Genomic DNA, 57,671 nt, shown 5'->3' with positions numbered 1-57,671 from the left:
CGCTTATACCTGCAAAACCAAGCTCTGCAATTGGGGTGTCTATTACTCTTTTAGGACCAAATTCGTCAAGCATACCTTTTGAAGCTTTGTAGGCACCGTTGTATTCGGCTACCTCTTCGCCCATCAAGTATACGTTCTCGTCTCTGCGCATCTCTTCGCTCATGGCTTCTGCCACGGCTTCACGAAACTGAATTATTCTGCTCATCTCTCGTTTTAAAAATCGGTCGCTAAATTAGAAATTTATAAACATACCCCGCCCTATAATTGTAAACCTTATATAATAGCGTGTAGCTTTTTTCACTGCGGCATTTTAGCTATTTTCGCCATCCTCTTATTTATAATCAATTTCATGTCTATCATATGAAGGTATTAGTTTGTATTAGTCACGTACCAGATACTACTTCCAAAATCAATTTCACAAGCGACAATAAGGAGTTTGACAAAGCGGGAGTACAATTTGTAATCAATCCGTACGATGAGTTTGGTTTAACCAGAGCCATCTGGTTGCAAGAAAAGCAAGGTGCTACGGTAACCGTGCTAAATGTAGGAAGAGCCGAAACCGAGCCTACTTTGCGTAAAGCTTTGGCCATTGGCGCCAATGATGCAATCCGCATTGATGCAGATCCAACTGACGGATATTTTGTAGCGCAGCAAATTGCAGCTGTAGCCAAAGAAAATAATTATGACTTGATCATTGCCGGTAGAGAATCTATCGATTACAATGGTGGCCAGGTGCCCGGTATGCTTGCCGCAATGTTGAATATTCCATTTATCAACGCCTGCATGGGTCTTGAGGTAGAAGGCGAGAAAGCTTCTCTTATCCGCGAGATTGATGGTGGTAAAGAAAAAATTAGCGCTAGCCTGCCATTAGTAGTTGGCGGACAAAAAGGTTTGGTTGAGGAGAAAGACCTTAAAATTCCAAACATGCGTGGTATTATGAGCGCACGTACTAAGCCATTGGCAGTGCGTCCAGCAGTAGATGCTGACCACAAAACAAGCGTAGGATCATTTGAAAAGCCAGCTCCAAAAAGCGCGGTAAAAATGATTGATGCCGATAACGTTGAAGAATTAGTAAGCCTGTTGCACAACGAAGCGAAGGTTATATAATCACCAAAAATTTTAAAGACACATGTCAGTAATAGTATATCTCGAAAATTGGGAAGGAAAGTTTAAGAAAAACACCTTTGAAGCTGCTCAGTATGCTGCAAAAACTGCAGAGATGATGGGCACTGAAGCCATCGGTGTAACCTTTGGTGATATTAGCGATGACGCTTCTGTAATCGGAAAATATGGCCTTAGCAAAGTGATCAACCTTAAGGGTGGTGACTTTACAGAATTTAATAACTACAAGGTAGCTGCTGCACTAAAAGACGTAGCCAGCCAAAATGGTGGTGACACCTATATTATCAGCGGAACCTTTAACGGTAAAGCTGTTGCACCAGTACTAGCTATTCAAACTGAAGCTGGTTTGATTACCAACGTAATCGACATGCCAAGTTCTACTTCTCCCCTTACGGTAAAAAGAAGTGTATTTAGCAGTAAAGGGTTGGTAAGCTATAGCACCGATGTAGCTAATCGCATTGTAGTTTTTATCCCTAACTCAGTAGGTGTAACCGAAGGTGAAGGAAGCGCAGAAATGAGCGAAGGAAGCGTATCTGTTGGTGATGTTCCACAGAGCAACGTTACCGATGTAGATCGCGTAAAAGGTAAAATTCCATTACCAGAAGCTGAAAGAGTAGTATCTGGAGGCCGCGGTATGAAAGGTCCTGAAAACTGGGGAATGATTGAAGAACTTGCCGAAGTACTTGACGCAGGTACCGCTTGTTCTAAGCCAGTAAGTGATATGGGCTGGAGACCACACACCGAGCACGTAGGTCAAACTGGTATCGCAATAAATCCCGACCTTTATATAGCTATCGGTATTTCTGGCGCCATTCAGCACCTTGCAGGTGTGAGCAACTCTAAAACTATTGTTGCTATTAATAATGATGCAGAGGCACCATTCTTTAAAGCTGCGGACTACGGTATTGTAGGCGATGCTTTTGATGTGGTTCCAAAACTTACCGAGGCCATCAAAAAATTTAAGGCCGAGAATTAATGGATAGAGTTCGTTTGCACATCAAAGGTCTGTCGTACAGTCAAACCCAGTCTGGGGCTTATGCTCTGGTACTTGGCGAAGAAAATGGTGAAAGACGCTTACCAATCATTATTGGTGGTTTTGAAGCACAATCTATAGCAATTGCGCTCGAGAAAGGAGTAAACCCTCCACGTCCACTGACGCATGACCTTTTCAAAAATTTTGCAGACGTTTTCCAAATAAAACTCAAGGAAGTTATAATTCACAAATTGCAGGATGGAGTATTTTTCTCCATCCTGGTTTGTGAAAATAATGGACAAGAGCAAGTGCTGGATGCCCGCACCTCGGACGCTGTGGCTCTCGCCATACGTTTTGATTGCCCCGTTTTCACTTATAAAGATATATTGGACAAAGCTGGAATTATTCTAAAAGAAGGCCAAGGGACAGGCAAGGCTCCAAGTGCACCAAAATCTACAATACAAACAGAAGAGGCAGCGGCTGAAACCACACCTGCTCCAAAAAGCACTTCTGATTTAAAATCCAAAAATTCGGACCAGCTCCACAAAATGATGGACGAAGCTGTGAACAATGAAGATTATGAGTTGGCAGCACGAATCCGTGATGAGATAGATCGCAGGAGTGCGAATTAATATCCAGGCTTCAGATGCTAGATTGTAGATTTCAGACTTTATTCCTGCTGAATTAAAACATCTCGTTCTACCAGGATAAAGAAAGCCCAAGGCTTTCCATGTCAATAGATTATTACCTCAACCAATCAGCAACCCCAGTGGGGCTGAATCATTCTTTGATCAAAGCAGTTTCAAGCTCTTTGTAAAACTTCTCGGTATCCTTATCGGCTGACAAATTAAAATACACCTCTTGTCTATCTGTAAAAAGATGAATCCAGGTGGTGCTATTATTTTTTATCACACGCACTATTTCCGCATCATTCACCCGCTGAAAGTTCCCTTTTTTAACCAAACCCAAAGAAAAACTTCCGGCATTGGTCATTTCGGGGAGTGAGTCGATAAGCTCAGTTTTTGAGATTTCATTCAAAGGAATATCCAAACCTCCTGCCCCCTCGATGACTAGCATGTCTTCGGTAATCGCCATATTATTACTCCCCATTGCCATGGTAAGGAAAAAAACCAATGGAAATAACACTACTAGCCCCGCAATCAGCTGTCCTTTCTTTTTCATCTTCTCAATTTTGAAGTGCCAAAGGTACAAGTAGCGCTTTCATTTTACCTGAAATTGTTAATCGTTTTTTGATAAGCTTCTAACGGAAACTTTCAATCTTTTGAAGGCTTAAATTATCTTTACCACCAAAGCAAAATTACCATGAAGCAGTACCACGAATTGATGCAGAGAGTGTTGGACGAAGGCGTTTTTAAAGGCGATCGTACAGGGACAGGAACCCAATCCGTTTTTGGTCATCAGATGCGTTTCAACCTTCAGGATGGCTTTCCTTTGGTTACTACCAAAAAGGTGCACCTAAAGTCTATTATTCATGAGCTTTTGTGGTTTTTGCAAGGTGAAACCAATATTCTGTATTTGGTTCAAAATGGAGTAAATATTTGGAATGACTGGCCTTTTCAAAGCTACTTGCGTCAAAACAATCTGGAAGAAAAATACCCCAAATACTCCGCAGAGTGGAAAGCCAAGATGAAGGAGTTTGTGGAAGAGGTAAAAGCTGATGATGATTTTGCAAAAAAATGGGGCGAGCTTGGCCCGGTTTACGGCAGCCAATGGAGAAACTTTGAAGGCGTGGACCAGATTTCTCAGTTGATAGAAGACATCAAAAACAACCCAAACTCACGTAGGCTTTTAGTTTCTGCCTGGAATCCTAAAGACGTTCCGGTAATGGCAAAGTCAGGGTTACCACCGTGCCACACCCTTTTTCAGTTTTATGTAGCCGAAGGAAAATTGAGCTGCCAGTTGTATCAGCGCAGCGCTGACATCTTTTTGGGTGTGCCTTTTAATATTGCCTCATACGCTTTGCTTACCATGATGGTAGCGCAGGTTTGCGACCTTGAGTATGGTGACTTTGTGCACACTTTTGGGGATGCGCATTTGTACTCTAACCATATGGAGCAAACAAAAGAACAGCTCAGTCGTGAGCCACGCGCACTTCCTGAAATGAAAATCAACCCCGAAGTGAAAAGCATTTTTGACTTTAAGATTGAAGATTTTGAATTGGTGAATTACGATCCATATCCAGCGATTAAAGCGGTAGTGGCTGTGTAACCCGACACCTCAACGTGTTAGCAACTAAAAATCAAAGGGATGAAATACCTCCTCTTACTATTATTTACACTATCGTTTGCTTTTAGCAAGGCAGAAGGTCTTCAGTTTACTGACTGCAACAGTCAGGATTGCAACGATAAAAAACTTCAGGATTTTGAAGAGCAAACTTTCAAGCTAATTCAAAGTAAGTTGGGATACATAGTATCCGATAGCCTGTACCTGTCTTTTAGAATAAATAATATTGGAGTTGTAACATTTAGTCATGAATTTGTGACCTCATCATCAATCACCTTGACATTGGCAAAAGAACAGATTAGAGCTTTGAGCGCTAAGCTCAAACCCAGCATCAACGGCAAGACTTACAGTTGGAGTTGGAAAATTTCTCTACCAAAGAATGTTAATGAGTACACAGCTTTTGAAAACACCATTTACTTCCCTTTAGTCTCTCAGTGCAACACATTCAACCAAAAAGGGAAAAAAGCCTGTTTCAGGTATGTCCTGAATGTAGCAGATTGGGAAATTTCAAAACGATATCCAAAAGACAATGCCCGCTACAACCTCTACTTTCAAAATGGCAAAGTAGTTGGAGTTGACCCCACTCGTCTCCCCCTTAACAAATCCTATACTGATAGCGCTGTTTCTGCCATCAATAGAAAGGTACTGCAAATGGCGGACAGTACAACTCTGCAGAATTCAGAAAATTTTGTAATAGAAATAGAAATGGGCAATACCTTCAATCGCTCATATGCAAAGAAACGGTTGAAGTATTTAAGAACCCTTTCCTCCAAACGAATGTATATTGATGAAACTTTTGAGTTTAGCGCCAAATACTATAACAGCAAACCCAAGAAAGAAGCCTCAAATGTCCTTAAAAACTTAGCTCACATAGGGATGGACAAATTGGACACCATTCAAGTCAAAGGAAAATCCTACTCTATTGATAGTATTAGAGGGGTTTCTGAAACTGGAATCGTTCTAGAAAAACAAAGGGACAACAGCTTTCCAATTTATGCTGGATGCGAAAACTCCACTAACAGCAAGGAAGAAACAAGGAAGTGCTTTCAACAGAAAATTTTAACCCACGTTTCTTCCAATTTCCAGTTCCCTGACGAGGCTAGAACGCAAGGCATTCAAGGACGTATCTATGTAAACTTTGTTATTGAAAAGGACGGCAGCATAGGTAATATTGATCTGATTAGAAATGTTCACCCCCTATTGGATTTTGAGTCAATTCGCGTTGTGTCAGAAATTCCCGATGTAGATAAACCTGCCATGCAAAAAGGAGAACCAGTACGAATGAGCTTCACTCTTCCTATCAACACTAAACTGCAATAGTGATTACATAGTCTTAAACTAAATCTACGTGTTTTTATAAATTCCTATTTTAGTTTTGCAACTCGCTAAAAACCACATTTAAAACTGCTACGATGAACCTTACAATAATTGCTGCGATGGCCAAAGGCCGTGTGATCGGAAAAGACAACGACCTTATTTGGCACCTTCCTGACGACCTTAAGCATTTTAAGAACTTGACAAAAGGGCATCATGTGATAATGGGTAGAAAAACCTACCAAAGCATGGGCAAACCATTACCGGGCAGAACCAATATTGTAATTACCCGTCAAAAAGACTTTAAAGCTGATGGTTGTATTTTGGTAAACAACATCGAAGAAGGGATTCAAAAAGCTGAAGGTGATTCCCAACCTTTTATTATAGGTGGAGGAGAGATTTACAAACAAGCCTTAAAATATGCTCAAACTATGGAGCTTACCGAGGTAAATGGCGAATTTGATGGTGATACTTTTTTCCCAACATTTGATGAAAAGCAATGGAAAGAAGTTAGTCGGACTCATCACCCAGTAGATGAAAAGCATAAATATTCGTTCGACTTTATACAATACTCCAAGTTATAGAACCTAAACCTATATCCAAATATAGACACATAACCAAACTCCAAATTTTAGCTTGTTTATTAATGATTTTCATTACTGGCTACAAGCTATTTGGTTTTATAGATGTCAATGCCCCGGTACTTATTTATAATGACCGATGGTACAGTTTGGATCCGCTCTTTCATTCCAGCTCCTTTTGGGAAGGCTTTACCTATCAGCATGGACCTCACCGCATGGGCTTTGCCTATCTTTTATTTTCTATTACGAGCTACCTAAGCGATTGGAATTCTCGGTGGGACATGTTTCTGCAAGCCGCTATTTATGTAGTATGCGCGCTCATGGCCTTACGGCTGAAATTTCTCATTTTCCAAAAAATGCATTGGACGGATGTTCTAATTCCTTGTATTTTCATTACTATCCAGTCTGCAGTTTCCGTAACCTTCAACCCATACATCCATGGGCTGATGCCCTTTTTTGCATTAGCGCTCGGTCTTTGTTATTATATACGCCCTAATATTCTGCGAGTTTTTGCCTTCTCAATTATTGCAGCCGTTGGCATTTTCAGCGGTTTCGTTCTTTTTGTTTCAGTATGCTTTATAGCTATTCAGACTTTGGTTTTAATTAAAACCGCGCAATATCAAAAGCTTTTTATCTTTTTACCCTTACCTATTATAGCATGGCTTTATTTAAGCCTATCACAGGTACACTCCATGAAACCCGAATTAACGAATGATATCTCTTACTACCTGGAATACGGCACTCTACTTAGCTGTAACTTCCTCTTGAATGGACGTTCCATATTTTGGCCATACATCCTACTTGCCTGTATTTCGGTTTTTACATTTTTAATAATATCGAATGTGAGATCGCTTTGGGCTCACCCCATGCGTGTATCCGCAATTTTTAGCTTACTCATTGTACCCCCATTGTTATTTATACTTGCCAATATTATTTCAAGGGCAGACATCGGTATGGCCAATGCACTTACCTCGCGCTACATCCCCGTCACTATGACGTTAGTCTTTGGCGTTTACTTAATGTTACTCAAAATCACTAATCGCTACTACCTGCAAGGTTTTCTACTTGTTGTTTTTACCTCCGTCATCCTAAGGTTTCAATTTACCCCCATGCCCGCACGCACCGAAAGGATTATTACTTTATCCAAAAATATAAAGGATTGGGAAAAATGTCTGCTGCAGGGAAACACATATAATAACTGCAAGAGCAAAACGAATTTACCATTGAAGCACAACGGAAACAAAAAAAGCCTCCAGGAAAAAATAGATTTCCTGAAGGCCAATAAGCTAAATATATTTAAAGAGTAACTACCCTACAGCTTTCAAAGCTTTCAAGGACATTTTCTCCATTTTTTGTGAAGCATATTCTTCATCTACTACCAAGGTGATTTCTTCATCATGGCTAGGCAAATCAAACATGGCATCGGTAAGAATCGTTTCAATAATAGAACGCAATCCACGAGCACCAAGCTTATATTCCATGGCTTTATCTACCACATAATCTAAAGCCTCTTCTTTAAAGTCCAATTCCACACTATCCAACTCAAGCAACTTAGCGTACTGCTTCATAATTGCATTTTTTGGCTTAGTAAGAATCTCTTTCAAAGTTTCTTTCTCAAGAGGGTTTAAGTGAGTAAGCACCGGAATACGACCAATCAATTCTGGGATAAGACCAAAAGTTTTCAAATCCTGAGGTGCGATATACTTAAGCATATTAGCAGTACTCACTGTCTCGCGTTGTTTTGTATTATGAAAACCTACAGAACGCGTATTTAGCCTTTTGGCAATATGACGAGCAATTCCATCAAATGCACCACCAGCAATAAACAAGATGCTACTCGTGTCAACTTCAATAAATTTTTGATCAGGATGCTTACGTCCCCCTTGTGGTGGCACGTTTACTTTAGTTCCTTCCAAAAGTTTAAGCAAAGCTTGCTGTACACCTTCACCACTCACATCACGAGTTATGGAAGGATTATCGCTCTTACGGCTAATTTTATCAATCTCATCAATAAAGATAATTCCGCGCTCAGCAGCTTTTAGATCATAATTGGCAGCTTGCAAAAGACGTGTCAAAATACTTTCTACATCTTCTCCCACATAACCAGCCTCTGTAAGCACAGTGGCATCTACAATAGTGAAAGGCACATTAAGCATGCGTGCAATGGTTTTTGCCAAAAGAGTTTTTCCGGTACCAGTTTCCCCTACCATCATGATGTTTGATTTTTCAATCTCCACATCACCTTCTATGGTATTGGTATTTGTCAATCTTTTGTAATGATTGTATACCGCTACTGAGAGTACTTTTTTAGCTTCATCCTGGCCAATTACATATTGATCCAAAAATTCTTTAATCTCACGAGGCTTTACCAGCTTCAGTGATTTACTAAGCTCTTTTTTCTCCTTCACATCCATCTCTTCCACCACTATACCATTAGCTTGGCGAATGCAGTGATCACAGATATGACCATTAATACCAGCGATTAATACATTGGTATCTTTTTTATCTCTTCCACAAAAAGAGCAGCTCAAGTTTTCTTTCTTACTCATATAGTAAATTAAGGATGGCAAAAATACGAAATCCGTTTGCACTTAGCGTACAAACGGATTTCCATATTACTATGCGCGTATAGACTTAGTCTTTTTCGGGACGCTTGCTTTCAAGCACTTCGTCAATCATTCCGTATTTTTTAGCTTCTTCGGCACGCATCCAGTAGTCACGGTCTGAGTCGTTTTCTACTGTTTCAAAAGGCTTGCCTGAATGCTTAGAAATAATCTCATACAATTCTTTCTTAAGGGTAAGAATTTGCTTCAAGCTAATTTCCATATCACTTGCCTGACCTTGTGCACCACCCATTGGCTGGTGAATCATCACACGGCTATGCTTCAGGGCAGAACGTTTACCTTCTGCTCCGGCACAAAGTAAAACCGCTCCCATAGAAGCTGCCATACCTGTACAAATTGTAGCCACATCAGGACCTACTAGCTGCATGGTGTCATATATACCAAGACCGGCATATACTCCTCCACCCGGGCTATTCAAATAAATCTGAATATCTTTTTTAGAATCTACCGACTCCAAAAACAATAGCTGAGCTTGAACGATATTGGCAACTTGATCATTAATACCTGTCCCTAAAAAGATGATACGATCCATCATCAAACGAGAAAATACGTCCATCTGTGCCACGTTGAGCTGACGCTCTTCGATGATATAAGGTGTAAGTGACGCCTGTAGATAATTCTCTACATGCATTGAGTTTATATCGTGATGGCCAGTGGCGTATTTCTTAAATTCTTTTCCGAAATCCATATGTTATTGATTTATATAAATTTTTACGAGTGTAAATAAAACAAAAAATGGCTCGACAAGATTCGAGCCATTTTAAAATTATGACAAAACAGCAGAATTAATTCTGCCGAAAGTTAAAAGAAATTACTTGCTGAGCATTTTTACAAACTCATCAAAGCTTACTTCTTTCTCATTAATTTTTACAGTTTCCTTGTAGAACTTAAGGAGCTTGTCCCCAAAAAGCTGATCAGCAATACGCTGAGATTCTTCCTGATTATCAAGCACACGCTTGGCAATATCTTCAAGGTCTTTTTCTTCAGGCTGCTGACCATACTGAGCCATTTGGCGCATTACCAACTCCTTCGTGTAGTTTACTAATTCTTCCTGAGAAACTTCAATTCCCTTTTCTTTTACCAGCTTACTTTCCACAAGTTGCCACTTAAGACTATCCTTCATTTGTGGATATTGAACCTCTACTTCTTCAGCAGTTACCGGCTTTTCGCCAGAAGTTTGCATCCACTTTTTAAGAAACTCGTCTGGAAGTTCAAATTTGGTTTTATCAAGCACCACATCTTTTACGTCTTCGTAAAACTTGCGATCGCTTTCGCCAATGAACATCTTTTCAGCATCTTCTTTAATGCGAGCTCTGAATTCTTTCTCATCTTTCACTGTGCCTTCACCAAATACCTTATCAAAAAGCTCTTGGTTCATTTCAGCTGGCTCTATCTTAGTGATTTCAGCAATAGTGATTTCAAACAAACCTGTTGAAGCTTCCACCGCCTCTTTTGTTGAACCAATCACATTGGCAAAGTTGAAATCTTCTTTAAAAGCTTTCTTGCTATCAATAGTAGCTTTATCACCTACTTTTAGTCCAGTAAGAGCTTTGATGGTTTTCTTATCATCAAGGCTGTCAAGACCTACAGAAGCGTTAGCAGTGATACCATCTTCTACAGCATTTCCATCTTTATCTACTTCTACCAAATCACCTTTGATGATGCAGTTTTCTTCTACAGCTTCTGGAGAAGACATTTTTCCAAAACGCTTAGCGTAATCCTCTACATAGCGATCTACCATTTTCTTGTCGGCAGAAATTTTGTAATAAGGAACTTTGGTTTTATCAGAAATTGAAAGTTCAAACTCAGGAGCAAGACCTATTTCAAAATCAAATGAAAACTCACTTTGAGTCTCCCAGTCTATATTATCATTAGGAACCGGAAGTGGATTTCCCAAGATATCCAACTTCTCTTCGCGCAAGTGATCCGTCACTGCATGTTGCAAAATGTGGTTCACTTCATCAATAAGAACAGCCTTTCCGTATTGTTTTTTGATAAGTCCGGTAGGCACCATACCTGGTCTAAAACCTGGAATTTTGGCATTCTTACGGTAGTCTTTTAATACTTTTTCTACCTTCCCTTGGTAATCTTCAGGAGTGATATTTACAGTTAATACTGCATTCAAGTCTCCTGTTTTATTGGTAGTTACATTCATCTTATACCTTTTATTTCCCTTTCAAAAATTGGAGCGCAAAGGTACATAAATTCTCTGTTTCAGAGAACCTTATCTACATTCTGTTAAGTAATTTTCATTTTTTATACATTGGCTGTTCATAACGAAACAACATGAAGAAACTTTTATTACCTACCCTCTTGGCTACTTGCGCCATTTTCTCAGCGCAAGCCCAAGAAAAGCTCTCCGGCCATCTTTACACCGGATGGTTATTCCCTCACAACGACTTTATTCATTCTGACTATGAAGGCAATAAACCTAACCTAGCCGTTGGAGCAGGTATAGGATATCAAATTGCTCCTGCCCTCACCCTGCGCGGAGATTTCATGGCAGGTAATATGGATGGAAATCATGAAATATATTATTATGAGACAAGTCTTTATGAGGCAAAGCTTGGCCTTGACTTTAATGTAATCAAGCTCTTTAATAAGGATTATGAAAAAATAAAACTTAATCTACATGTGGCACCGGGTATGATGTACTACTCTGCTAAGATGTATGATATTGATACTCGCGAAAAGTTGGTAGAATCGCCAGTACCAGGAGACAAAGCTCTATCTCCTAATTTTATTTTGGCATACGGTGGAAGCGTTGGTATTGCCCTAAGCCCAAAGCTGGATTTGAATCTTGGTTACTCCAATAGATTTGTGGATGAAGTAGAATGGATGGACGCAAACCAAAGCGGTGACTACTCCGATTATTATGGAATGGCACAAGTGGGCTTCACCTATTACCTAAAGAATGACCCAAGCAAAGTACAGGTAGACAAAAAAGCCTATGCTGATCTCAATAAAAAAGTCTCTAATCTTGAACAAACTGTTTCAGAAAATGAAGCAAATGGTGAGCGTATTGCCGAGCTTGAAATGAGCAATCAAGAGAAAACTATGCGGATTCAAACCTTAGAAGCAGAGCTAGACAGTGCCAAGACTAATTTTAGTACCGACATGGCCACCACCACAATACCTACTGGTGATGAAGCACCAGCCAATGCAGAAGCAATTTTGGGCGAACCGCAGTTCCGCATAATTGTAGCAAGCCTGCCAAACCGAGTAATGGCCCAACGCTGGATAGACCGTAGCAATCTTGACAAATCAGGGATGGTGGTTGCTTATATTGAAAACCTAAACACATATCGTGTAGTTTATAAATCTTTCCCATCCTTTGCTGCTGCCCGCAAAGAATTGCTAAACATCAAAGGATCTATTCCTGATGCCTGGATAGTGGAATTCTAAAAATGTTTAAAATCCATTTTTTAATGAAGATCGGTTACTTGCTCAAAGCATTTAATCGGTCTTTTTTTGTTTTACTTTCAGGCCTGAAATTTGTTACTCCCTCCAGACATGAATCACCCACTCTATATAAAAAATATGGTTTGCGATCGTTGCAAGAGCAGCGTTCGCAACATTCTTGAAGATCTTCAGATATCGTTTAAGGAATTAGAGCTTGGCGAAGTCACTCTGGAAAATCCATTGAACCAAGCACAACAATCTAACCTTAGCCACCAACTTTCCATACAAGGCTTTGAGCTGCTGGAAGACCGTGAAACCCAAATCATCAATCAGATAAAATCCGAGGTAATTAGATTTGTCCACCACCAGCCCACATCCGAAAGCCAAACTCTGAGCGCGCATTTAAGCGTTCACCTCAACAAAGAATACTCGAGCCTGAGCAAACTTTTTAGCCAGGTGGAAGGCAGAACGATTGAAAGTTACTATATCGATCAACGTATTGAGCACGTGAAGGAACTCATCATTTATGACGAACTATCGCTAAGTGAAATTGCCTACAAACTAAATTACAGCAGCGTAGCACACCTTTCGGGACAGTTTAAAAAAGTAACTGGAATGACGCCTAGCGCCTTTAAAAAGCTTGGTCCACAGGGCAGAAAATCCCTTGATTCAGTTTGAGCTTATAAATCCGTTCCATAATTGTGTAAATGCTATCAATTTCAATTTGTTAAATTTGCCCCAGTGAAAAAGCTAAAAGCCATATTATCCATTTCATTAATCGGAATACTGCTATTCTCCACCGTGGGATTTTCAGTAAGCCGACACTACTGTATGGGTATGCTTATGGACGAAAGCTTTTATAGCATTTCGGAAGGTTGTGAGGTAGCTACTGGTGATGATTGTGACAATCCCGAAGAGTCTATCAAAACAGATTGCTGCGATGATGAAAATCTAATATTTGCGGGTATTGATGTGATCAGCATCATAAAAAAGCAGTTGGATTTCACCCCTGCCCTTCCTGAAGTTTTTTCACCAAATTTTGCTTTTACTATTCCGCAAAATACAGACTACAAACTATTATCATTTTTCCCTCCACCAGAACCCCTGCCGTATGGCAAAAATCTTTTAGTGAAGGTTCAGCGATTCTTGATTTAGAATTCCCCGCCCCTGCGGAGAGGAGTTTGGCCTGACTCCTAAAAATCATAAATCCGGCCGATCTTTTTTATAAAACACAAAATTCTAAATCAATGAAATCTTTAAATAAAATCTTCTTCGTTTCTCTATTTTCTATTTTGGCAACAGCCACTTTTGCGCAAAGCCAAAAAGACACCACCATGATTGTAAATGGCGTGTGTGGCATGTGCCAGGATGTAATAGAAACCACAGCTCAAAAAGTACCTGGAGTATCTGCTGCCAGCTGGGATGTAAAGTCGAAAGTATTCTCAGTTTCTTATGACCCGGAGCAAACTAGCCTACAGGCCATCAGCGATAGCATCAATGTTTCGGGATACGACACGGAGTACAACACAGCTACAGATGAAGCTTACTACAGCCTTCACAAATGCTGCTACTACCGCGATCCTAAGGTAGTGGAAGACCACAAATAAGCCGTATCATGAAAAATATTGGAATCATACTGCTGGCATTTTTGCCACTGCTTGGTTATGCCCAAATTTCTGGTACGGTAAGCACTTTTGAAAATAATAAAAAGACACCTTTACCCGGAGCCAATGTATTTTGGGAAGGAACCGAAACAGGCACTACCACCGATGAAAATGGAAAATACACCATTGACCGTGTACCTGAATCCAGCACCTTGTCGGTTAGTTTTATTGGCTTTAAAGCCGAAAGCAAAGTCATCATTTCACGCACAGGAACCACAAACTTCATTATGCTTCCCGCTGAAAGCGAACTTAGCGAAGTAGATGTTGTGGGCCGTGTTGATGCCACTTCCATAGATTTGACAAGTGCTGAACTCACCTACAAAATAGATGATAAGGAATTGCGCAAGGCCGCTTGTTGTAATCTTAGCGAAAGCTTTGAAACCAATGCCAGTGTGGATGTAGCGTTTACCGATGCCGTAACAGGAACTCGCCAGATAGAGATGCTTGGCCTTGCCGGAAAGTACGCTCTTATCCAGCGTGAGAATATTCCCTTTGCTCGTGGGCTAAATGCCAATACAGGACTCAACTATATACCTGGTCCTTTTGTGCAAAGCATACAACTCACCAAGGGTTTGAGCTCTGTTTTGAATGGTTATGAAAGTGTAACCGGACAAATAAACGTGGAGTTTTATAAACCCGAAACGGCACCAGCTTTAATGTTTAACGCCTTTGCAAACCAAGGCGGGCGTATGGAGGCAAACGTAATAAGTGGGGTGGATATAAATGATAAAATTTCAACAGCATTTTTACTACACGGAAGTTTAAATCCTCGTATAAATGACGTAAACAATGATGGCTTTGTAGATATGCCTACCAATAGTCAAATAAACCTCAACAATCGCTGGCACTACAAGGGTGACAATGGTTGGGAAGGACAGATTGGAATTTCAGCTATACAGAGTGATAAATTAGGTGGACAAACGGCTTATGCCAAAAGTGACAGTCCTGCAGATAGCCTTTGGGGATTTGAATCTCATGGAAACAGAATTGAGCTTTTTGGTAAAAACGGTTACGTTTTTCAAGATGAAGCCTTTCGCAGTTTGGGACTTATGTACAGCTTTAGTTACCAAGATCACAATGGTCGATTTGGACAACGCAAGCATTATGGCGAGCAAAAGAGCGCCTACTTCAACTCTGTATTTCAGGATATAATTGGCACCACCACTCACAAGTACCGAGCAGGTATTTCATTGCAGATTGATGATGTGACTGATCAACTTTCTGAGATAAATACTGAGGGCTTTTTATATAATCAAAATCGCCAGGAAATAGTACCCGGAGCTTACGCGGAGTATACTTTTGAACCAGATGTAAAGTTCACCTTAGTGGCTGGCTTACGTGCCGATTACAACAGCTTTTATGAGCAAGCTTTTGTTACACCAAGGTTGAATCTGCGCTACATGCCAACAGAAAACACTACCCTAAGAATAGGTGGTGGACGCGGCCAGCGCTCGCCAAATGTGGTAGCCGAAAACTTGAATCTACTGGCCTCTTCCCGTACCATGAATTACAGTCAAATGGACAAATACATGGCTGAAATTGCATGGAACACAGGCGCCAGCGTTTCACAAAATATTCCTGTGGGGGAAAAGAAAATCGTGCTAAATGTGGATGCATTCTATACTTGGTTTGAAAATAAACTTGTAGCCGATTTAGATTTTGATCCTACTCAAGCTTACTTTATAAATGCGCAGGGAAGCAAATCTTTGAGTGTTTTGGCACAAGCCGATTATGAGGTTTTCAAAAACTTTGACTGGAGGTTGGCTTACAAATACCTCAACACTCAAGACGAATTTATCAATGGATTGGCGGCAAGCTACCTCATCCCTACCCATCGTGCTTTTACCAATTTTGGTTACCGCACCGAAAATGGTTGGAAGTTCGACCTGACACTAAATTGGTTTGGCGAAAAGCGCCTTCCTGACACTGAGCTTAGTCCGGCAGAGTTTCAGCAACAGCCTTACTCAGATGACTTCTTTACGGTAAATGCACAAATCAATAAGAGCTTTAAAAATGGTTTGGAGCTATTTGTAGGTGCCGATAATTTGCTGAATTACCGTCAGGATAATCCAATTGTAAATGCCGAAAATCCGAATGACGCCTACTTTGACACCAACTTTACCTGGGCACCGATTTTTGGTAGAAACATTTACGCTGGGCTTTATTATACTTTGGATAAAAAGAAGAAATAAGATGCCCGTCCGTTTCCAAATACTATCGCCAAAGGCATTAAAACCTTACTTGCAAAAGGAGCTTTGGGAGTATCGCCAGCATCTGGATAACGCTAACTATAAGGCCGCTTGGCAACATTTGGAAAGAGCACATGTATTGGGTCAAGCTTTTGCCTGGCCTCACACTTATGTGCATTTCAAAATGCTTCAGTTTGGTATTCACATTAAAAACACCAAAGAAGTAATAGGGCAAATTCCACGATTGCTGGTGGGAGGTGTAAAATCATTTGTTGGTGAAATTCCCTTGGGAAATACCGGAGGAGCCAATGTTCCTCCACTAAAACCTTTACCCATTGAACCGGAAATAGAGGCTATTTTTAAGAAATGTGATATTCAGCTAGGCATACAGAATTACACAACTTTGGACAAGTGATACTTTAAATTCGTTAGAGAGACTCAAAATGGCGCTGATATTCTCCTTAAATCCACAACTAAAAATAAATAAAGGCCTCAAAACTTTCTGAACGAGAGCTTTAAGACCACTGTGTTTTCACCTAAATGGGTGATGCTATAAATCATGGAAAAATGAAAGTAATCAAATCAAAATCACTGTCGTCCTTTGAAGCTTAAATTTTGTTCTTGGGGAACTGGACAAGAGAAAAACTGGAGCCTTTCTCAATAATACACTCACCACATTAGGCCACCAAAGCCAATATGCTTCGTGCGATATACTTTACAGCCTCTGAAGGTTTTCTTTTGCGGAGGAGATTGTGCTGAGGATATCTATCCGGCAATTTCAGGCCATCAACTTCTCAAGTCCCTTTTAAAAATGTGTCCAGTCCGCATAGGTATTGGATCGATTAAAACAATTGGCGGTGCCAAAAGCGCTTTTCACTTTAATAGGCGGTAGTCGCATGTACAACTTTACTTGGAATGACCAGCTTTCAGGACTTTTTCTCACTATAACCGACCCGCTTTCCGGCCTGTCCCAACAGCAGCTGACCATGGACTATGACAACACCCTATGCCTGGCCGAAAAGAAAAAGGCGGAAATGATCTACTACTAAACTAAAGCCTAAAGTCCAAGGGCAGCCCTTGTAGGATCCAATGTGTTGCATATTGAGAATCGTAATGAAGGCTACTATGTTATGACTTTTCAGGGTGAGAACTTAGAGCGAATGTTCCAGCACTTGGAGGCCCAAGGCATCAAAACATCGAAGTTCAGCGCTCATAGTGCTTCTTATACTTTCGGGTCGCTGCACGTGATCAAGTACTATTGTGACTCATTTTATATAAAACCCCGATGAACGAAGCTATGCCTAGGGTCTTAGCCTTCATTGAGCAAGGAGAGCCGGTAAACTGTAATAGAGCTGCAACGGAGCGAAGCCCTTTTTCACCCCATTTGCACGGACGGCAAAAAGAGAACAATCCGAAAGCTTTTAGAAGAGTATAGAATAGTGGCCACCAAAAAAAGGCGAAATGGTCAAGCCAACCTTTTTCACTGAGGAAGCTTTTCAATACTCTGTAGTCATCAGCAATGACTTTAAAAGCCCTCAAGAGCAAGTACTCTTTTTCTATGATCAGTGCGGAACTATTGAAAAGCGATTTTGAATGGGGAAACATGCCTTTCTCAAGGCATGATCAAAACCAGGTCTATTTACAGTTCACCGCCACTTGCTACAACCTTTACGACTATATTATCAGGCTTTTTTCGAGAAACTTCGAAGAGCTTTATAAAACTTACAGGATAAAGAAATTTATCTTCAAGCTTATAAACATCGCTGCACAATGGATAACTATGCCCAGGGCAGCTGCAAGTATATGATAAATCGACTTTAAGACCTGAGAATAGTAGCCAAAAGTGGTTCTCAGAAATGATAACAGGTCATCATAGAGATGTAAACCTCAGTGGGAAACTACCTTCTGTTCATCATTTACTACATTGAAATAGGCAGGAGGAAAGAAGAAAACATTATAGAAAAAATATCAACCACTACAAGCTTATTTTGGGTGGATTTGCGGATTTAAAGATTCCTTTTGCAATTAGCTGAACGGTTTTAATAGATATTATAAAATCTTAGATAACCATTATTTACATCTAATAAAATTGTTCACCAAGAAATTTGTCCTTATCATTGACATGGCTAGAGGATTTGGCAAACAATAACTACTCCCTCACGAGCACAATGTTCGAGAATTCATCATCTCAAAGGAGAAATTTTTAAGTTTTAACATATGCAGAAAAACAAATATTTGGTTGTTTCACCTTGTGGTGACAAATCTGAGCTATTTAAAACAGATTGGATTGATACTGAAACTCACCAAGGTCGCGATTTTGATTTAGTCTTGCTATATTATCATCCTGAAGTAAAAAATCAAGATGCAGTCTCATTAGCAGACTATTTTTTCCATCTTAAGGATTATAAATACAAGATGATTTATAATCTTTTTACTAACATAAAACCAGAACTATTAGGACAGTATGACTATTTTTTCTTTTTGGATGATGACATTAAGATAACTCAAGAAACAATTAATCGCTCATTTCATATCGCAGACCTTTTCAAATTATTGATATGCCAACCTTCCCTTACCTCCGATTCATTCTGTAGTTGGCCCATATTAAAAAATAAAGCTGGGAGTTTTTTGAGATTCATGGGGGAGGTAGAGGTAATGGCACCAATATTTAGCCGTGAAGCTCTCACCAAATGCTTACCTTCTTTCGTTGAAAATGATTCTAGTTGGGGGTTAGATACTATATGGACATACCTACTCAAATTTCCAAAAGATAAAATTGCAGTTTTAGACGCAGTTCAAATGAAGCATACAAACCCTGTTGGAGAAGGCGAACTCTATGCTAAACTTAAACACAGACACCAACAAGAGTGGGTAAGTATTCAGAAGAAATACGGCATAAAAAAACATTATTTCACGGAATTCTCAAGGCTTGAATGGTCGAATCGAAAATATAATAAGCTTAATTATTTAAAAAACAAACTATCTGAAAAAGCTTTATTTGCAAAACAAAAATTCAATGACTATGGGTTAAAGCATAGAATCAAGAGTAGAGTTTCGAAAGTTTTGAACACACCAAAAAGCTAAGCTTGCTATTTGAAACCACTCAGGAAAAAGCGTTATCGCGCATAATGTAGCTGCATAAGCAATTCTAGTTAGCCTCTTTTTTTTACATTTAAGTCATGGCACACCATCACGATCATGGCACCAAAAATTTGGGGCTGGCTTTTTTTCTCAACTTAACCTTCACCATAGTTGAAATTATTGGCGGGCTACTCACCAATAGTGTGGCCATTCTTTCAGATGCACTGCATGATTTGGGAGACAGTCTTTCACTTGGAATAAGCTGGTATTTGGGTAAAAAGTCAGGTAAAGCAGCTAATCATAAATTCACTTTTGGTTATCAACGATTGTCATTACTCGGAGCTCTCATCAATAGCATTGTGCTTATCGTGGGCTCCGTATTTGTAGTAATTGAAGCCATAAAAAGATTAGCCGAACCTCAGATGCCCGATGCTCAGGGCATGCTTTACTTTGCCATTGCCGGAGTAGCTGTTAATGGATTTGCAGCCTATAAAGTAAGTTCAGGAAAATCTCTAAATGAAAAAGTAATTAGCTGGCACCTGCTGGAAGATGTACTTGGCTGGGCTGCCGTTTTGGTGGTTTCTATTATCCTTATGTTTTGGGATGTTCCGTGGTTGGACCCTGCTTTGTCCATCGCTATCACCATTTTCATTCTTTACAATGTGGTGAAGCGATTGCGAGAAACACTCTTCGTTTTCCTTCAGGGGAAACCCGAAGGTGTGGATTTAGATGAAATCGAAAAAAAGATTCTGGCTACTCCTCATGTTGCTTCCATGCATCACACCCATTTGTGGAGTTTGGATGGCGAACATCACGTGTTTACCACCCATCTAAAACTAAAAAACATATCACAGCTTAAGGATATAAAGCAATTAAAAATGGACATCAAGGAAATGCTAAAGTCAGAATATGATTTTAGTCATTATACCATTGAAACTGAGCTGGAGGATGAGGATTGTAACATGTAAGGCTCTCTACAAAATCACATACCCTTCATCATCCGTCCTATTCTCCGCTTTAAGCTGAAGTAGCCTTGGAGTTTTGTAACCAAATGTCTTTTGCACGTGTGGATAATCTTTAAAGGAATTCCAGTCACCACCCCACTCCCAGCCATACATTTTGAAAGCAGAGGCGATTTCCATCCAGTCGCTTTGGCCGTCTCTATCCAGATCGTCTGAGCGATTCCAGCTTACCTGACCATTAGTTTTGAGCAAACAAAAATCTACCGCCAAACCGTAGTTGTGATAGCTCTGCCCACCACGTGCATGACTCACTATACTTCCTGGGTTTCCCCAACGGCCTTGTGCATAAATGGCATCTTGCTCCTTAAAACTGCGCAGCACGCTGGTAAAGCGAACGCCAACACCGCGCTCTAAAATTTCATTGTAAATCTCCAGCAACTCGGTGCGCAACTGTGGATGAATAGTTTTTATTCGCCTAAGCGTTACGGGGTCGCGCTTCACATCAGGTGGTGGGTTTTTGTCATTGGCCTCTACAGCCGTAAGTGCCCCCCATGTTTTGGACCCCACCTTTCCATCGGGGCTTAAGGGCACCCCTTGCCTATCGGTATGTGTATATTGAAATTGGATAACAGCAGCTTTGGTGCCTTTTCCAAAATCGCCATCTATTTTGAGATTTGCTCCCTGCAAATTGAGCATTTGCTGAAGCACTTTTACTTCTTCGCCTTTGTCGCCTAGTTTTAAACTTTTCATAGGAGTATAGTTTGGTTGAGAGTCTCTATTGATAGACCTACACTCGTAAATATAACTAAATCAAGGATTAATCACAGAAGAAAGTTTAAGTGAAAAAGAACCTAGAAAACCATCAATCCGCCACCTTTCGACACACTCTCCCTTTGGTCGAGCACTCAAGGTGACTAATGATTCCGAACTCCCTTACGCTTCTTCTTCGTAGAATAACTTGTAGTATCTGCGTCCATCATCATCCACGCCTTTTTCAATCATCTCTCTATTGCCATGAATGTACACGCTAAAGTTTTTGTCCAGCTTTAGCACGCTCTTGAAAATCTTCTGCTTCTTTTTCACCGCTTCCTGTGAAATGTCAAAACCTTCATCAAAGTTGTAGCCTTCTTTATCTTTTTCGGCAGTGTAAGCTCTAAAGCGATCGCCCACTTCTTTGTCTTCAAACACCTGAACAGAAAACTCTTCCTGATCAAAAGATTCATTCTCTTTAAAGAAATCTACCGAACGATTCATCAAATCAATCTTCTCAGACTTGTCCATCAAATCTTCTGCTCCCAAATCATTCAAAATAAAATCTTTGGTGATGGTAAGAATATTGGAAGTCTTGGTGTATTCGGTAGAGCGTGGCTTTATTTTCAAAAAATCTTCAAACCAATATTTTGCTTCTTCACCTTTATTCACATTATCTACCGCAAGCACATTGTAGCCATCTTCCATGCTATCATTAAAAATAATGCAGGCCTTATCTACTTTACCAGGGCTGATTCCTTGAAAACTATGAATGTCTATTATATTGTCCTTTTCTTCTGTAAAAAGGAAAGGCTCTTTTTTCTCAGATTTAAAAAGCCCAATGGCATCCGCTGTCACATTCCCGAAGGTTAGTTTCTTAAAATACATCACAAAAAACTCCCCCGACTTTATCTGCGGATGCTGTGAATGTTCGAAAAGCACTTTTGCCAAATCCTTAGAGCGAGAAGTAATCGTGGCCGGATCGACAAACACACCTTTGGCAATAGTGTAAACATTATTCAAATCAAGCTCGGCAGCGTGAGTAAACTGATAAAACTCCGGAGCTTTGAAAGAAGAAAGAACATACTTCCAAAGTATGGCCTGAGTAGGTTCATCAAACACTGAAGGCTCTTCGCTAAGAATAAGTTCATCATCCTTTAAACGGTTTCCTACGTAATGTGTTATAATGGCAGAAATGGAACTCAGTGTAGTTTCGAACATGCTGTGTATTTTGCGGCAAATATCACAAATCGAAATACAATTTTACGATTGTGAAAAACCAAAAAAATATACATCTTGGAAACCCCTAAATTAGCCGACTTGCTCGGATTTTGAAAATGGCCAAATAGTCATTTGCACTAACCCTATTTGATGAAACTACTTTATTCAATTTTACTCTTTTGCATAAGCCTCTCTGCTTTTGCCCAACCCATCAAAGGGGTTGTCCTTGAAACGAGTTCAGAAGAGCCACTTCCCTTTGTGAATGTGGTGTATAATGCTGATCGCAATCTTGGTATCTCCACTGATATAGATGGAAAGTTCACCATTCCTGACCGAAGAGATATTCTGGAAGTGGAGGTAACTTCCGTAGGTTTTAAACCCTTAAGTTTTAAGAGAAATGAAGTTCCCAAAAACTCACCATGGGTCATTCGCCTTGAATCGCTAAATACAGAATTGGCAGAAGCTACTGTGCTTCCTGGTGAAAACCCCGCATTGCGAATAGTGCGAAAAGCCATTAACAACAAAGATCAAAATGATCCCAAAAAATACGATACATACCGGTATAAGGCTTATTTGAAAAATGTACTCACTAAGAATTTAGACTCCGTATTTTCTGCTCGACAGCAACTGGGTCTAATGGAGTCTGATTCGTCCAAAACAAATTCTAATCACTACTTACTTATTTCGGAATCTGTATCGGAGGTAAAGTCAAAGAAGCCGGACAGTTATGACGAAAAAATTATAGGAACCCGAATTAGCGGTTTTAAGCATTCCTCTTTTGCCGTAGGGGCAGAAAACCTCCAGTATTTTGGTTTATATGACAATATAATTCAAGTGGTAACGGAGTACTATTTAACCCCCTTGGCCGATGGGGCTGACAAAAAGTATTTCTACATCCTTCAAGATACGATTGTTCGGGGAACGGACTCAACCTACATAATGTATTATCAGCCGAAAAAGGGTTCCAAATTTGACGGATTGAAAGGAGAAATGCACATTAACACAAATGGCTGGGCAATAGAGTATGTGTATGCCGAACCTTACTATCGAGGCAATGTGGACTTTACAATGCAGCATTCTTATCAGATGATAGAGGAAGGGCGATGGTTTCCCAAAGAGTTAAGCATTTTGCTACAGCTTGAAAGACTTCCGCTGATAAATGACCCTGGTTTTATATACAGCAAACTGTTTGTTGATAGTGCCCAAGTAAACATTCCCATTTCCGACAAAGAATTTGACCATGTAAAAAGAGAAGTTAGCGAGGAAGCATCATATGTGGATGACAATTTTTGGAAACAATATCGGAAAGAGGAACTCAACAAAAAGGAGCTAAAAACCTACCAGCGCATGGATAGCATTGGCGATAAGTATAAGTTTAGTTTCTTTATGAATGGTGCTCAAAAAATTTACCGAGGCTATTTTACGGTAGAACCTTTTGAGTACAGGGTAAATAAATTTTTACGCTATAGTGGATATGAAGGACTTCGTTTTGGAGCCGGTGTTTACACCAGTGAAAAACTCATGAAACACTGGCGAGTGGGTGGTTATTACGGGTATGGAGTTCGCGATCAGGCTATGAAGTATGGTGGAACTTTGGATTATTACTTTAACAGGAAAGACGACCACCGGCTGCGCTTGGATTATAAAAATGATGTAATTCAGCCAGGGTACATCAATTTCAAATATTACCGAAATACTGGTTTTTGGAATACCATTTTCATCAACCACATGGATCAAATTGAGCAACTCTCCCTAAGTTATAAGAGGCGGATAAGTAAGTTTATGACACTCGAATTAGGTCTTCGCGATTTTACACTCACAGCAAACAATAACTATCAGTTTTTACCAAGCACCGAACCTGATGCCAATCCTGGCAGTAGTTTTCGTTTTACCGAAGCCAACCTGCAGTGGCGCTGGGTTTACAAAGAAAATATTACCAGCAACTTTGGCTCTCGTATTTCTGCCGGATCGGACTATCCTGCATTGGTGGTAGATTATGGACGAGGTATTTCAGGTTTTATAAATGGTAATTACGATTATAATCGTCTTGAAGTGGGTATGTGGTGGTACCGTTATTTTAAAGGTTTAGGTCATTTAGACTTTAGAATAGAAACTGGACTTGTGGATAGGCCACTACCCATTCAAATGCTTTTTAGCAATCGTTCTACTTATAGTTCCAGCATTGCCATAGTAGCTACTAATAGTTTTCAAACCATGCGCTTTAATGAGTTTTTCTCCGATAAGTACGCAACCTTCTATTTGAATCATAATTTTGGACCTATACTGGTTCGTACCAAGCACTTTAGTCCCGAGTTTGAAATATACCACGCCATGTCTATTGGCTCGCTGGAAACCAAAGATCAGCATATAGGTTATGACTTTAAAACCTTGGAAGATGGCTATTTTGAGTCAGGGCTTGTAATTGATAACCTTGTACACTTTGGTTTTTTTAAAGTGGGTTACCTAGGCTTGGGAGCTGGAGGTTTTTACCGATATGGAGCCAATCACCTACCCAAGGAGTTCGACAACTGGGCTATAAAACTTTCTATTATCTATAAGATTAACTAGACTTGAGACTTGAGACTTGAGACTTGAGACTTGAGACTTGAGACTTGAGACTTGAGACTTGAGACTTGAGACTTGAGACTTGAGACTTGAGACTTGAGACTTGAGACAAAATTAATTCCTACTTACCTGTAAGTCATTGACATCGCGTTCATTTTTTTGTACCTTTTGTTTACAATCACAAAAAATGCAGAATTATGGCAACTATCAAATCACTAAATAAATGGGCCAACGCTCACACCTATTATCCACTGGACCTTCTGCGAATTGGCCTAGGTATTTTTCTTCTAATTAAGGGCGTTCTATTTATTGGCGATAGCCACACTCTTTCTGATTTAGCGGCTCCGCTACAAGGTTTTGGCGGATTTATGCTTTTAATACACTACGTTGCTCCTGCTCATCTTATCGGAGGTATTCTTATCATTTTTGGATTACTCACCCGGTGGGCCGTAATTGCCCAGTTGCCAATTCTGTTTGGTGCTATCATTATAAACTTTATAGGCCCTATGGATGTGGGCAACCTATTTTCATCAGTATTAGTGATGGGTCTGTGTATGTTTTTTACGGTGTATGGATCGGGAAAACACTCGGTAGATTACAACTTAAAAATGCAGCAGTAAAGCATAAAAAAACCGCCCTCGTGGCGGTTTTTGTTTTTTGGTATAGTCTCTAATTCACCAGTATTTTTTTTACTTCTACACTCTCTTCGGCTCTCAAGCTCACCATGTATATTCCATGTTTTAGTTTCTCCAAGCTCAATGCTTCAGTTTGAGTGGATACTTCTTCCTCATATACTGCTTTTCCGTTTATATCAAAAACCGATACAACCGCGCTTCCGCTTAAATTTTGAAACCTTAAAACCCTCGACTCCTGAGCGTAATAAAATGTAGGTCGGTCGCTCTGCAAAGCCTCAACCTCAAGCACAGGATTTGAATAACAGGTATCGTTTGGCTTTCGTGAATAAATCTTCTGCACATTTTCTGAAACGCAAAGAAGTTCGGCCATAGCTGTTGTATCACCTATCACTCCTGGTGTGTTTATTAAACCTGTTGAACCAATGCCCTCTATCCACTTTGTTTCGTGATAGTTTTTCTGAGTATCCCAGCCATGCAGATAAAATACATTTCTTGTGATTTGCTCAAAAGTCTCTAGGTTAATGCTGTCCAGATGATAATATCCTTCAACGGCTGCCACTGGAGAAATTGGATTCCTAAGGTAGAGGCTATCCCCTACATTCATTCCATAATCATATAGCAAATACTCTTGAAGGAAAAGACTACCATCATCTATGAGTAAAAAAACCTGGCGCTGAAACACATCTTCACGCAGGTAAAAATTCTTATTGTAATGAAATCCATCCAGCACTTTGTATGTGTGACCACCAATGTTGGTGTCTGCCACAAAATAATAGTAATCGTAGAGGCAGTTCCCAAACTCACAAGTCTTAATGAGCCACTCTTTGCTATGGGTAATGGTGGGTTGATACTGCCCCTTTGCAAATCCTACCATCAAAAATGATAGAACCACTAACCAAAACCGCCAATTAAATTTCACCATAAAAGCACTTTTAAGAACTACTGTATAAGGTTCTATATTAATTAAAAGCAGCCCATAATTCCGGATACTTTTCCGGCAAATCTCTAAACTTCCATTTCTCACCAGGTATATCCCATTCTTCATCAACAGGTATGGGCATTAGTTCCTTTGTCTTGGCAAAATACAATTCTGAGAGAACATCGTTTATTAACCTGCCGTCAACATCCTCAAAAGATTTCCCCAATACTAATTCGGGGCTCTTACAGGCTTGTTTAAAAAACACACGTCCCTTTGTCATAAATACATTCATTAGCAAATAGCTATTAATTAAGTCCTCCGACTTAAAAATAATTGTGCTTGCAGCATACAAATCAAAAGTAAGATTCTCTCGATAAAGTTTAATTAAGAGATTGTCCAACATGATAATCTCTTCCTCAGGTAATGTTCTTACTTTATCCTTGAATAACCCCAAAAAATTACGGTAACTAGAACCGCTCCTTTCTAAAACTTCTTCAATAATGTTCCAAAACCTGTCTTCATCAAACCGAGCAACTATTTCCCGATCTTTTTGAGATTTCACCATTCTTGTGTAATCATCCTTTTGACGGTCAATATCAATTTGTTCTTCTCCTTTTTTAATAAGGTGTCTCCCTAACGCAGTAAGAATGACTGTTCCTAATACAATGTACACTGAAACGGGTAGCTCCATCTTTAAATCTTATTCCATTCAATTTTACTAATATAGCTTGAATATCAATTATCAAAAAAAGCCACCCCTTTCGAGGTGGCTTCACATAATATTTCAATCGAATTTCAGGCTTAAAAATTAGCTCTCAATCCCAATATAAAATTACGACCTGCAGCCACTATTCCACTTGAGTAAGGCAAATAGCGCTGATCCGTAATATTCTCCAATCCGGCCGTTACCTGAAAGTGAGAATTGATTTGATAACTTCCTTTAAAATTTAAAGTATACCAACTAGGTGAGTACGGGTTACCATTTGCATCTGCTGCATAGATTTCACCCTTCTCTTGCTCTGACGGTGCCAAATCATCATAGCTCATCTCAGCATTGTAGTTTGCATACAAATCCAACATAACTCTGTTTTGCATAAAACGAAGATGTGTGCTTCCAAAGGCAGGAGCCGCATGGCGCATAGGTGATGTTTCTCCATTATCCAGCTCTTCCTCACCTTTTTGCCAATTATAAACCGACTCTAAAGCAAAACCAGCTGGCAACTTAATTTCCATACCTACCTGCACACCATATACACGGGCATTCGCAGCATTTTGAATAGCTAGTACCTGGCTCATTTCGCCATTGTACATTATGCTATCTTGACCATTCGAACAATAAGGTCTACGTACTTGTGCATTTTCTAAAATGGTATAATAGGCCGTGGCATCCAGCTTTACCACATTTGAGAATACTTTGGCGATACCTACTTCTGCATTGTAAGCATACTCTGCTTTTAAGTCAGGATTTGGAACCACCACCGCGTAGTCTACCGATTCAAATAACTTACCTACATCATCAATGTTTGGTGCGCGAAAACCTGTAGAAAGATTAGCTCTAATTTTCCAGGTGGGCCCGGGGCTGTACACTGTTCCCAAGCTCCCGGTAAGGGCGCCATTATTAATATCAGCATCTTCAAAAGGATAGCCATACAAAGGATCATCAAAAGATGCCTGAATAGCAAAGGCATTGTAGCGCACACCAGCTTGCCACGCCCACACTTCGCTTGGCACATATTCATAGCTTAAATATGCCGCATACGAACTCCAGGTAGAACCATCAGGATAGCGCGGAGCAATTGGAGCTGTAACCTCTGTGTAGATGTCATTCTCCTCACCTGTAGAACCTACCTTATTCAAAATAGCTTCCAAACCGTAGAAAAAGCGATGTGGCTTTTCATCACCCTTTTCAAAGTCCAGATTTACAGAATAAGCATCCACCGTTTCCATATTGCTCTCCAAAGCCGAGCTACCAAAATTGCGGCTATGACGGCTTTCTTCAAAATTCTGATAAGCCATATTCAAGGTTACATTGTCATAAATAGAATTGGCTTTTGAATGACTGATTTTCAAATTATTCATCATCCACTCCTGCGGACCATAATACCACTCTGCATACCTTGGATGGCCATCACGAACTCTACGATGGCGGTCAAACCTGGCATAGTTTGAAGTAGTAGAATAATGTAAACCATAGGTGAAGTCCCAATTTTCATTTGGTGAAAATCGAATCTTCTGCATCATATTGATTTGATTATAACCAGTAGGCGTTTGCACCTCCGGGTCAGGATTATTCACCACCACATCCTGTGAATCAATTGTAGAAACATACACCGGAACCAAATAATCATCTGGACCATTGCTCCCCATTCTCAAATCTCCAAATTCAGAATATGAAAAGCTGGTAGTTGATGCCCATTTTTTGCCGCCAATGTTCACATCAAAATGGCCGGTACGCTCTCCATTAGCCGAAGAGTAACGAGTAAGAGCGCTGCCACTCACCTCAACTTTATCCGTGGTAGAAAGTGCCGGCTCCAAGGTGTAAAAACTCATCACACCACCAATGGCATCACTTCCGTAAATCACAGAACCAGGGCCAAAAATAATCTCCGAACTTTCCACCGCAAGTGGATCAATGGAAATTACATTTTGCAGGTTTCCGCCACGGAAAATGGCGGTATTCATTCGCACCCCATCTATAGTGAGCAAAAGTCGGTTGGTAGAAAATCCACGAATCATGGGGCTTCCTCCACCCAGTTGACTTTTCTGAATAAAGACCTCATTAGAAAAACCTAAAAGGTCTGCCGAGGTTTGAGGGTTTTGCAACACGATATCCTTTTTGGTGACAGCCGTAATTCGGTTTGGCACCTCAGATTTATTCTGCTGCCAGCGGTTTGCCGAAATCACCACTTCATCCAAAGAAAGCTCATCTTGCTTAAGTAAAATATCAGCCTTCATTTTAGACAAATCGTCATAACTCATGTTCAGGCTCACATAACCCAAAAGAGAAATCGTGATTTGCTGGCTGTTGCTAAACTTCTTGAAATTGACCTTACCCTGCGAATTGGTAAAGGCCATATTATTGTTTTCATCACTTACCACTACTCCTTCTATGGGGAGGTAATCGGCTTCATCGCGCACGGTAACGCTTTGCGCAAATGCTGTAGCCAACATGGTAAGCATGAAGAACATTGTGAAAATATTTTTCATGTTGTTTTTAAATTGATTGTTGTAAAGTGTTTGTGCTGAATAATCTTCGCCTTCGACCACCCTTCGATACTTTCCCTTTTTGCTAACGCAAAAGGAAAAACTCAGGATGACAGCTCTAGCCAGTCTGAGTACCCCTAACCCTTAGCGAGCGAGGTTTATCGAAGACCCGACAGTGTCCATTTAAAATTGACACACAATGTCGAAAAGTCGCATCTTATCCAATCTTTTAAATCTTCTGATGGAAATCAGGTAAACAATATGACGCGCGGAGGCTCGCTCGGGTCGAGCGTATGTTTCTCCGAAAAGAAATCACGATAAGCAAAAACAGATTTAGCCTGTATATTAAAATGTTCTATCTCTGGAATGTAGTTTGGCAGATACACTTTGGTAAAAAAGCCTAGCATCATTTCGCGATGCTTTTTTTGATCTTCGTTTTCGCTCAACTGATCAAGCACTATTCTATCCAATCGCTCAAATAGCTTACTCTCCTTCACATCATGAATACAGGTGTAATAAGTAGTGTCGCCCTTATCTTCAAGGCGCATCACATCATACATTTGTCCGTAATAGCGAAACTCCCGACTGTGCTCACGCTCAAAAATATCTGAATTTTCCTCCTCCGATTTTGCGATTTTAAGCAGCACCAAATCTTCTTCAGGAACACCAGCTTTTATACGCTGCTTCATTTCATGGCGCACATAAGCTACCTGTACAGAATGCATCAAATACATTCCGGTGCTTTGAAACAGCATGATTGCCATCAACACAATATGTAAGCCTGCTTTGAGAATAGCCTTGTAATTATTGGATTTGCAATGTTACAAAAGAACTAGCCAATACGCTTTGGCCTCATTTTTGAAAAAGACAAGTTCCAATACCACACCTATGAAAAAGCTTTTACTACTTCCATTGATATTAATTTTCTTCGCTGCATGCGAAGAAGATGACCCAATCCTATTAACCAATAGGTACATCAAAGCTGCGGATGTTTTTACTCTTCCGGCAATAAATTATGACCCGGATGGCAGCCCGCCAGATATAAGAATTGATTTAAAAAGACGCTCTTCCAACTTTTGGGAGTTTAGCACTTACACTGAAGTGAACGCGGGTAGCTTACCAACCATCACCATTTTTCCGGCCGAAATACTCATGACGGATGAAGTGTATGAAATAAGAATTGTAGATGAAGATTTAAATCTACCAGACGATGAAGAAATCTTCTTCTGGACATTTCAAGGATATGACGAAGGTGAAAATGGTGAATATACCTTTTGGAATAATGGCAAACATATCATGAGCTTACAATACAACGAAAAGTAAAACTCACTCAAAACTTAGGTTGTTTAAATAAGAAAAAGGCGGTGCTTTTGTTGAGCATCGCCTTTTTTATTTTTTATCACACCCAGAGAAAACTCGGACTAGGAAATCTTAACAGTCTAAATACTTCGATCTACCTTTCCCCAACTGCCACCATTCATACAGTCAATTCCAGCTTTCTTTAATATGCCTGTTGCCTGAGCGCTTCGCATCCCTGAGGCGCAGCAAAGAATAATTGGCTTGTTTAGTTTTTTCAGCTCAGCAGTTTTAGCACCAATGTTTTGCAAAGGAATATTGCGAGCTCCTTTACCATGGCCACTTTTAAATTCGCCAGGTGTACGAACGTCTACTACTATCGCACCTTTATCAGCAAACTCTTTTAGCTTGTTTCCTTTATTTGAAAATATCGAGAATAGTCCCATCTTGATTTTACATTTTGATTTGCACAAAGGTGCAAAAGCTTCACTTTACACAAGGTAACATAGGTAGCCTACATTTATTTATCTAGCTCTATGTGACAGCCTACCTCCACCTCATTAATAGAACCGTCCGCCTCATTGAACTCGTTCCACTTCAAAATTTTATCACAATACAAATGCAAGGCTACCGCGTTTTCTCTACTACTGTTTATAAATCTATGAAAACCCATTCCATCATTTAGATAAACATATTGACCTTTTGAAATAGATCTATTACCATAGAGTGTAGCTTTACCATCACTCATATTGAAATACTCGAGCTCCAAAGTGCCGCTCAACACTTTTATCCAACCTTGCTGAAGTTCGTAATCATGTATAGGAGATCGAGATTCCGGAGGCCAGCATGTTATCAAGGCTTCTACACTTTCCGTATCATACACTCGTATTCGGGTATAGTCTTTATCCCGCCACGTGCAAACTTTATCCAGTTCCTCAGTACTAAGGTTAATCGCTTCAACCATGGCAGAGTATCCTTCGTAACCAGGTCCCAGAGTAAGGTTATACTTCAGTCTTTCTATTGTTTTTATTGCTTCCATGGAATTATCATTTATGAAAGCAAATTAGACAGAGCTACCCGAAAAAACTATGACATAAATCAGGCGTTACACCTCAGCCATCTCTCCATTTACTAATGGCAAACCTGTATTTTTCAAAGCGCTAAAACCACCTTTCACGTTCACCACATCATCCACTCCATTTTGTTTCAAAACAGAAGCGGCAATCATAGATCGGTAACCTCCAGCACAGTGCAAGTAGTACTTTTTATCAGCACTGTACTCACTTTTATTTTCATGAATAAAGTCAAGTGGTTTGCTTGGCACATCTAATATGTGACTATCTGCGTACTCACCAGGCTTACGAACATCTACGGTTTTGTCTACCCAGTGAGCATAGTTTGTAGCAAGGTCATCTGGCTCTACTTCGCTTACGCGAGAAGTTTGATTTTTGGCATCAAGCCAAGCTTCCATTCCTCCGTCCAAATATCCACAAGCATAATCATAGCCTACACGAGCTAAGCGTGTCACCACTTCCTCTTGTCTACCTTTATCGCAAACTATCAAGATATTGGTTTTGATATCTTCAATCACAGTGCCCACCCATGGAGCAAAACCACCATCAATACCTATAAACAATGCCCCTGGAATATGAGCCTCGGCAAAATCACCCGGCTTACGAGTATCCAAAACCAGCGTGTTCGGCTCTTGCATTTTGGTTAAAAAGTCTTCAACTGAAAGTGCCTTTGTCCCCCTTTCTATTACTTCCGCCAATGAATCATATCCACGTTGGTTTAGCGCTACATTTTTAGGGAAATATTGAGGAGGTGCAGACAGGCCAGTAGTCAATTCTACAATAAACTCCTCACGACTCATATTTTCGCGTAAAGCGTAGTTGAATTTCTTTTGGTTGCCCAAAGTATCAAAACGCTCCTTGCTCATATTTTTGCCGCAAGCAGAACCTGCACCGTGAGCGGGGTATACAATCACCTCATCAGGCAAAGTCATTATTTTGTTTCTCAATGAATCATAAAGTAAACCCGCCAAATCGGTTTGTGAAAGGTCAGACTTTACAGCAAGGTCTGGTCTACCCACATCCCCAATAAACAGAGTGTCACCAGTAAAAATAGCATGCTCCTTACCTTCTTCATCTAACAATAAATAGGTAGTGCTTTCTAAAGTATGACCAGGGGTGTGCAGTGCTTTGATTTTGATATTTCCAAGAATAAAAACCTCGCCATCCTGAGCTCCATGAAAGTCAAAACTTGGCTTAGCCTCAGAACCATAAACAATGGTTGCTCCTGTTGTTTTCGCCAGGTCTACATGACCAGAAACAAAATCTGCATGAAAATGGGTTTCGAAAATATACTTAATAGTAGCTCCGGTTTCGTTGGCCATTTGAATGTAGGCCTCGGTATCGCGAATAGGGTCAATGATTGCTACTTCCCCGTTTGATTCAATATAATAAGCGGCTTCCGCTAGGCAGCCGGTATATAGTTGTTTGATTTGCATTATAGAGATTTTAATGAAATGCGCGCAAAGGTACACAGCCTTTTTTAGAGTTTCCTCCCAGCAGCACATCGAAAATTATGCATGATTAATATTTCCCCTACAAAATGCGTGCTACTAATTTGTATATTCAGGCGTTGTCATTAAAACATTGTTAACTAACTCCATGAGGAACTTTTTCTTCTTAATTCTCTTAGCTTTCTATTTACTTTCTTGCCAAAGCCCAGTGGATAATTCTGTTAGAAATATCACACCCGTAGTAGATAGCTCCGCATATTTCGAGCCTAGAATAAAAGTGATCAAAGGAGATATTCCACTTCTGACAAATCGTGATTCCATTAATGATTTTTTAAATGAACCTTTTGATCTGTTTAAATTCAAAGAGAAAAAAAGAGGAGCGAATAGTGGTGGAGGTACAATCCAAGAGTATTTCTTCAGCCCCAATAAAGAAGGTATGCACTATCGATACTTTCTTTTTGAGGGATCTAAAGGAATTAGAGGATACATTGGGAGAGAAAAAGACAAAAGTGTACACAGAGAAAATGGTCTTGAAATTACCGTTTATAAAAAACTTGGAAAATATCGATACAAATACACAGACCCTACTGAAGAACTGATTGAAGTAATAGCAACTTTCAATGATTTTGATTTGCCCGAATTGGCCTTTGTTGGAATAGACTCTGCTTCCATTATATACCAATTGGGTGAACCCGACTTATTCACTCAAAACTGTTTACTGTATGAAAACGAAAACAAAGTTTTGATACTAAAACTAGAAAACTCAAATGTTAAATGGCTCAAATACGTAAAATTGAAAATGGATTACAACATACTTGAGTCAGAAGATTTATTTGAAATTTAAAGCCAAGCCACAAATACAATTATGAACCATACTTAAAGTCAACTCACATGAATACCATTAAAAGACTGCTGGTGGCAAACCGTGGGGAAATTGCCATCCGCGTTTTTCGTGCAGCTTCTGAGCTCAACATTCGCACAATCGCAATCTATACTTATGAAGACCGCTACTCTCTCCATCGCTACAAAGCTGATGAGGCTTATCAAATTGGCCCAGATGATGAACAGCTAAAACCTTATTTGGACATTGAGGAAATCATAACTCTTGCCAAAAAGAAAAATGCAGATGCCATCCATCCGGGCTACGGTTTCCTTTCGGAAAATGTGGACTTTGCCAAACGATGCCGTGAAGAAGGGATAATATTTGTCGGCCCTACTCCAGAAGCCATGGCCAGACTTGGCGACAAAATTCAAGCTAAAGTAGTAGCTCGAGCGGCCAATGTTCCGGTGATTGAAGATTCAAAAGACCTTAAAACCGAAGACGATGCTTTAGCTGCAGCTAAAAAAATAGGATTCCCTGTAATGCTAAAGGCAGCTGCTGGTGGTGGTGGCCGGGGAATGCGTGTGGTTCGCGATGAAGCTTTATTAAAACAGTCCTTTAAAGAAGCTAGCAATGAAGCTTTGAAAGCCTTTGGAAACGGAACCGTTTTCATGGAAAAGTACGTGGACAACCCTAAGCATATCGAGGTACAACTTTTAGGTGATAATTTCGGAAACCTGGTACACCTATATGAACGTGACTGCTCCGTACAGCGCAGGTTTCAAAAAGTAGTGGAAGTAGCTCCCAGCACTGGACTTTCTCAAGACACACGAGACAAACTTTACAACTACGCTTTACAAATTGGTAGGGAAGTAAAATATTCAAATGCCGGAACCGTAGAGTTTTTGGTTGACGAGCAAGAAAACATCTTCTTCATTGAAGTGAATCCAAGAATTCAGGTGGAGCACACCATTACTGAAGAGATTACAGGTGTCGATATTGTGCGTTCACAAATTCATATTGCGGATGGCAAAAGATTGGATGATAAAAGCATTTTCATCAAATCTCAGGACGATGTTCAAATTAATGGTTTTGCTATTCAATGCCGCATTACCACTGAAAATCCTAAAGACAATTTTAAACCTGACTACGGAACCATCATTGCCTATAGAAACGCTGCGGGAATGGGCATCCGTCTGGATGAAGGAAGCTCCTACCCTGGTGTAAAAATCTCACCCTTCTTTGACTCCATGTTGGTTAAAGTTTCGGCTTGGGGCCGAACATTGGCAGGTGCTTCTGAACGACTGGAGCGTGCTTTGGTAGAATTTAGAATTCGTGGTGTAAACACCAACATTCAGTTTCTTAGAAATGTGATTGGACACCCACACTTTAAAAGTGGCGAACAACGGGTTGGCTTTATTCCAAATCACCCTGAGTTGATGGATTTCACGCGTACTCGTGACCGTGGAACACGCACCTTAAATTATTTGGCCGAAGTAATTGTGAATGGAAATAGTGATGTGAAATACATCGATCCTTCCAAACAGTTTAGGATGCCAAAAATCCCGGATTATGATAAGCATAGTGCGCATACCCCGGGCACCAAAAACCTTTTAGACGAATTAGGCCCGGAAAAATTCTCCACTTGGGTACGTGAGCAAAAACCCATTTTATATACAGATACCACTTTTCGTGATGCGCATCAGTCGCTTTTAGCAACTCGAGTTAGAACCAAAGACATGTTAGCCGTAGCCGAAAGTTTCGCGAAAAGTCACCCCGAAATTTTCAGTATGGAAATATGGGGCGGGGCCACTTTTGACGTGTGCATGCGCTTCCTTAAAGAAGACCCTTGGCTGCGCCTTCAGCTTTTACGTGAAGCAATGCCCAACGTGCTTACGCAAATGTTGCTCAGAGCTTCCAATGCGGTTGGCTATAAAGCCTATCCTGACAACTTGGTAGAGAAGTTTATTGAGAAATCATGGGAAACCGGAGTTGATATTTTTAGGATTTTTGATTCCCTAAACTGGACGGAGTCTTTGAAGGTTTCGACCAAAGCGGTACGTGAACGAACCAACGGATTGGCCGAAGTTTGCCTTTGCTATACCGGAGACATTAGCAGTGACAAACACAACAAATATGGCCTTCAGTACTATTTGGATTTAGCCAGGCAGATTGAAGATATGGGTGCTCACATTTTGGCTATAAAAGATATGGCGGGATTGCTGAAACCTTATGCCGCCACAACTTTAATTACTGAATTGAGAAAAGCGGTGGACATTCCTATTCACCTGCACACACATGATACGGCAGGTATTCAAACTGCGACTTACCTCAAGGCCATTGAAGCCGATGTGGATATTATAGATGTGGCGCTAAGTTCTATGAGTGGACTTACTTCACAGCCCAACTTCAACTCTACAGTGGCAATGATGCAAGGCCATGAGCGAGAAACCCGACTTGATTTGCCAAAGCTTAACGAGTTTGCCAATTATTGGGAAGACGTTCGTGAATGGTATTATCCATTCGAGTCAGAATTGAAGGCAGGGACTGCTCAGGTTTACGAACATGAAATTCCCGGAGGGCAATATTCTAACCTTAGACCACAGGCACGTGGGCTGGGTATTGAAGATAAATTTGAAACCATAAAAAGCAATTACCAAAAGGCTAACCTGATGATGGGTGATTTGGTAAAAGTTACTCCTTCGAGCAAAGTAGTGGGCGACATGGCCATGTTTATGACCACCAATGGCTACACGCCAGAAGATATTCTGGAAAAAGGAAATGACATTTCTTTCCCTGACTCTGTGATTAGTTTCTTTAAAGGAGAATTGGGTCAGCCGCATGGCGGATTTCCTGAAGCTTTGCGCAAAACAATTTTGAAGGATGAGCCAGGGTTTTCAGATCGCCCCAATGCGCATTTAGAACCAGTAGATTTTGACAAAGAATTTGCAGAGTTCCAAAAGAAGTTTGGAGATCAAACCAGTTTCCTTGACTTTTTGAGCTACAAGCTTTATCCAAAAGTTTATAAAGACTACCATGATTTTAATGTGGAAAATGGTGAAGTATGGCGCATTCCTACCCTGGCCTTCTTTTATGGTATGAATCTGAATGAAGAAATACTGGTAGAGTTGGCCCCTGGAAAAACCATCATCATCAGATTCCTGAACGTAACCGCTGCAGATGAGCATGGATACCGTCAAGTATACTTTAAGCTTAACGGCCAAAACCGCCATGTGGAAGTAAAAGACGAGTCGCTAAAAGTGGAAACTGTTTCGAATAGAAAGGCTACGACTGACAATGAAGTAGGTGTTCCCCTTCAAGGGAAACTGATTGAAATATTGGTGAAGAAAGGACAAGAAGTAAGCAAAAACACACCACTCTTTGTGATCGAAGCTATGAAAATGGAAAGTACTGTAGTGGCACCCAAAGATGGTAAAGTCACACATATTGAGCTTTCACCAGGAAGCATGGTGAAGCAAGATGACTTGGTAATCACTATTGAATAAAACAGAAAAGCCCCGACTCCTTCGAGCCGGGGCTTTCCCCTCTATTACCCAAACTATTAACCCTAAATCTTAATAATTCTTCTTTGAGCAGACAATCCGTCTGTATTTACATTCAGAATGTATGTCCCCTTTGGTAAGTTTTCAAGGCTAAGCTCACTAGTAAACTCACCATTCATATTGTTGTATTCTTTCGCAAACAATACTTTTCCAGTCATATCCGAAACATAAACCACGGCACTTTGAGCACTTCCTGCATCAAACACCAAGTTTATCTTTTCCTTAGTCGGATTTGGATATACTTCAAGTGAGCGACTCAACATATTTTCTTCAATAGAAATACCTTGAATTACCACTTGCTGAGTAAGGCTATCCTTTCCACAAGTTCCATCTACCACTAACTTCACATTGTATGTTCCATTTGCAGTGTAAGTATGCTGAGGCATAATACCAGTTCCGGTATTTCCATCACCAAAGTACCAAGTATAGGTTGCTGAAGCATCAGTTGCACTCGTGCTTGCATCAAAATCTACATCTACTCCATTTGCAGTAGGTGAAGCTATTGAACTGGTAAATGCAGCGCTTGTTGAATTTCCATAAGCAATTGTAAAAGTTGATGATGGTCGTTCACAACCAGCGGTAGACGAAATGGTCATATTATAGAAGTAGTAATAGTAATCTGCATAATTGGCATTTGAAGATCCAAATGTTTGACCAGTCAATTCAAATATAGACGGATCGCCATAAGGATAAACTCCTCCAGCACTATTTCTCAACATTTGACCAATGGTTGACGCAGGGTTTGCTCTCAACTCATAATCACCAGGAGGTACAGTTAAGTTCAAACCTACAGTTACAGGTTGGTAGGCACTGGTTTGAGTTACCTGCACAGTAGCAGTACCCACGATGTTTCCAGAAGAAACGTCTTTAATATCTACTATCAAGGTACCAGAGTTCTGAGGATAAATTTTCATATCCTTAATAACCACTGTTTGATAAGCGGAAATTAACGGTGCCCATGATGTGTAGTTACCAAATGAAGATGCCGCGCCTATGGTAGTATCTTTTGCACCTACCACAAATGTGCTAAAACCAGCAGCCCCAGATGTGTCTACACTTAGAACAACACTTGTTGCACTATCCACAAGCGCAAGGCTCAAAGTATCTCCTGTACCCAGTGGGTTGCCATTTAGGTCAGTCCAAACAAGTGGAAGTCCAGTAAAGTTTGTATCAGCCCATAGCGTTACTCCCTGCGGTACACAAACCGCTGAGTCGCTTGCATAAATACTAATCTCTCCTGCATGATTCAACACAAGCGTTTCTACAACAGTGTCATTGAAACTAATCTGATCACCCACAAGACTGGTGTAGGCTTCAATTGTAAACTGACCTCCCAAAATGGAGTTGAAACTGCTAAGGCTCACTGTGTCGGTGGCAAGACTTGCTAAACTTCCACTATATGTAGTTGAAAGATTTGCCGTAGCATCTCCAGTAACATCCACATTAATACCAAAATTAGAAGCGGTGTTTGCCCCAAAATTTTGAATCACTACAGTAACCACGGTACTGCTATCACCACAGTTTCTTGCCTGAGGATCTACAATTGCAATAACTCCTACATCATCACCCGCAGGCTCAAATTCATCAGCTCCCATATCTACTGTAGTAGAACCAGCAAATGGACGGGCATCATTGTCAATATCGATAGTCACACCCACACTATTATCTCCAACCGCATTGGCTAATACTCCGGTAACATGCAAATCAGTAGCCGAAACAAACAATGGATCACCTTCTACAGAGTTGAGGTTTTTAGCTGAATAAGCTGCTTGCGCTGCCGCCAAATCTGCATAATCATTGCCATCTATACGAATAGAAGCATGCGCTCCTCCAACATAATATAGATTGTAATCCAACACATCTGTTGGCAGTAACGAATCCGCTGCATTAAAAGCATAATCACTTGGGGAGGCAAAAATGTTATTTCTAATATCTACAGAAATGTGGTTATCCATATAATAACCAGCCTCACCATAAAAGGTATTATGGAACACATTAACGTTTTCCACAGCAAATAGGTGAACAGCATTATCGCCCGTACTTATCACCATATTATTTACAATAGATGAATTCGTAGTGGCCACACCTCCTGCGTTGCCATCATTTATGTAAATACCATAATCAGGCACATTAACCATGTTCGCTTCAAAAGTGAAATCTGCTATATCTGTAACATAGAATCCATCACTACTGGATGACCTCTGTGACTCTACCCTATTACCTTTAAAAGTCACATCAATCAGATCATCAGCATATACTCCGTAGATATAGTAATCTTTAATTAAGTTATTTTCAATCACATATCCTTTTGCAGGATTAGCATTACCATTACCTTCTAATGATAAACCGGAGTAACCTCCGATTAAAGTAGAGTTTGTTAGAGTGAAGTAATCTACACCTGCGCCTTCCACATTATCATCCCTTTCGCTACCGGATATCAATACAGGACTAATATCATTAGAGGTCAGCACGGCATTTACTTCAATAATGCTATTGTCAATGGTAACTGAATCTGACTCATTGGTAATAAGTACACCCCATGATTCCGTACCGCTCATATTGCGGATATACAAATCAGATAGGGTAACATGGCTTACATCATCCAACACAATAGTTGCCTGAGCACCTACTCCGTTATATTCTAAAGTGTCACTACCACTTCCGTTAAACGTAATTGTGTTTACCGAATTCACACCTGCAACACTGTACAACTGTAAAGCATCAGCGTATTTACCCGGCTGAACATTGAATACCACAGGACCAGAAATTCCGCATGCATTAAGAACTGATGCTACAGTATCAAAACTTGGGAAATCATCAGTAGGACCATTTCCAATGGTATAAGTTCCACCTACTAATGGACCATTACAATCGGTGGTAAATCCTACAGGCCCCACCCATACGCTGCTGCCATCAGGGCCACAGTTTACACTTATATAAGCATCATAAGGTGTGTTTGGATTTAAACTCGAAAGGGTATATGGTAAGGTAGTAATACCGCTCACTAAGTTTCCGGTACCCGAACCTTGAGAGAAGCCTCTTGGTCCCCACTCTAAAGTATAGTCTACGCCATTCACTGCATTCAAATCAAAAGTAGCAGATCCGGGTGTAACACCAGTCACTACAAAGTGGTCTGGACGTGGGCAAGGGGCTGCTTCCTGAACTACGACAGAGTCAAGCAAAAAGTCGTTTTGAGAAGAATTTGGTGCGGTGGTTTTATCTACAACAAACTCCAATTGAATAGGACCCGTAATATTGTAACTATTGAACAACATAGTAAAATCTTGCCATGTTGCATTATCACCTGAGTACATAAATACCGAATCATTCCACTGAGCACCATCCCAAAGGTTTATGTAAAACTTCACATTATCCCCAGGTTCGGTTGTGTTGTTTGAAAATAATTCAAAGTACAATTGCGGCACATTGAGAGATGATATATCAATAAAAGGTGTCACTAATGTCACATCTTTCAAAGTATCTACCTGATAAGGATTACTTCCATCAACCCAAGCAAACTCACCTGCAGACTTGCCATTATTAGCGGCTCCTCCTACTGGTGAACCACTAAACTTCCAAAATGCCAAAACATTTGTACTCAAGGTAGATGTATTTACATCCCAACAAGTTGGTATACTTCCGCTTTGAAATCCTTCAACAAAAGGTGCAACTACTGGTGAGCAAACCGTATTAAAAGAAATAGGCCCAACTACCGGAGACCATCCACTGTTGCAAGAATCTTTAATGTAAATTTCATACAAAGTACTCGCAGACAAACCTCCAATTCCAGCAAAAGTATCGCCAACGGTAACGTTGTAAGCTCCGGCTCCAGGTGTAAACCCTGCAAGTCCCACTTCCATATTAAACTTAACACCTTCACCTGGAATCCAGCTTACAAAAACACTATCATAATTGCTGTACTCTACGGTAATATCAGCTGCCTGTGTAGGCACACATGCCGGAATATTTTCATAGTTGAAGTCATCAATATGAATATAATCAGCGGTAGTACCCATACCATGCATAAAGGCTACATAGCTATCAGTACCATTATATCCACTAGCAGCATCCAGCGTCACAATGTATTCTTGATACGTATTTGGCGCACTGTACATAATAGTATCTAAAGCCGTAAACTGAGTAGAAGCCCCTGGTGATGGCATAGTTCCAACAACAAGATATGAGGCCATATCAGAGGTTTGAGAATAAAACCTTATTTGTTTATCTGAGTTAGTTAGTCCTGCAAGTTCTGGCGTAATAGCCAATAGCGTATCGGATGTAGTGTAGCTATTGTAAAGTTGCAAACTTTGAGAACCACTATTATGAGTACGGTAATCTTCTACCTCTACACTTGAACTACTATAGGATTCATAATAATCCCAGCAAGCCGCTACTTCATCAAGATTGTCTGATTCAAAATCAGTAAAATAAGGAGCAGCAAAAGGAACGCACTCTGTAGTAAATTCAATTGGGTCACTCCACACAGAAGTGTCATTGGTTGAACATCTGTTTCTAACCAACACTTCATAAGTGGTCATTGGATTTAAACCTGAAACAGTGAAAGGGTTACTAGAGGTAGACTGAACCGTTCCCGAAGCCTGTGCAAATCCGGGTGCACCAAAAATATATTCATAAGGAGAACCTCCTCTATCATCAAATGAAATGTCCGCTGCTGAGCTTGTAATATTGGAAGTCACCACATCTACAGGCTTGGGACAAGTAGGCATATCATGATAATCAAAATCGTCAACGTATACATAGTCATAAGTACCTCCCATATCATGCTTTAGCACCACATACTCATCAGTGCCGTTATATCCATTAGCTGCATTAAGGGTGATAAAAACTTGCGTGTATGTGTTAGATGCTGTAAAACCTATGGTATCAATAGCATTAAAAGGTGCTTTACCCGAAGCATCTGATGTGGTTCCGATAATCAGCTTGCTATCTGTATTACTCACTTTTACCCTCATCGATACCTCCTTGCCAGAAGCGGAGCTCAAATCAGAAAAATGCGGAGTAATAGCATAAAGCGTATCAGTGTTTCCACCGCTGCTGCTATACAATGCCAATTGTTGAGAACCACTATAAGGGCTTCCCAAAGTTTTCACCTGTGCATAAGGATTAGTTTCATTAGAATAAGAACTCCAGCAATCAGGAGTAACATTCACAGGATTGCTATCAAAATTGTCAAAAAATGGTGCTGTTTGGCTAGGGCAAGGTATAAGCACAGAGTACGGCCCTGACCACTGGCTATTTGAATTTGACGAGCAAATCTCACGAACATAAAAGCTAAAATTAACCGCAGTAGCCAAACCAGTAATAGTATAAGGTTTGGTTGAGGTAATAGCGTGAGTACCCATAGGCATTCCAGTGGTATCGTACGCTATTTCCCAATTAGTGCCAGTACTTGTCCAATCCAGAGTAACCTGCCCTGGTGAAACAGTAGTTGTAGTTAAGCCCGTTGGTGCATTGCAGCCTTCTTCGGCTATCATCACCTCATCAATAGCAAAACCATCATTGTTTGCATAAGTAGATCCATCATACTGACTCCACAAAACTTGTGTGGTAGCACTAAAGCTTTGCATATTGGTAGTAAGTATGTTGCTTAGGTTAAAAGAACCTAAAGTCCACGACTCGCCATTGGCAGTAGTATTCCAGTCCAATATCTCGATCCAGGAATCTGTACTAGAACCTCTCACCCACACTTTGTCCGGGGCATGAGTTTCATCCTGGTTATCTCGGTAAAAGAATGATAGGATCACATCATTGGTACTACCAGTATAAGATGTCAAGTTTACCGTTAGCTTAACCTGGCTCGTATCATTGGTGTATGAAGTACCGGCTAAAGCCGCAGCGTGATTGCCCATCAATGCATCCACATCAAAGCTTACACTACCGTAGTTTCCACCACGATTGAAGTCCCATCTGTAGGTAGGTGAACAATTGAGAACTGAATCCTGGGTAACTTGACCAGAATAACTTTCAAAACCTTCAGTAAAAGGAAGGGTAATAGGCGACAACGAGCCGCACTGAGCTTGTATGCTTATCCATGAAGCAAACAGCCCAAATGATAGAAGTAAATTCTTCATTTATAGGGTTTTAATTAATAAATAGGGTTCCGGGTGTGTGAAGCCCGCGAATAATAGGGGCCGCAAATTTAGCTATCTTGTAGGAATGTAGCTACAGAAGTAAAAGAAAGTAACATTCCTTTTGAATTTAACCTCATCAATTCAAGAGAAAATTGACCAAAGCATAATTTTTTTGAAAAACTCCGTTGCCGCTACAAAAACAAGCCATAGTCAGCGTTTTAAACTCCAGATAGGGATATACTGAGCAATTATTGTTTAACCATATCCGCCTAAGTGCTTGACAAATACTTCTTACCTATACTTTAATTGTCTAAATCGATGGAACGGAAATTCCGCGAAGGTTACGATAGAGGTTTAAGGCGTAGTTATCGGTCATGGCCGAAACATAATCGAGGATGCACATTACCTTTTCATAATCACTATCCTCTTCATTAAACTGATTTTGATAAGGCATCAAATTCAGAAGCTTTTTGTGACGCTTTTGTCTTTCGCCTTTTGGCAAAAGCGCAGCTTCCACCAAATCTTCAATAAGGCCAGACATAATTCTAAAACCGGCCAACTCAATTTTTACCACACTATCGTGATTGTATATTTTTTCAACCGATACCTTTTGGATGTGTGCCAGCACCTCTTCAAGCCCTTTAATGCCGTCAATCAATGAACCTTTAAATTCACCTTTTAAGATTTCATTGGCATTAGCCATAAACACCTCCACACACTCTTGTACCAAAAAGTTGATGGACTTAGCGCGCAGGTAAGCCACAGCTTCATTTGGGTCTAAGGCCAAATGCTCCAGATTGGAAGCCACACGCGCCATATTTTCCGTAGGATTCTTTTCAAGCAAGCCCATAAAGGCTTCTTTCACCTGCTCAAAACTGAGAATCCCTAAACGGTGAGCATCTTCAAAATCAATGATGCTATAGCAAATATCATCGGCAGCTTCTACCAAATATACAAAGGGGTGGCGATAATAAGATAGCGGATTATCCTCGTCTTTACGCAAATGTAACTTTGCCGCAATATCTTCAAATGTGGCTTTATCATCCTGAAAAAAGCCGTACTTACTTCTGTGCTTTGGCCCTTTTTTTATAATGCCCAATGATTCACATGGATACTTAAGTATGCTGGCCAATGTGGGATAAGTCAAACGATAACCGCCCTCTAGCCTTCCCTTAAACTGGCGAGTAAGTACGCGAAGAGCGTTAGCGTTTCCTTCAAAGGTTACCAAGTCTTGCCATTCGCTGTTGCTAAATTTATTCCTAAAATCTGCCCGCGAACCATTATCAATAAAATACTTGGAAATAGCCTCCTCGCCAGAATGACCAAATGCCGGGTTTCCTAAATCATGCGCCAGGCAGGCTGCGGAAACTACATTCTTCAATTGGTTTTGATAAAAATCTACTGACTGCTCATGGTCTTTTATTTCAGGCATGGCTGCCAACTTTTGCCCCACCATCATCCCCAAAGAACGACCAACGCTTACTACTTCCAGAGAGTGGGTCAATCTATTGTGCACAAACACGTGCTCGGGCAAAGGAAAAACCTGAGTCTTGTTCTGCAATCTTCTAAAAGCTGAGGAAAATATAATACGGTCATAATCGCGCTCAAAAGCCGAACGGATGTGCTCCGTTTCAGGTTCCATTCCAAATCTATCAGAAGTGTAGCAGTTTTGCCAGGTCATTTGCATAGCCAGAAGAATTTGCCGCAAAGAAAGTACATCAAGCTGACATGACTAATACACCAATCCATAGAGCCTAACTTTTTAGTTTAAGGAATTTTGACCAAATTGCCGGTAGATAAACACTTACCTTTCGTTTACAAATGCTTAATAAGCACTTACAAACGGAAGGTGCTTATATAACCTAGTTGTGCGTTATTTCAAACACCAGACATTTGATGAACGATAAATATTTATTATTTCTTTTAATCTCGACTCTACTTTGGAGTTGTAACTCAACTGAGGTTAGAGATTTGAATAATGAGACAGTAAAATATTCTGATCTTCCTCAAGATGTCAAAAATGTGGTATTCGAACCTTATTACTCTGATCCGAATGATCCAGATAGGTCTACTTTTTTTATTGATTTAAATAATCCAACTCGATACACTGAAGTTTCAAAACAATCCTTTCTACCATGGATTTATGATTCGGAATTACATAGAATAGATGATGGCAAAGTTTTCAAACTCAACTTCAGCGATGAACATGGATATAAGATAGTAGTATTAGAAGATTTCTTATTTATTCCTCAACACTCGAGTATTTGGAAACATGACAGTTCAAGCTATACGTTCTCTAAATTTAACTTGAAGAAAAATTAAAAAAAACAATGCACAATCGAGGTACTGTCTTAAAAAGCAAGTAATTTTTTAAATCTATTGATTAAATTTATAATAGCGAAAAGAGGACTTCAGGCGATTCGTTGTACGGAAGTTCATCTAGTGTAGCTCTGGTTCTTTCCAGAGCTATTTTTTTAGTGTCTCCTTTAGAGACAAGCGAAAAAAGGAGCTTTGACTCTTCATTATCGGAAATATTCTTAATATGGTAAGTTGGATCATACGCTTGGTCTTTTTTCCATAACGCCCAGATTAGTATTAAAAGTTTTCTTTGCACAGCTACATAGGCTTGCATCTTTGTTTTGCCTCTTTCAGTCAACCGCTTATACAAAGCAGCTAAAGGAGTAACCTGACAGCGCACTACCCCGAATGCAGGTAAGTGCATCGCTCTTCGAATATGAGCATTACCCTTTTTAGACATTTTTGTCTTGCCCGAATACTTTCCAGATTGGTTATGAACAATATCATATCCTGAATAGCTAACCAACTGCCCTTGATTTTCAAAAGTTTCAAAACCGTTTGTCTCTGCAAGTAATACGGCTATCGTTCTAACCCCAACACCTGGTATGGTAATTATTTTCTCAACCTTGGGTCTGAGCTTTGCATCCTCCATCAGGAGTTTTTCAATCGACTTATTTATACTGACTATCCCCTTATCGAGTTCTTTAAGCAACTTTTTGAAGTTCTTTTCAACTTCTTTTACTGAGTAGGCACTATGGCTTAATGCATGAAGCTGATTCAAAATCACAGTCCTTTGCTCGTTAAAATCCTCCAGTTGGCGAGTCAATAGTCTCAACCGATAAAAGTCTTTTGACAAGGGCTGCCACAGTGGTATTCTTTGCTCTAGTCCCATACGAGAAAGCCCCGTTGCATCAATTTTATCATTCTTGCTTTTATTACCAATGGCTTGGAAGTATCTTTTCGCCTTAGTCGGTAGTATTACAGATACAGCGTATTTCCTTTCATAAAGAAACCATGCAAACTGCTCATAATATACCCCAGTCGCTTCCAATAGAATCGTAGGTTCAAAACCTTCAATACTCTTGTCATCAATCCATTTAATAAAATCCTTAAAACCGTGGAGTTTGTTAGAAAACTTTCTTGATGCCTTCACCTTAACTTGTCGTTTTAAATCCATTGTGGAAAAGACAACGTCCAAAGTATCTTTAGAAACATCAACACCCACATTTTGACTCGATAATCTTGTACACTCTTCCATGAAACGAATATTTTAAGTTAATAAAAAATCATCCATCGCCTTTACTCACAACTGATACAAGGTCTAGTTAAAAACCAGCCTTTAGGTACTGTTCTGGCTTAAGATGAAAGGAAGAAAAGGGCTTTCTCGATTACAACATCTGTGTGTTTAGTAGACGGCTTATTCCTTTCCTTCCTAAACTGTATTACTAAAAATACAAACCATGATTTAGAATTTCTTAGTTGAATATCAAAGATATGAGTAGACGGCTCCGCCCCTAAATAGGAGCGGAGTACGCCTCTCACACCACTGTACCCTTCGTCAAGCTCAGGACAGGCCAAGCGGGTCTTCCCGTAACAAGTACGGGACAAGCTGTATACAACGCCTGATTCATCATCCCAAGGCTCTTTTCACCCTTGGGGCTATCCGACCCCAGCGCATCAGGGACTTGCACCCCTTTGGGATACACACCATACACAAACCTTTAACCACAACCTAAAAACCACCACCATGGCAAAAACCACAAGAAGAAAATTTATTATTGGAACTTTATCGGCACTTGGCCTTATCGGATTAAGTGGCTGGCTAGGAAAGCGCGAAATTTTGACTTGGATTGTACGCCAGGATAATGATGGCGAACCAAAAATGTCTTTAACACCCAATATTGATGATGAGATATGTGTTTTGTCATCACCCATTTCAGAAGGGCCATATTACCTGAAATCCCCCTTTCGAACGGATATACGTGAAAGTAGAAGAGGGAAAACTTTAAATCTTAAATTTCAAATAGTTGACTACCCAAGCTGCAGCCCTATTGAAAATGCTGTGATAGAAATTTGGCAATGTGATGCTGATGGCAACTACAGTGGATATAAAGAAGGAATAGGTCATGATATTTGGGAGTCTGCCAAGCAATTAGAGTTTGGCAAAAAGCAACATATTGAGCCAAGCAACGAATCTACCTACCTGCGCGGTTATCAAAAAACTGATATAAATGGAAATGCAGAATTTACCACTATAGTTCCAGGTTGGTATGACCCAAGAGTCCCTCACATTCATTACAAAGTGATTTTAAATAACAAGGAACATTTAACCAGTGAATTGTATTTCGAAGAAAACTTTTACAATGAATTATTTACTTCTGTGGAACCTTATACTCAATATGGAAAATCGCCTTACGATTTTAGGAATGACAAGTCTTTAGCGAATGTAAAAGAAGGAACTGGACTGATATTAAATCCAGAAAAGAAATCAGACAACACAGTTCTTGCAACAGCAAAAATTGGAATTAAACTGACTTAAAAAAAATACTGTTGTCGATTATGACTAAAAGTAATTGCTTATTCTTCCCTATTTCTAAAAATCATTGGGGATATTCAGTTTGGTGTGTACTTGCAAAGTTTAATTCCAACCCTCGCAACTACTAAGAGCTAAGACCGCTGTGTTTATTTATTTTAATACTGATGAAAAACAATACTTGCAAAAATTGTAAAAAACGTTTTGAAGGCAACTATTGTGCAAACTGTGGGCAAGCTGCTAGCGCCAATAACCGTTTGAAGTTTACTACCATTTTTAAAGAATTCTTTGACAACACCTTCAATATTCATAAGGGATTCTTTTTTACTTTTTGGAAACTGTTTGTAAAACCGAGCGAAGTTGCTTTGTCATACATCCAAGGCTCTCGAAAAAAATACACAAACCCAACGCGCTATTTAGTAATTGCTCTAGCTATACTAGGGTTTTTACAGTTTTGGGCCAACACCCAAGAAGCCGTAAGCTCTGAAGATTTTCAAGGGTTTATATTTCTTCCAGAAGAATTAAATAGAAGCATGTCATTATGGGATTTAAAATTAATCACAGAATGGACCCTGCTGGGCAACTTATTGGAAGCACTGGTTTTTCCAATTGGGTTTTATTGGTTATTTAGACAATTGAATTATAATTACTCGGAATTACTAACCCTTAGTTTTTATCTGATATCCAATTCTATTTTTATAACCATACTTCTTGTAGGAATTCCAAAAGCTTTAACCAATGCCTACGCGCCAGTTTTATTTGTTGTTAGCGTTATTATGGTGTATTATATATATGCTCTCACATCCTTCTACAAAGCGGTACCCATAGTAAAAAGAATGATTTTTATACTCTTTGGTTTAGCCATATTTTTCTTGATACGATTTTTAATCATTCCCTTTATACTTGCCCTACTTTTTCCATTAAGCACCCCCTAGATGATAAAAGCCATAGGTAGCTGCACAACCACTGCCAAAATGAAGACCATTACAACTTACATATTCATAAAATGACATCAACAACCCCCCAGCCACAAGAACCGCAAAACGAACCTCTACGCTTTAATTGGAGAAAAAATGGATTTGAGTTTTTGTCCATTTTCATTGCTGTGATTTCTGCCTTTGCCCTGAATAACTGGAACGAAAACCGCAGAGATGCTCACTCAGAAAACAAAATTCTTACGGAAATCTATAATGGTTTGGAAAAAGACCTGGAAGACATCAAACTAAATGTAGGCGGACACAAATTAGGGATTGCAGGGTGTAACTATTTTAAAAAGGTATTCACGGGTAAGGAAGTAAATACGGACTCCGTTATGTTTCACTATCACTACCTCACCAGAGATTTTATCTCTATCCAAAATGTGGCAGGCTACGAAACTTTAAAATCTAAAGGCCTTGAGTTGGTTGAAAATGATTCGCTTCGCCTAAAAATAATTGGGCTTTATGAGTACGATTACAACATACTACGAAAGCTGGAGGAAGAGTACCATGAAATGCAGTTTCAGAAGAACTACTTTAAGGAACTCAATAATATTTTGGCGCCCCATTTCAATTTTGACAGTACAGGGGCAGCCTCCGGAATAGAGCTACCTTTGTATATGGATGATATCCAAAAAAAGAAGTCTTTGCTTTATCTCTGGAAAATTCAAAACAACAGAGATTTCATTCTTACATACTACTTACAAATTGAGAAGAGCATAAATGAGGTAAGAAATCAAATTCAAAAGGAAATAAACGGGTAACAAATCTGTACTCCTTCCTTCCCCTCTGAGGGAAATTCAAATACTAGACTTGCTTTCCCCATTTCCCCAAGTCATTTAGGGTGTTCCCCTACTTTTCCAAGCTTTCAATTTCGGCTGTAGCTATTGTGTTTACTCGAAAACTGAAATGCAACTAAGGGAATCACCCTAAAAATTTACCTCACATACACGATTGTCTCTGTAATCTGTAAAATGAAAATTTGTAAGCTCATTTTTTAACCTTAAGGAATATCCCTTAAGGCAAACCAATTACAAAATCCAGTTTACAGTATGAAAAAACTTACGCTCTTATTTATTTTCATGGCAATGCTCACTTCGGTGGCATGGTCACAATCCAAAGTATTTGTGGGAGATACCGCAGGTTCTTCTCTTCACCAATACGGACCAATCTACAGATCGTCAAGCACTTCATCCTACAACTACAGTATGTATGGATACATTTATGAAGCCAGCGATTTGCTTTTGCCATCAGGTACGGCAATCAACAAAATAGCCTTCAAAAAGGCTACGGCCAACACCCTTACTGGTGGCGTATGTGCTGTAACTATACGAATGAAAAACTCAAGCGCCACCACTTTTGGCGGACAGCAGACCTATGCCACTTTAACTTCCAGCACTTATACCACGGTGTACGCAAGTGTTACGGACAGTTTTACAAGTGGTGCTGATACCTGGCACGAGTGGACTCTATCGTCACCTTTTGTTTATACAGGAGGTAGTTTAGAGCTTTCTGTTGACTTTGCCAGAAATGGCGCCCCCAGCGATGGTAGAATTGAGTGGTATTATGAAAGTGCTGTAGGCAAAGGAGTGGGTATGGCCGCTCCTGCAGCTCCAACTAATATTGCTATTACTTCTTCCTCATATGACGACAACAGACCTTCTACAAGATTTGACGTTTCCTATCCGGCTGGAACTTGTTTCAACCCTACTGGCTTGAATGTTTCTAACATTACCGCTACGAGTGCCGATGTTTCCTGGACTTCTGGAGGAGCAGCTAATTCGTTTGTAGAGTATGGCCCTGCTGGTTTTACCCTTGGCAGCGGAACCACAATGTACGTTTCTTCAACTTCTGCAGCTCTTACCAATTTGCTGGCAAGTACAGATTATGATGTGTATGTAAAAGATAGTTGTGCTACAAACAGTAGCTTTTTTATAGGGCCAGTATCATTTTCTACGCCTTGCGCGCTTCAGCTAAATGGGGTCTTTACCATTGATGGAAGTATGCCTACAGCGGGAACCAATTTCCAGTCATTCTCTGACTTTGAAAGCCATATCCATAATTGTGGAATTACCGGTCCGGTTACTATAAATATTGCTTCAGGCACCTATACAGATCAACTTCACCTGAAAGATATAGTGGGCATTTCAAGCACTAATACCATTACGTTTAATGGCTCGGGTAGCGATTCTTTAATTTGGGATGGCACCGGAGAGCAAGGCACTATAATTTTAGAAAACACGCCTTATGTTACTTTAAACAATATGTATATCGCCAACCAGGCAAGTTCTGAAGCTTGGGGTATTTTGCTGATGGATAAGTCTGATCATGTTACCATTACCAATTGTATCGTTGTCATGGATTCTACATCTGGTGTATCTGATATTTCCGCAATTCTTGTTTCTAGCAGCTATGACAATGACCAAAGCGAAGGTGCAGATATTGACTACGTTACTATAGACAACAACACTATTATCGGTGGTTACTATACCATGAACTTTGAAGGAAGATCTACAGGAAATCCTTCTCGCCATTACTTTATCACAAATAATAACATCAGAAAAGCCTCTAATTCATCCGTACGTGTGGATGAATTGGAAGATTTTGTTTTTACCGGCAACACAATTACAACATATGTAAGCAGTGGCTCAGATGGACTGTACCTACAAGATATCAACGATTATGTAATAGAGGATAACATCATCAAAGTTTCAGACTACGGTCTTTACTTAAATGATGGAAATGACGGAGTGAGCACTACTTCAAATTCGCGTATTGTAAACAACATGATTTTAAGTACCGCTGATGATGGTCTTTACATGAACGATTTTGAAAATACCGATGTTTTCCACAACACTGTTGAGGGTAAACCTGCGACCCGTATTAGAGATCAAATAAATCTTGATTTACGAAACAACATTTTTGTTTCTTATGGCAACTCTGCTGTGTATGCCCAAAGCGGGTTTGATGCTACAGATGTAGTTGATTACAATGTTTACTATAGCACAGGCACAGACGTTTTTGACATTGGATCGAGTACCTATTCAACTTTATCAACCTGGCAAACTGCCGAGCCGACACGTAACGTAAACTCACTTTACGGAGACCCTGTGTTTGCAGCTAGTGATGATTTGCACATTACAGGAACTTTGGCTCAAGGAGCCGGTGATCCTACCGTGGGTATTATCACTGATATTGATGGCGAATTAAGAAGCTCAACCACACCGGATATTGGCGCTGATGAAAGTGTTGCCGCTATATGTTTGGATCCAATCAATCAGATTGCACTAAATATTCAAATCACTTCTGCCGAAATCAGGTGGTCAGTTGCAAGCTCTGTATCACTTAGTACTACTATAGAGTATGGCGTTAGTGGATTTACACCAGGCACAGGAACTACTATAAATGTAGCCGCTCCGGACACATTTATTGTTTTGACAAACCTACAGCCTCACACCACCTATGATTACTATGTGAAAACAAATTGTACCCCAGCCACACCAAGCGCTGGAGCTACCGCATTTTCGTTTACCACCTTAGCTCCCCCATGTGTAGTACCAACAGCCTTAGGAGCTTATAATATCTCAGCTGTTTCTGCTGATGTGTATTGGACAACCGGTGGCGCATCTAACTGGGATATAGAGTACGGTGTTACCGGATTTACCATGGGAGCAGGAACACCAATGAGTGTTTTGAATGATACCGTAGCACTTTCAAGCTTAACTGCTGGAACCACTTATGATTTCTATGTAAGAGACAGCTGTTTAGTTGGTAATTCAAGCGCATGGGTTGGGCCATTTACATTTAGCACCTTAGCTCCTTGTGTAACTCCTACAGCTTTGGGTGCCACAAACATTACCACAACCGCTGCTGATATTTACTGGACAACCGGTGGCGCATCTAACTGGGATATAGAGTACGGTGTTACAGGGTTTACAATGGGAGCGGGAACTCCAATGAGTGTTTTGAATGATACCGTGGCACTTTCTAGCCTGACTGCTGGAACAACTTATGATTTCTATGTAAGAGATAGCTGCTTAGTAGGTCACTCAAGCGCATGGGTTGGACCATTTACTTTTAGCACTTTAGCTCCGTGTGTAGCTCCTACAGCTTTGGGTGCAACAAACATCACCACCACCGATGCTGATATTTACTGGACAACGGGTGGTTCATCTAACTGGGATATTGAGTACGGTGTTACAGGGTTTACAATGGGAGCAGGAACAGCAATGAATGTTTTGAATGATACCGTTGCTCTTTCTAACCTAACTGCCGGAACAACTTATGATTTCTATGTAAGAGACAGCTGCTTAGTAGGTCACTCAAGCGCATGGGTTGGACCATTTACTTTTAGCACTTTAGCTCCGTGTGTAGCTCCTACAGCTTTGGGTGCAACAAACATCACCACCACCGATGCTGATATTTACTGGACAACGGGTGGTTCATCTAACTGGGATATTGAGTACGGTGTTACAGGGTTTACAATGGGAGCAGGAACAGCAATGAGTGTTTTGAATGATACCGTAGCTCTTTCTAGCTTAACTGCCGGAACAACCTATGATTTCTATGTAAGAGACAGCTGTTTAGTAGGTCATTCAAGCGCATGGGTTGGACCATTTACTTTTAGCACTTTAGCTCCTTGTGTAACTCCTACAGCTTTGGGTGCAACAAACATTACCACTACCGATGCTGATATTTACTGGACAACTGGTGGCGCATCTAACTGGGATATTGAGTACGGTGTTACCGGGTTTACCATGGGAGCAGGAACCCCAATGAGTGTTTTGAATGATACTCTTGCTCTTTCTAGCCTAACTGCCGGAACAACTTATGATTTCTATGTGAGAGACAGCTGTTTAACAGGGCACTCAAGTGCGTGGGTTGGACCATTTACATTTACTACACTTACTCCATGTGCTGATCCAACAGCTTTGTCTGCCGCAGTTACTTGTACAGATGCAACTTTAAGTTGGGTTTCTGAGGCGGGCGCAACAAGCACCATTCAGTGGGGAGTTTCAGGTTTTACACCTTCTGCAGGAACCAACATTTTGAATGCTGTTTCACCTTATAACCTTACGGGATTAACTGAAGGCGTAAGCTATGACTTCTATGTATTGGATACCTGTACAAATGGCCTAGCTTCTGCTTGGGTGGGACCGATTACATTTACCACAGACAGTCTGCCAAAAATTGCAATTAGCGCAACTATGGTAAGCTCTGGGTCACTTGTTAATTATGATTTTGATGTGACTTCTGGCGCGGCCGGAACAACTTCAATTGACTGGGACTTTGGAGATGGAAATACAGGTACCGGTGCAAACGCAAATCATGACTATACTGCTAATGGAACTTATACCGTAGTATGCGTTGCCGCAAATGCTTGCGGGGTAGATTCAGCAACAACAGTGGTAACGGTACAAGGTATAGGCATGGATGAACTTGCTTTTGGAAACCTTAATGTTTTCCCTAATCCGTCCTCAGGGCAATTAACAGTAGATGGTTTAAACCCAAACTTCAGCAACCTAAGCATTAACGTGGTAAACACACTTGGTCAAGTTGTGCTTACTCCAGCGGTATATGCAGGGCAAACCAATGTTAACCTTGACTTGGAACACTTAAGTAATGGAGTATACCATGTAATGATTTCTACAAATGAGGGAACTTATTCAGTTAAGGTTATTCTTCAGAACTGATAAATTTTAACTAGTTTATTATCAACAATGAGGGCTTGTGATTTTTTTCACAGGCCCTTTTTTATTGTTTCGTAGTTTCGAGGGCTTTCACATAAACCACATTATGAAACAGTTCATTTATCTTTTTTTGATTTTTTCACCCGTTCTACTTATTGCTCAGGAGGTGAGTGACTCTTCCAATTTTAAATTGGGAATTTTTGCTGGCTATTATATCTCGGGGGATGCTACTGCAAAATATTACAATGGGCGTGACAATAATCGCCTGCTGAATTTTATAAACCTTCCTGAAGTTGAAAATCTAATCAAGGAATCGCTAGATGGATACAATTTTGAACTAGCTGAATATGCGCAAGACATGCGCTACAACAATGCTGTATCCTTTGAATTACAGGCCAGCTATCTTTTCGGAAATAATTGGAATATTTCGCTACGATTTCATTCAGCAAATTTGGAAGCAGCTGGCATTTTCACCCTGCGCGTAGATCGCACTAATCAGGGAAACCCAAACACGCTTGATCCTTATTTAGAGGAAGCTAAAATCAGTGGCAAGGAATCTCGTTCTCACATCGACCTGGGTCTGGGAAAAGAGTTTGTATTTGAAAATAATCTCTTCATTCTAACCGAAGCAGGCTTTGACCTAAACTTTGTGAAGGTGAAGGAAAATAAAATGCAAATCGCAGGGCGGACCTATTCACTCCCGCTTTACACCAATGTTTTAAACCAACAAGCTTCACCCACCACCACCATAGGCACCGGGGTTTATTTGACAGCTGGTGCGGGCTTCAGGTTTTCTAATGGAATGGATTTTCTACTCAAGACCACATACATGAATACCAAAATCAATGTGAATGATGTAGTAGTGGATAGGTTGAATATTTTCATTCCATCGGTAGGTTTCAGCAAAATGTTTTGAAATAACACCAGTGTTTTATACCCCCTTTTCCTAAACACTCTTTTCAATCTTCTTATACTGAAATGGCGTTAATACCCCTAGTCAACTCAAGATACCTACTTACACTCCAGCGATTAGTTCAGTTATAAAGCTTGTATCACCATGGGCTGTTTACTAAAAGTCATTGAAATTATTGCACGCCCTTGTCATTACAGCGACAACTAAGCAACATCATAGAATGTATATTTACAACCAATTTACAACAACTATCTACTCCGCAATGACTTCAATAAAACATGGACAATAAGATTTCGGTAATCATACCGACCTACAACGAAGGAGATCACATTGCAAATCTCATTTCAGAGATAAAGCGACATTCCGTAGGCTTGGACTGTGAGATCATAGTAGCCGATGGAGGAAGCATTGACGAAACTGCTGAATCCGTTTTAACTACCACTGCTACTTTGGTAAGAAGCTCCCAAAAAGGAAGAGGAGCTCAACTCAATGCTGGTGCAGAAAAGGCAACTGGCAACATTCTCTTTTTTTTGCATGCCGATAGTCAGCCTCCAGAAAGATTTCTTTATGATGTTTTAGAAGCAGTGAAATCCGGACACAATGCGGGATGCTTCAGATTAAAGTTTGATAGCAATCATTGGTTTCTGAAGGTGAATGCTTGGTTTACCCGTTTTAATGTAAATGCTGTTCGTTTTGGTGACCAAGGATTATTTGTAACCCGAGAACTATTTGACCAAACGGGCGGCTACCGTAATGACTATATTTTGCTGGAAGACCAGGAAATGGTAATCCGGTTAAAAAAATTTGGCGCCCGATTCAAAGTTTTGAAGAAATCCATGACTACCTCAGCCAGGAAATACCTGGAAAACGGAGTCATTTCTCTCCAACTAAATTTTTTCATCATTTGGTGGAATTACTATCTAGGGAAGTCTCAAGCAGAACTGGTGAAAATCTATAAAAAGAGAATTTTGGACACAAAGATTCAAGAAGAAGATGCCACACCCAAAGAAGCGCTTGCCAAACCTTAAAAACTCAAGCATGTACTGACAATCCTTTTTATAACTGCTCTCGTACGTATTATCAGTTATCAACCGGTACATCAAACAAATTACAATGAAAAAGAAAACGATCTGGATTGTCATCATTCTACTCATACTGGCCCTCGGTTTTTATGGCTGGAACCGCTACCAAAAATCACAAAACGAAGAGTACGGCACTTTTTTAATACCTCGACTGGAATACAGCGCCTTCGTGTTTAAGAGAATTGAACCGGAAGTGATAACCATGGACATGAAAATGCTCATTGATAACCCTACCCTTTTTGGATTCACCGTAGATAGTTTTACCTATGATTTTTACATAGCTGACCAAATGGTGTTTAGCAGCACTTATCCCGAAAAAATCGAACTCAAAGGTGGTGATAGTAGTTTTATAATGGTTCCTATCACCATGTACAATGATTCACTCACCTGGGTGCTTGACAGCCTAAAAAATGCTGGTATTGAAAACACCACC

47 protein-coding genes (2 of these 47 only partly in view) are annotated in these 57,671 nt (G+C 40.2%); 30 read left to right on the top strand and 17 right to left on the bottom strand.

The features are described from left to right. On the bottom strand, positions 1 to 205 hold the 5' portion of the coding sequence (locus OWEHO_RS14670; RefSeq protein ID WP_014203275.1) for a pyruvate dehydrogenase complex E1 component subunit beta. 779 nt of this gene lie to the left of the window's left edge; only the first 205 of its 984 coding nucleotides appear in the window; the start codon lies at positions 203 to 205; its stop codon lies off the left edge, out of view. A gap of 155 nt (positions 206 to 360) precedes the next feature. Between OWEHO_RS14670 and OWEHO_RS14665 the strand changes: the two genes are divergently transcribed. Genes OWEHO_RS14665 through OWEHO_RS14655 form a run of 3 tightly spaced genes read left to right on the top strand, consistent with a single transcriptional unit; the run spans position 361 to position 2,727 of the window. Next, the gene (locus tag OWEHO_RS14665; RefSeq protein ID WP_014203274.1) at positions 361 to 1,107 is read left to right on the top strand and encodes an electron transfer flavoprotein subunit beta/FixA family protein; all 747 of its coding nucleotides are present in this window, start codon (positions 361 to 363) and stop codon (positions 1,105 to 1,107) included. 22 nt (positions 1,108 to 1,129) lie between these two features. Continuing rightward, a complete protein-coding gene (locus OWEHO_RS14660) occupies positions 1,130 to 2,098 on the top strand; it encodes an electron transfer flavoprotein subunit alpha/FixB family protein (RefSeq protein ID WP_014203273.1) in 969 nt (322 codons plus the stop codon). Beyond that, on the top strand, positions 2,098 to 2,727 hold the full coding sequence (locus OWEHO_RS14655; protein ID WP_014203272.1) for a bifunctional nuclease family protein: 630 nt from the start codon (positions 2,098 to 2,100) through the stop codon (positions 2,725 to 2,727). The genes OWEHO_RS14660 and OWEHO_RS14655 overlap by 1 nt, the downstream gene beginning before the upstream one ends. A gap of 148 nt (positions 2,728 to 2,875) precedes the next feature. On the opposite strand, the gene OWEHO_RS14650 is transcribed toward OWEHO_RS14655, so the two are convergent. After that, positions 2,876 to 3,277, bottom strand: a complete 402-nt coding sequence (locus OWEHO_RS14650) for a hypothetical protein (protein ID WP_014203271.1) — start codon at positions 3,275 to 3,277, stop codon at positions 2,876 to 2,878. A 141-nt stretch (positions 3,278 to 3,418) separates the two neighbouring features. Here OWEHO_RS14650 and thyA point away from each other — a divergent pair, with 141 nt between their 5' ends. The 4 genes from thyA (at position 3,419) to OWEHO_RS14630 (ending at position 7,541) form a co-directional block, all read left to right on the top strand. Continuing rightward, positions 3,419 to 4,324 (top strand): thymidylate synthase, encoded by a 906-nt coding sequence (thyA, locus tag OWEHO_RS14645; protein ID WP_014203270.1) that lies wholly within the window; start codon positions 3,419 to 3,421, stop codon positions 4,322 to 4,324. A 39-nt stretch (positions 4,325 to 4,363) separates the two neighbouring features. Further along, positions 4,364 to 5,659, top strand: a complete 1,296-nt coding sequence (locus OWEHO_RS18035; protein ID WP_014203269.1) for an energy transducer TonB — start codon at positions 4,364 to 4,366, stop codon at positions 5,657 to 5,659. Positions 5,660 to 5,751: 92 nt separating this feature from the next. Then, the gene (locus tag OWEHO_RS14635) at positions 5,752 to 6,237 is read left to right on the top strand and encodes a dihydrofolate reductase (protein ID WP_014203268.1); all 486 of its coding nucleotides are present in this window, start codon (positions 5,752 to 5,754) and stop codon (positions 6,235 to 6,237) included. A gap of 62 nt (positions 6,238 to 6,299) precedes the next feature. Further along, positions 6,300 to 7,541 carry a hypothetical protein gene (locus OWEHO_RS14630; protein WP_014203267.1) on the top strand — a complete coding sequence of 414 codons (1,242 nt, stop codon included), beginning with the start codon at positions 6,300 to 6,302 and terminating at the stop codon, positions 7,539 to 7,541. On the opposite strand, the gene clpX is transcribed toward OWEHO_RS14630, so the two are convergent. The 3 genes from clpX to tig all read right to left on the bottom strand — a co-directional run bounded on the left by clpX (position 7,542) and on the right by tig (position 11,013). After that, positions 7,542 to 8,783: an ATP-dependent Clp protease ATP-binding subunit ClpX gene (clpX, locus tag OWEHO_RS14625; RefSeq protein ID WP_014203266.1), complete on the bottom strand. Its 1,242-nt coding sequence runs from the start codon at positions 8,781 to 8,783 to the stop codon at positions 7,542 to 7,544. Between the two features lie 85 nt (positions 8,784 to 8,868). Then, complete coding sequence (clpP, locus tag OWEHO_RS14620; protein ID WP_014203265.1) at positions 8,869 to 9,546, bottom strand: ATP-dependent Clp endopeptidase proteolytic subunit ClpP; 678 nt, start codon at positions 9,544 to 9,546, stop codon at positions 8,869 to 8,871. Positions 9,547 to 9,669: 123 nt separating this feature from the next. After that, a complete protein-coding gene (gene tig / locus OWEHO_RS14615; RefSeq protein WP_014203264.1) occupies positions 9,670 to 11,013 on the bottom strand; it encodes a trigger factor in 1,344 nt (447 codons plus the stop codon). A gap of 131 nt (positions 11,014 to 11,144) precedes the next feature. Between tig and OWEHO_RS14610 the strand changes: the two genes are divergently transcribed. From OWEHO_RS14610 to OWEHO_RS14565, 10 genes are all read left to right on the top strand, one after another. Beyond that, positions 11,145 to 12,263, top strand: coding sequence for an SPOR domain-containing protein (locus OWEHO_RS14610; protein ID WP_014203263.1), 1,119 nt, complete (start codon positions 11,145 to 11,147; stop codon positions 12,261 to 12,263). Between the two features lie 108 nt (positions 12,264 to 12,371). Then, entirely contained in the window at positions 12,372 to 12,938 is a 567-nt protein-coding gene (locus tag OWEHO_RS14605; RefSeq protein ID WP_014203262.1) for a helix-turn-helix domain-containing protein, read from the top strand. Positions 12,939 to 13,001: 63 nt separating this feature from the next. Then, the gene (locus tag OWEHO_RS14600) at positions 13,002 to 13,415 is read left to right on the top strand and encodes an HYC_CC_PP family protein (RefSeq protein ID WP_143764623.1); all 414 of its coding nucleotides are present in this window, start codon (positions 13,002 to 13,004) and stop codon (positions 13,413 to 13,415) included. 92 nt (positions 13,416 to 13,507) lie between these two features. Next, positions 13,508 to 13,867: a heavy-metal-associated domain-containing protein gene (locus OWEHO_RS14595; RefSeq protein WP_014203260.1), complete on the top strand. Its 360-nt coding sequence runs from the start codon at positions 13,508 to 13,510 to the stop codon at positions 13,865 to 13,867. Positions 13,868 to 13,875: 8 nt separating this feature from the next. Beyond that, positions 13,876 to 16,116 (top strand): TonB-dependent receptor, encoded by a 2,241-nt coding sequence (locus tag OWEHO_RS14590; protein WP_014203259.1) that lies wholly within the window; start codon positions 13,876 to 13,878, stop codon positions 16,114 to 16,116. A gap of 1 nt (position 16,117) precedes the next feature. Then, positions 16,118 to 16,528 (top strand): DUF3703 domain-containing protein, encoded by a 411-nt coding sequence (locus OWEHO_RS14585; RefSeq protein ID WP_014203258.1) that lies wholly within the window; start codon positions 16,118 to 16,120, stop codon positions 16,526 to 16,528. A 418-nt stretch (positions 16,529 to 16,946) separates the two neighbouring features. Further along, positions 16,947 to 17,162, top strand: coding sequence for a hypothetical protein (locus tag OWEHO_RS18410; RefSeq protein WP_143764621.1), 216 nt, complete (start codon positions 16,947 to 16,949; stop codon positions 17,160 to 17,162). Between the two features lie 412 nt (positions 17,163 to 17,574). After that, positions 17,575 to 17,706, top strand: coding sequence for a hypothetical protein (locus tag OWEHO_RS18720; protein WP_014203257.1), 132 nt, complete (start codon positions 17,575 to 17,577; stop codon positions 17,704 to 17,706). A gap of 624 nt (positions 17,707 to 18,330) precedes the next feature. Beyond that, complete coding sequence (locus OWEHO_RS14570; RefSeq protein WP_014203256.1) at positions 18,331 to 19,197, top strand: DUF707 domain-containing protein; 867 nt, start codon at positions 18,331 to 18,333, stop codon at positions 19,195 to 19,197. Between the two features lie 95 nt (positions 19,198 to 19,292). Beyond that, positions 19,293 to 20,162: a cation diffusion facilitator family transporter gene (locus OWEHO_RS14565; protein WP_014203255.1), complete on the top strand. Its 870-nt coding sequence runs from the start codon at positions 19,293 to 19,295 to the stop codon at positions 20,160 to 20,162. 6 nt (positions 20,163 to 20,168) lie between these two features. Here OWEHO_RS14565 and OWEHO_RS14560 read toward each other — a convergent pair whose 3' ends face one another. Both OWEHO_RS14560 and OWEHO_RS14555 read right to left on the bottom strand, forming a co-directional pair. Then, on the bottom strand, positions 20,169 to 20,906 hold the full coding sequence (locus OWEHO_RS14560; protein WP_014203254.1) for a M15 family metallopeptidase: 738 nt from the start codon (positions 20,904 to 20,906) through the stop codon (positions 20,169 to 20,171). A gap of 183 nt (positions 20,907 to 21,089) precedes the next feature. Continuing rightward, positions 21,090 to 22,127 carry a nucleoid-associated protein gene (locus tag OWEHO_RS14555; protein WP_014203253.1) on the bottom strand — a complete coding sequence of 346 codons (1,038 nt, stop codon included), beginning with the start codon at positions 22,125 to 22,127 and terminating at the stop codon, positions 21,090 to 21,092. Positions 22,128 to 22,277: 150 nt separating this feature from the next. Between OWEHO_RS14555 and OWEHO_RS14550 the strand changes: the two genes are divergently transcribed. Both OWEHO_RS14550 and OWEHO_RS14545 read left to right on the top strand, forming a co-directional pair. After that, complete coding sequence (locus tag OWEHO_RS14550) at positions 22,278 to 24,695, top strand: DUF5686 family protein (RefSeq protein WP_014203252.1); 2,418 nt, start codon at positions 22,278 to 22,280, stop codon at positions 24,693 to 24,695. Between the two features lie 194 nt (positions 24,696 to 24,889). After that, on the top strand, positions 24,890 to 25,312 hold the full coding sequence (locus OWEHO_RS14545) for a DoxX family protein (RefSeq protein ID WP_014203251.1): 423 nt from the start codon (positions 24,890 to 24,892) through the stop codon (positions 25,310 to 25,312). 49 nt (positions 25,313 to 25,361) lie between these two features. Here OWEHO_RS14545 and OWEHO_RS14540 read toward each other — a convergent pair whose 3' ends face one another. From OWEHO_RS14540 to OWEHO_RS14525, 4 genes are all read right to left on the bottom strand, one after another. Then, positions 25,362 to 26,249 (bottom strand): T9SS type A sorting domain-containing protein, encoded by an 888-nt coding sequence (locus OWEHO_RS14540; protein ID WP_014203250.1) that lies wholly within the window; start codon positions 26,247 to 26,249, stop codon positions 25,362 to 25,364. Positions 26,250 to 26,286: 37 nt separating this feature from the next. Continuing rightward, entirely contained in the window at positions 26,287 to 26,937 is a 651-nt protein-coding gene (locus OWEHO_RS14535; RefSeq protein WP_014203249.1) for a DUF4240 domain-containing protein, read from the bottom strand. Between the two features lie 110 nt (positions 26,938 to 27,047). Beyond that, the gene (locus OWEHO_RS14530; RefSeq protein ID WP_041628294.1) at positions 27,048 to 29,453 is read right to left on the bottom strand and encodes a TonB-dependent receptor; all 2,406 of its coding nucleotides are present in this window, start codon (positions 29,451 to 29,453) and stop codon (positions 27,048 to 27,050) included. A 245-nt stretch (positions 29,454 to 29,698) separates the two neighbouring features. After that, on the bottom strand, positions 29,699 to 30,214 hold the full coding sequence (locus OWEHO_RS14525) for a hypothetical protein (protein ID WP_041627653.1): 516 nt from the start codon (positions 30,212 to 30,214) through the stop codon (positions 29,699 to 29,701). A gap of 124 nt (positions 30,215 to 30,338) precedes the next feature. On the opposite strand from OWEHO_RS14525, the gene OWEHO_RS14520 reads away from it, so the two are divergent. Then, positions 30,339 to 30,773, top strand: a complete 435-nt coding sequence (locus tag OWEHO_RS14520; RefSeq protein ID WP_014203246.1) for a hypothetical protein — start codon at positions 30,339 to 30,341, stop codon at positions 30,771 to 30,773. A gap of 116 nt (positions 30,774 to 30,889) precedes the next feature. Here OWEHO_RS14520 and OWEHO_RS14515 read toward each other — a convergent pair whose 3' ends face one another. From OWEHO_RS14515 to OWEHO_RS14505, 3 genes are all read right to left on the bottom strand, one after another. Beyond that, a complete protein-coding gene (locus tag OWEHO_RS14515; protein ID WP_014203245.1) occupies positions 30,890 to 31,192 on the bottom strand; it encodes a rhodanese-like domain-containing protein in 303 nt (100 codons plus the stop codon). A gap of 74 nt (positions 31,193 to 31,266) precedes the next feature. Beyond that, entirely contained in the window at positions 31,267 to 31,785 is a 519-nt protein-coding gene (locus OWEHO_RS14510; RefSeq protein ID WP_014203244.1) for a cysteine dioxygenase, read from the bottom strand. 66 nt (positions 31,786 to 31,851) lie between these two features. After that, positions 31,852 to 33,255: an MBL fold metallo-hydrolase gene (locus OWEHO_RS14505; protein ID WP_014203243.1), complete on the bottom strand. Its 1,404-nt coding sequence runs from the start codon at positions 33,253 to 33,255 to the stop codon at positions 31,852 to 31,854. A 292-nt stretch (positions 33,256 to 33,547) separates the two neighbouring features. On the opposite strand from OWEHO_RS14505, the gene OWEHO_RS14500 reads away from it, so the two are divergent. Together OWEHO_RS14500 and OWEHO_RS14495 are read left to right on the top strand one after the other, a co-directional pair. Next, positions 33,548 to 34,114, top strand: coding sequence for a hypothetical protein (locus OWEHO_RS14500; RefSeq protein WP_143764619.1), 567 nt, complete (start codon positions 33,548 to 33,550; stop codon positions 34,112 to 34,114). Between the two features lie 47 nt (positions 34,115 to 34,161). After that, on the top strand, positions 34,162 to 37,596 hold the full coding sequence (locus OWEHO_RS14495) for a pyruvate carboxylase (RefSeq protein WP_014203241.1): 3,435 nt from the start codon (positions 34,162 to 34,164) through the stop codon (positions 37,594 to 37,596). Positions 37,597 to 37,658: 62 nt separating this feature from the next. Here OWEHO_RS14495 and OWEHO_RS14490 read toward each other — a convergent pair whose 3' ends face one another. Together OWEHO_RS14490 and OWEHO_RS14485 are read right to left on the bottom strand one after the other, a co-directional pair. After that, positions 37,659 to 43,745: a PKD domain-containing protein gene (locus tag OWEHO_RS14490; protein ID WP_014203240.1), complete on the bottom strand. Its 6,087-nt coding sequence runs from the start codon at positions 43,743 to 43,745 to the stop codon at positions 37,659 to 37,661. 310 nt (positions 43,746 to 44,055) lie between these two features. Then, positions 44,056 to 45,426: a deoxyguanosinetriphosphate triphosphohydrolase gene (locus tag OWEHO_RS14485; protein ID WP_041627649.1), complete on the bottom strand. Its 1,371-nt coding sequence runs from the start codon at positions 45,424 to 45,426 to the stop codon at positions 44,056 to 44,058. 215 nt (positions 45,427 to 45,641) lie between these two features. Between OWEHO_RS14485 and OWEHO_RS14480 the strand changes: the two genes are divergently transcribed. Continuing rightward, positions 45,642 to 46,067: a hypothetical protein gene (locus tag OWEHO_RS14480; protein ID WP_014203238.1), complete on the top strand. Its 426-nt coding sequence runs from the start codon at positions 45,642 to 45,644 to the stop codon at positions 46,065 to 46,067. 67 nt (positions 46,068 to 46,134) lie between these two features. On the opposite strand, the gene OWEHO_RS14475 is transcribed toward OWEHO_RS14480, so the two are convergent. After that, on the bottom strand, positions 46,135 to 47,301 hold the full coding sequence (locus OWEHO_RS14475; protein ID WP_014203237.1) for an IS110 family RNA-guided transposase: 1,167 nt from the start codon (positions 47,299 to 47,301) through the stop codon (positions 46,135 to 46,137). 489 nt (positions 47,302 to 47,790) lie between these two features. On the opposite strand from OWEHO_RS14475, the gene OWEHO_RS18030 reads away from it, so the two are divergent. The 7 genes from OWEHO_RS18030 to OWEHO_RS14440 all read left to right on the top strand — a co-directional run. Continuing rightward, positions 47,791 to 48,582, top strand: coding sequence for a dioxygenase family protein (locus OWEHO_RS18030; RefSeq protein WP_014203236.1), 792 nt, complete (start codon positions 47,791 to 47,793; stop codon positions 48,580 to 48,582). Positions 48,583 to 48,743: 161 nt separating this feature from the next. Beyond that, a complete protein-coding gene (locus OWEHO_RS18025) occupies positions 48,744 to 49,511 on the top strand; it encodes a DUF3667 domain-containing protein (protein WP_014203235.1) in 768 nt (255 codons plus the stop codon). Between the two features lie 71 nt (positions 49,512 to 49,582). Continuing rightward, the gene (locus OWEHO_RS14460) at positions 49,583 to 50,317 is read left to right on the top strand and encodes a hypothetical protein (RefSeq protein ID WP_014203234.1); all 735 of its coding nucleotides are present in this window, start codon (positions 49,583 to 49,585) and stop codon (positions 50,315 to 50,317) included. Positions 50,318 to 50,605: 288 nt separating this feature from the next. Beyond that, the gene (locus OWEHO_RS14455; RefSeq protein WP_014203233.1) at positions 50,606 to 55,246 is read left to right on the top strand and encodes a PKD domain-containing protein; all 4,641 of its coding nucleotides are present in this window, start codon (positions 50,606 to 50,608) and stop codon (positions 55,244 to 55,246) included. 103 nt (positions 55,247 to 55,349) lie between these two features. Then, positions 55,350 to 56,159, top strand: coding sequence for a hypothetical protein (locus tag OWEHO_RS14450; RefSeq protein ID WP_143764617.1), 810 nt, complete (start codon positions 55,350 to 55,352; stop codon positions 56,157 to 56,159). 275 nt (positions 56,160 to 56,434) lie between these two features. Beyond that, positions 56,435 to 57,184 carry a TIGR04283 family arsenosugar biosynthesis glycosyltransferase gene (locus OWEHO_RS14445; protein WP_014203231.1) on the top strand — a complete coding sequence of 250 codons (750 nt, stop codon included), beginning with the start codon at positions 56,435 to 56,437 and terminating at the stop codon, positions 57,182 to 57,184. Positions 57,185 to 57,269: 85 nt separating this feature from the next. Continuing rightward, positions 57,270 to 57,671: the beginning of an NDR1/HIN1-like protein gene (locus tag OWEHO_RS14440; RefSeq protein ID WP_014203230.1), read on the top strand. The gene runs 501 nt beyond the window's last position; 402 of the gene's 903 nt are visible here — the first part of the coding sequence; the start codon lies at positions 57,270 to 57,272; its stop codon lies beyond the right edge, outside the window.

The sequence above is a fragment of the Owenweeksia hongkongensis DSM 17368 genome, from assembly GCF_000236705.1.
In the GTDB taxonomy this organism is placed as follows: domain Bacteria; phylum Bacteroidota; class Bacteroidia; order Flavobacteriales; family Schleiferiaceae; genus Owenweeksia; species Owenweeksia hongkongensis.
The sequence above is the reverse complement of the archived record's forward strand: the minus strand, read 5'-3'. Positions and strand labels throughout refer to the sequence as shown.

Excerpts from the sequence above, each read along its gene's own strand:
- OWEHO_RS14535 (WP_014203249.1), bottom strand. The coding sequence starts at position 26,937 with ATGGAGCTACCCGTTTCAGTGTACATTGTATTAGGAACAGTCATTCTT.
- OWEHO_RS14570 (WP_014203256.1), top strand. The coding sequence starts at position 18,331 with ATGCAGAAAAACAAATATTTGGTTGTTTCACCTTGTGGTGACAAATCT.
- OWEHO_RS14550 (WP_014203252.1), top strand. The coding sequence starts at position 22,278 with ATGAAACTACTTTATTCAATTTTACTCTTTTGCATAAGCCTCTCTGCT.
- OWEHO_RS14605 (WP_014203262.1), top strand. The coding sequence starts at position 12,372 with ATGAATCACCCACTCTATATAAAAAATATGGTTTGCGATCGTTGCAAG.
- OWEHO_RS14485 (WP_041627649.1), bottom strand. The coding sequence starts at position 45,426 with ATGACCTGGCAAAACTGCTACACTTCTGATAGATTTGGAATGGAACCT.
- OWEHO_RS14545 (WP_014203251.1), top strand. The coding sequence starts at position 24,890 with ATGGCAACTATCAAATCACTAAATAAATGGGCCAACGCTCACACCTAT.
- OWEHO_RS18720 (WP_014203257.1), top strand. The coding sequence starts at position 17,575 with ATGGTCAAGCCAACCTTTTTCACTGAGGAAGCTTTTCAATACTCTGTA.
- OWEHO_RS14665 (WP_014203274.1), top strand. The coding sequence starts at position 361 with ATGAAGGTATTAGTTTGTATTAGTCACGTACCAGATACTACTTCCAAA.
- OWEHO_RS14460 (WP_014203234.1), top strand. The coding sequence starts at position 49,583 with ATGACATCAACAACCCCCCAGCCACAAGAACCGCAAAACGAACCTCTA.
- OWEHO_RS18025 (WP_014203235.1), top strand. The coding sequence starts at position 48,744 with ATGAAAAACAATACTTGCAAAAATTGTAAAAAACGTTTTGAAGGCAAC.
- clpX (WP_014203266.1), bottom strand. The coding sequence starts at position 8,783 with ATGAGTAAGAAAGAAAACTTGAGCTGCTCTTTTTGTGGAAGAGATAAA.
- OWEHO_RS14655 (WP_014203272.1), top strand. The coding sequence starts at position 2,098 with ATGGATAGAGTTCGTTTGCACATCAAAGGTCTGTCGTACAGTCAAACC.
- OWEHO_RS14540 (WP_014203250.1), bottom strand. The coding sequence starts at position 26,249 with ATGGTGAAATTTAATTGGCGGTTTTGGTTAGTGGTTCTATCATTTTTG.
- OWEHO_RS14510 (WP_014203244.1), bottom strand. The coding sequence starts at position 31,785 with ATGGAAGCAATAAAAACAATAGAAAGACTGAAGTATAACCTTACTCTG.
- OWEHO_RS14490 (WP_014203240.1), bottom strand. The coding sequence starts at position 43,745 with ATGAAGAATTTACTTCTATCATTTGGGCTGTTTGCTTCATGGATAAGC.
- OWEHO_RS14445 (WP_014203231.1), top strand. The coding sequence starts at position 56,435 with ATGGACAATAAGATTTCGGTAATCATACCGACCTACAACGAAGGAGAT.
- OWEHO_RS14530 (WP_041628294.1), bottom strand. The coding sequence starts at position 29,453 with ATGAAAAATATTTTCACAATGTTCTTCATGCTTACCATGTTGGCTACA.
- OWEHO_RS14475 (WP_014203237.1), bottom strand. The coding sequence starts at position 47,301 with ATGGAAGAGTGTACAAGATTATCGAGTCAAAATGTGGGTGTTGATGTT.
- clpP (WP_014203265.1), bottom strand. The coding sequence starts at position 9,546 with ATGGATTTCGGAAAAGAATTTAAGAAATACGCCACTGGCCATCACGAT.
- thyA (WP_014203270.1), top strand. The coding sequence starts at position 3,419 with ATGAAGCAGTACCACGAATTGATGCAGAGAGTGTTGGACGAAGGCGTT.
- OWEHO_RS14515 (WP_014203245.1), bottom strand. The coding sequence starts at position 31,192 with ATGGGACTATTCTCGATATTTTCAAATAAAGGAAACAAGCTAAAAGAG.
- OWEHO_RS14555 (WP_014203253.1), bottom strand. The coding sequence starts at position 22,127 with ATGTTCGAAACTACACTGAGTTCCATTTCTGCCATTATAACACATTAC.
- OWEHO_RS14590 (WP_014203259.1), top strand. The coding sequence starts at position 13,876 with ATGAAAAATATTGGAATCATACTGCTGGCATTTTTGCCACTGCTTGGT.
- OWEHO_RS14635 (WP_014203268.1), top strand. The coding sequence starts at position 5,752 with ATGAACCTTACAATAATTGCTGCGATGGCCAAAGGCCGTGTGATCGGA.
- OWEHO_RS14585 (WP_014203258.1), top strand. The coding sequence starts at position 16,118 with ATGCCCGTCCGTTTCCAAATACTATCGCCAAAGGCATTAAAACCTTAC.
- OWEHO_RS14560 (WP_014203254.1), bottom strand. The coding sequence starts at position 20,906 with ATGAAAAGTTTAAAACTAGGCGACAAAGGCGAAGAAGTAAAAGTGCTT.
- OWEHO_RS14450 (WP_143764617.1), top strand. The coding sequence starts at position 55,350 with ATGAAACAGTTCATTTATCTTTTTTTGATTTTTTCACCCGTTCTACTT.
- OWEHO_RS14495 (WP_014203241.1), top strand. The coding sequence starts at position 34,162 with ATGAATACCATTAAAAGACTGCTGGTGGCAAACCGTGGGGAAATTGCC.
- OWEHO_RS14505 (WP_014203243.1), bottom strand. The coding sequence starts at position 33,255 with ATGCAAATCAAACAACTATATACCGGCTGCCTAGCGGAAGCCGCTTAT.
- OWEHO_RS14480 (WP_014203238.1), top strand. The coding sequence starts at position 45,642 with ATGAACGATAAATATTTATTATTTCTTTTAATCTCGACTCTACTTTGG.
- OWEHO_RS14595 (WP_014203260.1), top strand. The coding sequence starts at position 13,508 with ATGAAATCTTTAAATAAAATCTTCTTCGTTTCTCTATTTTCTATTTTG.
- OWEHO_RS14520 (WP_014203246.1), top strand. The coding sequence starts at position 30,339 with ATGAAAAAGCTTTTACTACTTCCATTGATATTAATTTTCTTCGCTGCA.
- OWEHO_RS14660 (WP_014203273.1), top strand. The coding sequence starts at position 1,130 with ATGTCAGTAATAGTATATCTCGAAAATTGGGAAGGAAAGTTTAAGAAA.
- tig (WP_014203264.1), bottom strand. The coding sequence starts at position 11,013 with ATGAATGTAACTACCAATAAAACAGGAGACTTGAATGCAGTATTAACT.
- OWEHO_RS14630 (WP_014203267.1), top strand. The coding sequence starts at position 6,300 with ATGATTTTCATTACTGGCTACAAGCTATTTGGTTTTATAGATGTCAAT.
- OWEHO_RS18035 (WP_014203269.1), top strand. The coding sequence starts at position 4,364 with ATGAAATACCTCCTCTTACTATTATTTACACTATCGTTTGCTTTTAGC.
- OWEHO_RS18030 (WP_014203236.1), top strand. The coding sequence starts at position 47,791 with ATGGCAAAAACCACAAGAAGAAAATTTATTATTGGAACTTTATCGGCA.
- OWEHO_RS14565 (WP_014203255.1), top strand. The coding sequence starts at position 19,293 with ATGGCACACCATCACGATCATGGCACCAAAAATTTGGGGCTGGCTTTT.
- OWEHO_RS14525 (WP_041627653.1), bottom strand. The coding sequence starts at position 30,214 with ATGGCAATCATGCTGTTTCAAAGCACCGGAATGTATTTGATGCATTCT.
- OWEHO_RS14650 (WP_014203271.1), bottom strand. The coding sequence starts at position 3,277 with ATGAAAAAGAAAGGACAGCTGATTGCGGGGCTAGTAGTGTTATTTCCA.
- OWEHO_RS14610 (WP_014203263.1), top strand. The coding sequence starts at position 11,145 with ATGAAGAAACTTTTATTACCTACCCTCTTGGCTACTTGCGCCATTTTC.
- OWEHO_RS14455 (WP_014203233.1), top strand. The coding sequence starts at position 50,606 with ATGAAAAAACTTACGCTCTTATTTATTTTCATGGCAATGCTCACTTCG.